Genomic DNA, 42,477 nt, shown 5'->3' with positions numbered 1-42,477 from the left:
CTTTGTCAGACAGGACCTAGAACCCGCGGCGGGGCGGTTTCCACCGCCCCGCCCGGGGCACGCATGCCGTAACCCCCCGAACACTCCGGGCAACCCCCGACCATTTCCGGGGAAAGGACGCAGCCCATGTCGGAAGCCGTCACCCACCCCGTCCGCACGGCCGGCCCCGGCCTCCTCGCGTCACTGGAGCCCCTGCTCAGAGAGTGGCTGCCGCGCCAGCGGTGGTTCGCCGGCAAGGGGCGTCCGGTCACCGGGTTCTCGCTGGTGGCGGCCACCGAACTGATGCCACCCGGCGGCCGGATCGGCCTGTACCACCTGCTGGTCCAGGTCCATCAGCCGCTCACCCCCGCCCAGGGCGCCGCCACGGGCCCCGGCGACTGCTACCAGCTGCTCATAGGCGTGCGCGAGGCGCTGCCGCCCCGGCTGGCGCCCGCGCTGATCGGCCATGTCACCAAGGGCCCGCTCGCCGGACGCACCGTCTACGAGGCCCTGTACGACGCCCGGCCCGCCGGTCTGCTCCTGGAGGCCCTGCGCACCCGGGCCCGCATCGGCGGGCTGTGCTTCGAGCGCGACCCCGGCCAGGAGATCCGGCCCGGCCTCGTCGCCCGCGCGGTGACCGCAGAGCAGTCCAACTCGTCCGTCGTCTATGGCGATACGTTCATCCTGAAGCTGCTGCGCCGGATCGTGCCCGGCGTCAACCCGGACCTGGAGCTGCCCCTCGCGCTGGCCCGCGAGGGCTGCCCCCGGGTGCCCGCGCCGACCGCCTGGCTCCGCGCGGAGCTGGGCGGCGAGCCGTACGTACTGGGCGTGCTCCAGCCGTTCGTGCAGGGCGCCGCCGACGGCTGGGAGCTGGCCCTGCGGGAGCTGGCCAAGGCCGAGGACTTCAGCGCGGAGGCGCGGGCGCTCGGGCGGGCCACCGCCGAGGTGCACACCGCGCTGGCCCGCGCCCTGCCGACCGTCACCCTCGGCCCGGCCCAGCTCCAGCCGCTGGTCGACGCCATGGTCGACCGCCTCGACGCCGCAGCCCAGGCGGTGCCCGCGCTGCGGCCGTACGCGCCGAGCCTGCGCACCGCCTTCGAGGCGGTGGCCCAGCTCGGCGCGGAAGGCCGCACCTGGACCGCCCAGCGCGTCCACGGCGACCTGCACCTCGGCCAGTGCCTGCGTTCACCGGCCGGGCAGTGGACGCTGATCGACTTCGAGGGCGAGCCGGCGAAACCGCTGGCCGAACGGCGGATGCCGCAGCCGGCCCTGCGGGACGTCGCCGGGATGCTGCGCTCCTTCGACTACGCCGCCCACTCCGTACGGCCCGGGGTGCCGGGCTGGGCGGAGAGCTGCCGGGCCGCGTACTGCTCCGGCTACGCGGAGGCCGGCGGGGGCGACCCGCGCCACGACCCGGTGCTGTTACGCGCGTACGAAACGGACAAAGCGGTGTACGAAGTGGTCTACGAGGCCCGGCATCGCCCCGACTGGCTCCCGGTGCCGCTGTCGGCGATACGGCGCCTGGCCTCGAACCCGTCGACCTGACCTTCCCTGACCCCTCCCAGGAGGCTCCGCCCGTGACTCCCCGCACCCCGTCCAGCGGTTCGGACCCGAAGCAGACGGCCGAGGACCGCTCCGCGCAGGATCGCTCCGCGCAGGAGACGGCGGCGAAACAGACGGTCCCGCGCCAGGCGACCGCGAAGAAGGCCGCCGCCAAGAAGACGGCCGCGAAGACGCCGGCACAGAAGGCGGTGGCCAAGAAGGCGGTCGCGAAGAAAGCCGCCGCCGAGACGGCGGTGGCGAAGAAGGCCGCCGCCGAGACGGCGGTGGTGAAGAAGGCCGTGGCGAAGAAAGCCGCCGCCAAGCAGGTCTCCGCGGAGACGGCGATCGTGAAGAAGGCCGTGGCGAAGAAAGCCGCCGCCAAGAAGGCCCCGGCCAAGGCTCCGGCGAAGAGCACGGCCAAGGCGCCCGCCACGACCGTGGCGAAGGCCGCGGTCAAGAAGGCGCCCGCCAGGAAGGCGCCCGCGAAGAAGGCGCCGGCGGGGCAGACCGCGGCCGAGGGGCCCGCCGCCGCGGAGGTCGCCGCGGCGGCGGTCCCCGCACCGTCCGTCGCCCTCGACGCCGCCGACCGCGAGCGGCTGCTGTCCGGCACCCATCACGACCCGCACTCCGTGCTCGGCGCGCACGCGGTGCCCGGCGGGGTCGCCTTCCGGGCGTTCCGGCCGTACGCCCGGTCGGTCACCGTCGTCTGCGGGGAGCTGCGGGCGGAGCTGCGCCACGACGGGCAGGGCTGCTTCTCCGCGCTGCTCCCCCTCCAGGCCGTGCCCGACGGGTACCGGCTGCTGGTGGCGTACGAGGAGACGGTCGTCGAGACCGAGGACGCGTACCGCTTCCTGCCCACCCTCGGCGAGCTGGACCTGCACCTGATCGGCGAAGGCCGGCACGAGGAGCTGTGGCGGGCGCTGGGGGCCGAGCCGATGACCCACCAGGGGGTGACGGGCACCCGCTTCACGGTGTGGGCGCCGAACGCCCGCGGGGTGCGGCTGGCCGGCACCTTCAACTACTGGGACGGCGCCGCGTACCCGATGCGGTCGCTGGGCGGCTGCGGGGTGTGGGAGCTGTTCGTGCCGGGGATCGGCGAGGGCGAGCTGTACAAGTTCGAGATCACCCGGCAGGACGGTTCGCGGACGCTGCGCGCGGACCCGATGGCCCGCCGCACCGAGATCCCGCCGAACACCTCGTCGATCATCCACGCCTCGCACCACGAATGGGGCGACGCACAGTGGCTGGCCCGCCGTGCGGAGCGGCCCGCGCACGAGGCGCCGTTCTCGGTGTACGAGGTGCACCTGCCGTCCTGGCGGCCCGGACTGACCTACCGCGAGCTGGCCGAACAGCTCCCGGCCTACGTCAAGGACCTCGGCTTCACCCATGTGGAGCTGATGCCGGTCGCCGAGCACCCCTTCGGCGGCTCGTGGGGCTACCAGGTCACCGGGTTCTACGCGCCCACCTCCCGGCTCGGCACCCCCGACGACTTCAAGTACCTGGTCGACAAGCTGCACCAGGCCGGCATCGGCGTCCTCATGGACTGGGTGCCGGCGCACTTCCCGCGCGACGACTGGGCGCTGGCCGAGTTCGACGGCAGGCCCCTGTACGAGCCGGCGGACCCGCGGCGGGCCGCCCACCCGGACTGGGGCACCCTGGAGTTCGACTTCGGGCGGCGCGAGGTGCGCAACTTCCTGGTCGCCAACGCCGTCTACTGGTGCGAGGAGTTCCACATCGACGGGCTGCGGGTGGACGCGGTCGCCTCGATGCTCTACCTGGACTACTCGCGCGAGCCGGGCCAGTGGGTGCCGAACGAGCACGGCGGCCGGGAGAACCTGGACGCGGTGGCGTTCCTGCAGGAGATGAACGCGACGGTCTACCGGCGGGTGCCGGGCGTGGTGACCATCGCCGAGGAGTCGACGGCCTGGGACGGCGTCACCCGCGCCACCCACCACAAGGGCCCGAGCGGTTTCGGCGGGCTGGGCTTCGGGCTGAAGTGGAACATGGGCTGGATGCACGACTCGCTCGAGTACATGTCCAAGGAGCCGGTGCACCGCAGGTACCACCACCACGACATGACCTTCTCGATGGTCTACGCCTACAGCGAGAACTACGTCCTCCCCATCTCCCACGACGAGGTGGTGCACGGCAAGCGTTCGCTGGTGTCGAAGATGCCGGGCGACTGGTGGCAGCAGCGCGCCAACCACCGCGCCTACCTGGGCTTCATGTGGGCCCACCCGGGCAAGCAACTGCTCTTCATGGGGCAGGAGTTCGCCCAGGGCGCCGAGTGGTCGGAGGAGCACGGCCCGGACTGGTGGCTCCTCGACCCGGCGTACGGCGCCGCGGCCGACCACCGCGGGGTCCGCGACCTGGTCCGGGACCTCAACGCCGTCTACCGGGCCACCCCGGCCCTGTGGGAGCGGGACGTCCACCCGGACGGCTTCCAGTGGATCGTCGGGGACGCCGCCGACGACAACGTCCTGGCGTTCCTGCGCCTGGACGCGGAGGGCGCCCCGCTCCTGTCGGTCAGCAACTTCTCGCCGGTGGTGCGCCACGACTACCGCCTCGGCGTTCCCGACGACATCCCCGCCTGGCACGAGGTCGTCAACACCGACGCCGCCCGCTACGGCGGCAGCGACGTCACGCGTCCCGACCCCGTCAAGCCGGAGGCCCAGGGGTGGCACGGCCGCCCCGCGAGCATCCGGCTGACGCTCCCGCCGCTGGCTACGGTGTGGCTGCGGCCTGCCTGAGCCCGTCCGGGAGGGCGCCGGTGTGCAGGATCCCGAGTCGCTGGGTGGCCCGGGTGAGGGCGACGTAGAGGTCGCTGGTGCCGTAGCGGGCGGGTTCGACGACCAGGACGGAGTCGAACTCCAGGCCCTTGGCCTGACGCGGGTCGAGCAGGACGACGGTCCGCGTCAGGTCGGGTTCGGCGCCGGCCGTCACCCCGTCCAGGCGTGCGGCGAGACGCCGGTGCAGGTCGCGCGGGGCGATGACGGCGAGCCGGCCTTCCGCCGGGGTGAGTTCGGCGACGGCCTTCCCGACCGCGCCGGGCAGGTCGTCGGTGGCCCGCACCCAGGGCCGTACGCCCGTCGAGCGCACCGAACTCGGCGGTGCGAAGTCCGGGTCCTCGGCCCGGACGACGGCCGCCGCGAGGTCCATGATCTCGGCCGGGGTGCGGTAGTTGACGCCGAGCCGGGTGTGCTCCCAGCGGTCCTCGACATACGGCTGGAGGATCTTCTCCCAGGAGCCGACACCGGCCGCCTCCGCGGTCTGCGCCGGGTCGCCGACCAGCGTCATCGAGCGGGTCGGGCTGCGCCGCATCAGCAGCCGCCACGCCATCGGCGACAGCTCCTGCGCCTCGTCGACGATGATGTGGCCGAACGCCCAGGTCCGGTCGGCCGCCGCGCGCTCGGCGGCGCTGCGGTGGTCGTCCTCCTCGTGCCGCTCGGCGAACCGCTCGGCGTCGATGATGTCGTGTGCCGACAGCACCTCGGAGGCCTCCGGGTCGTCCTCCTCCTTGTCCTCGAACTCGTAGGTCCGCGAGGCGAACGACACGTCGAGGACGCCCTGCGCGTACGCGATCTGCGTCGCCCGCTCCCGCTCGGCACGCGCCCGTGCCGCCCGGTCGTCCTCGCCCAGCAGCTCCGCCGCCTCGTCCAGCAGCGGCACGTCCGCGACCGTCCAGGCCCGGGTGACCGGGCGGCGGATCGCGGCGGCGTCCTCGTCGCAGACGTATCCCTCGGGGTCGGCGAGGAAGTCGGCGACCAGCCGCTGCGGGGTGAGCACCGGCCACAGCCGGTCGATCGCGGACCACACCTCGGGGTTCTCGGCGAGGTCGTCGCGGATCTGGGTGATGTCGGCGGGGTCCAGCAGGCTGGAGCCGTCGTAGGGGTCGGTGCCGATGCGCTCGGCGTACAGCTCGGTGAGGGTGTTGAGGATATGCCCCTCGAAGTGCTCGCGGGCCGCGTTGTGCGGCAGCTTGGCGGCCCGGGTCCGCTCCCGGGCCACGTTGACCAGGCCGTCGTCGAGCATCAGGACCTCCCGGTCGTGCTCGATCGCGATCACCGGGTCGGGCAGCGCCTGCCGGTCGCGTACGACGGCGGCGAGCACGCCCGCCATCTCGGCGCGGCCCTTGACCGCGGCGGCCTCGGGGGTGTCCGTGGCCGTGGCCTTCACGCCCGGGTACAGCTCGCCCACGGTCGCCAGCAGCACCCCGGTCTCGCCGAGGGAGGGCAGCACCTCGCCGATGTAGCCGAGGAAGGCCGGGTTGGGGCCGACGATCAGCACGGCCCGCTTGGCGAGCAGCTCCCGGTGCTCGTAGAGGAGGTAGGCGGCGCGGTGCAGGGCGACGGCCGTCTTGCCGGTGCCCGGGCCGCCCTCCACCACCAGCACCCCGCGGTGCGGGGCCCGGATGATCTCGTCCTGCTCGGCCTGGATGGTCTGCACGATGTCGCTCATCCGGCCGGTGCGCGCGGAGTTCAGCGCGGCGAGCAGCACGGCGTCTCCGCTGGGGTCCTCGTGCCCGGTCCGCTCCCGGTCGCCCAGGTCGAGAATCTCGTCGTGCAGGGCGGTGACCGTCCGGCCCTCGGTGGAGATGTGCCGGCGGCGGCGCAGGCCCATCGGGGTGTGGCCGGTGGCCAGGTAGAAGGGCCGGGCGACGTCCGCGCGCCAGTCGATGAGGATCGGTGTGCGCTCGGCGTCGTCGGCCCGGAGCCCGATCCGGCCGATGTGGTGGCGGACCCCGGAGGCCTGGTCGATCCGGCCGAAGCAGAGCGAGCCATCCACCGCGTTCAGCGCGGCGAGCAGCCCGGACCGCTCGGCGACCAGGATGTCCCGCTCCAGCCGGGCCTGCATCGGCTTGTCGCCCTGGGAGAGAGCGTCCGTCACGGAGGACTCGGCCTCGCCGCGGAGGATGTCGACGCGTGCGTAGAGCTCGTCGATGAATTCCTGCTCCTGACGCATTTCATCGTCTGGAAATTCGGAGTTTGACAATTCCGCTCCCGCCCGGATATACTGTGCTCACTGAACTTCTCCGCGACCTTGTTATTCGAAGTCGCGAACCACTGAATATACGCAACGAAATCCCCCGGGCGCAATTGCCCGGGGGATTTCTCGTTAAGTGGCGCGCCGTGCGCGGGTGCGGCTCGGCGGAGTCAGAGGACTTCGGAGATCTCCTCCAGCAGCCGCCGCTTCGGCCGCGCCCCCACCATCGACTTCACCGGCTCACCGTCCCGGAAGACCATGAACGTCGGCATGGACAGCACCTTGTACGCGTTGGTGGTGTCCGGGTTGGTGTCCACGTCCAGCTGCACCACCTTCAGGCGCTCCCCCTCCTCCGCGGCCACCGCGCTGAGCACCGGCCCCATCTGCCGGCACGGCGGGCACCAGTCGGCGGTGAACTCCACCAGCACCGGCAGCTCCGCCCCGATCACCTCGGTGGCGAAGTCCGCGTCCGTCACCTCGGCCACTCCAGCCGCTCTGATCACAGCCCCTGCCCTCCCAGTTCGCACATCGGATCCTCGGCCAGCGCCAGCCGCACGCCGATCTTCGCCCGCACCGCCTGCAACTCGCCGATCAGCGCGTCCAGCTCGTCCAGCTTGCGCCGGTAGACCGCGAGCGAGGCCGGGCACACATCGCCCTCCGGATGCCCGGCCCGCAGACACTCCACGAACGGCCGCGTCTCCTCCAGGTCGAACCCGAAGTCCTGCAACGTCCTGATCTGCCGGAGCAGCGTCAGATCGGCCTCGTCGTACGTCCGGTGCCCGTTGCCGTCGCGCCGCGCGGGCAGCAGCCCCCGCGTCTCGTAGTACCGCAGCGTCCGCGTCGTGGTCCCGGCCCGTGCGGCCAGCTCGCCGATTCGCATGCGAAGGACGGTAAGCCTTGACGCCCAGGTCAAGGCAAGCACCCGTGAAGGAGGGTGGGGAACCGCTCGGAGCCGCGACGTACCCGCAGCCGTGCGACGACCAGTCCCCCACCCCCACGCAAGCGCCTACACCTTGACCGGCTCCACCCGCTGCTCACGGACGTCGGCCTCGTCGGGCGCGGCGGAACCGTGATCGTCCAGCAGCGTCTTCTCGTCGAACGGCGCCCGTCCGGCCAGGACCTCCGCGACCCGCGCCTTGTCGATCTCCTTGGTCCACGTCCCGATCAGCACGGTGGCGACGGCGTTGCCCGCGAAGTTCGTCAGCGCCCGCGCCTCGCTCATGAAGCGGTCGATGCCGACGATCAGCCCGATGCCGTCGACCAGGGCCGGCTTGTGCGACTGGAGGCCGCCCGCGAGGGTGGCGAGACCCGCACCGGTGACGCCCGCCGCACCCTTCGAGGCGACCAGCAGGAACAGCAGCAGCGGGATCTGCTCGCCGACCGACATCGGCGTGCCCATGGCGTCGGCGATGAACAGCGACGCCATGGTCATGTAGATCATGGTGCCGTCGAGGTTGAAGGAGTAGCCGGTCGGGACGGTGATGCCGACCACCGGCTTGCTGACACCCAGGTGCTCCATCTTCGCGATGAGCCGCGGCAGCGCGGACTCGGAGGACGAGGTGGACAGGATCAGCAGGAACTCGCGGCCCAGGTACTTGAAGAACGTGAGGATGTTCAGACCGGACACGATCCGCAGCAGCGTGCCGAGCACCAGGAAGACGAAGAGGAAGCAGGTCACGTAGAAACCGAGCATCAGCACGGCGAGGCTCTTCAGCGCGTCGAGGCCCGCCGAGCCGGTCACGGCGGCGATGGCACCGAAGGCGCCGATCGGCGCGGCCCACATCACCATGGCGAGGATGCGGAAGACGAGCCGCTGGATGTGCTCGATGCCGCGCAGGATGGGCTGGCCGGCCGAGCCCATGCCCTGGAGCGCGAAGCCCGCGAGCAGGGCGATCAGCAGGGTCTGCAGGACCGACTCGCTGGTGAAGGCGGAGACGATCGTGGTGGGGATGATGCCGAGCAGGAACTCGGTGGTGTCCTTCGCCTCGCCGTCGATCTGGGCGTGTCCGGCGTCCTTCACCGCGTCGGTGACGGCGAGCCCCGTACCGGGCTCCAGGATGTTGCCGACGACCAGGCCGATGGCCAGCGCGACCAGCGACATCAGCAGGAAGTAGACCAGGGCGATACCGCCCACGGCACCGACCTTCGCGGCTTTCCGCACCGACCCGATACCGAGCACGATCGTGCAGAAGATGATCGGCGAGATCATCATCTTGATGAGATTCACGAAGCCGGTGCCGATGGGCTTCAACTCGACCGCGAAGTCCGGGGCGGCCAGGCCCACGGCGATGCCGAGGGCCACCGCGATGATCACCGCGATGTAGAGATAGTGGGTGCGGTCCCGCTTCGCGGCAGGCGCGGGGGCTGCGGCAGGTGCCGTTTCGGGTGTGCTGGTCACGGCTGCCCTCCTTGACGACGTCGTCGGCATCACCGGCGTGCGGCTCACGTCCGGGGGAAACATGCGGAATCTCCGGAACGGATCCGGGGAGTCTCCGGGGAACGCCGTGACTATCTCCCGCCCTGTGAGGGCGGTCACCCTTCCGTTCATTTAGTTCACGCTTCGACGGAGAGGCAGACTGAGCGCATGCGCATCCCGTCCCTGTCCCGCCCCCGCAGCCTGGCCGGCCAGCTCTTCGCCATGCAGGCCGTGCTGATCGCGGTGGTCGTGGCCGGGTACGCGTTCTTCACCTACGTCAGCGACCGCCGGCAGGCCGAGGAGGCGGCTGGCCGCCAGGCCGCGGCGGTGGCCCGCGCGGTCGCCGACTCCCCGTCCGTCCGGGACGCGATCCGCACCCCCGACCCGACGGCCGCGCTCCAGCCGTACGCGCTGCGGGTCATGCGCGACACCGGGGTCGACTTCGTCACGATCATGGACCCGAGGGGCATCCGCTGGACCCACCCCAGCGCGCACGAGATAGGGCAGCGCTTCCTCGGCCACACCGAGCGCGCCCTGCGGGGCGAGACCTTCACCGAGACCTACACCGGCACCCTCGGCCCGTCCGTCCGCGCTGTCACCCCCGTGGGGGACGCGGACGGGCGGATCGTCGGCCTGGTCAGCGCCGGCATCCGCGTGGAGGCGATCAGCGAGCGGGTCCGGGGCCAGCTGACCGCGCTGCTCGGGGTCGCGGCGGGCGCGCTGGCACTGGGCGCGATCGGCACCTACGTCATCAACGCCCGCCTCCGTCGCCACACCCACGGCATGAACGCGGCCGAGCTGAGCCGGATGCACGACTACCACCAGGCCGCGCTGCACGCCGTACGCGAGGGCCTGCTGATGCTCGACGGGCAGTTCAGGGTGGCACTGATCAACGACGGCGGCCGGGGGCTGCTGGGCGCCTCGGGGGAAGTGGTCGGCCGCTCCGTGGCGGACCTGGGACTGCCCGCCCCGCTGACCGGGGCGCTGCTGGCGTCGGAGCCGCGCGTCGACGAGGTGCACCTGACGAACGACCGGGTCCTGGTGGTGAACACCTCCCCCGTCTCCGGCGGCGAGCGCCGCGGCACGGTGGTGACGCTGCGGGACGTCACGGAGCTCCAGTCCCTGATGGGCGAGCTGGACTCCGAGCGCGGCTTCACCCAGGCCCTGCGCTCGCAGGCGCACGAGGCCGCCAACCGGCTGCACACCGTGGTCTCCCTGATCGAGCTGGGGCGCTCGCAGGAGGCGGTGGAGTTCGCGACCGCCGAGCTGGAACTGGCGCAGGCGCTGACCGACCAGGTGGTGGCGGCGGTGAGCGAGCCCGTGCTGGCCGCGCTGCTGCTGGGGAAGACGGCGCAGGCCAACGAGCGGGGCGTGGAGCTGGAGGTCTCGCAGGACAGCCGCCTCGACGACGGCGTCCTGCCGGAGGACCTGCCCTCCCGCGACCTGGTCACCATCCTCGGCAACCTGATCGACAACGCCGTGGACGCGGCCCAGGGCAGCGTGCCGGCGCGGGTCACGGTCGCGGCGTACACGGAGGACGGCGAACTGGTGCTGCGCGTGTCGGACACCGGCTCGGGTGTGGACCCGGCCTGGGCCGACCTGGTGTTCCAGCGCGGCTTCTCGACCAAGCCGGCGGCGTCCGGGCCCGGCGGCAGGGGACTCGGTCTCGCCCTGGTCCGCCAGGCCGCGCACCGGCACGACGGAAGCCTGACGGTGACGGAGGCCGCGGCAGGCGGCGCGGAGTTCGAGGTACGGCTGCCGCTGCGCACGGCGCCGGTGCCCGGAGGTACGTCATGACGCCCGCGGGTCCTGAGCAGCCGATCCGCGTCCTGATCGTGGAGGACGACCCCGTCGCCGCCGACGCCCACGTGATGTACGTCGGCCGGGTCCCCGGCTTCGTCGCCGTCGGCACCGCCCACACCGGCGCGGAGGCACGGCGGGCGCTGGAGCGGACGCCGGTGGACCTGCTGCTGCTGGACCTGCACCTGCCGGACGTGCACGGCCTGCAGCTGGCCCGCTCCCTGCGGGCCGCCGGGTACCACGCGGACGTGATCGCGGTGACGTCGGCACGGGACCTGGCGGTGGTGCGGGAGGGCGTCTCGCTGGGTGTCGTCCAGTACGTGCTGAAACCGTTCACGTTCGCGACCCTGCGGGACCGGCTGGTGCGGTACGCGGAGTTCCGGGGCGCGGCGGGGGAGGCGAGCGGGCAGGACGAGGTCGACCGCGCACTGGCGGCGCTGCGGGCACCGGGCCCCGCAGCGCTGCCGAAGGGTCTGAGCGCACCGACGCTGGAGCGGGTGACGACCGCTCTGCGCGAGGCGGAGGAAGGCCTCACGGCCGCGGGGGTGGCCGAGACCGTGGGGATCTCGCGGATCACGGCCCGGCGGTATCTGGAGCACCTGGTGGGGGCGGGGCGGGCCGGCCGGAGCCCGCTGTACGGGCAGGTGGGGAGACCGGAGCTGGTCTACCGGTGGGTGCGGTCCGCTCGCTGAGCGCAGAGGGATGACGCGAAGCCGTCAAGGAGTGACCGGCCAGTAACAGTCCGGCCAGGGCCAAAACCGTACGTTCCTACGATCTGTGATTGTGTCCGGACGGACCGTAGTCACCGCGGCCGCACACCCGTAGCTTGGTGCACCGTGCGCCGACCCTCAGCTCAACCGAACCAGCCCGCCCCGCCCTTCAACGCCCTCGCCGCCCGCCGGCTGCGGGCCGCCCTCGGGATGGGGCCCGAGCATGTCGCCTACGGCATGCGGGCCTCCTACGGGTTGCCGTACGTGACCCCGGATCTCGTGATCGCCTGGGAGCGTGGGGTGGCCGGCCCCAGCAGCCCGGAGCTGACCGCGCTCGCCGGGGTGCTGTGGTGCTCCCCGGGGGAGCTGATAGGCAGCCCGCGGACGCTGAAGGAGCACCGCATCGCCCGCGGGCTCGCCCCGGAGGACGTGGCCCGGGCGGTCGGCCTGGAGCTGCTCGCGTATCTGCGCATGGAGGAGCACGACGAGTGGCGCGGCACCGACCGGCAGTCCGCCGCCCTCGCCGAGCTGCTGGACCTGGATCTGCCCGCCTTCGTCACGGTGACCGGACGGGAGGCGAAGCTGGCCGACCAGCTGCGCAGTGCGGTGACGACGCGCTGGCAGGCGTACGTGCGTCCGGTGGGCAAGACCGTGCCCCTGGACCGGTCCGTCCTGGAGGCCACGCTCCAGGAACTGCACCAGGACTACCAGGGGCACATGACGGCCACCCTCACGTGGGGCGGCGGCGGCCGGGACTCCGACGCGTCCGGGCAGGACTTCCTGGACCGGATCGTGGAGTACTTCTGGGCGACCGTGCAGCGGCACACGTCGTAGCCGCCGCCATGGACCGGGAAGACCCGGAAGACCTAGAAGACGGACTCCGCCTCGTCCATGCGGTCCTTCGGGACCGTCTTCAGCTCGGTCACCGCCTCCGCCAGCGGCACCATCACGATGTCGGTGCCGCGCAGGGCGGTCATCCTGCCGAAATCGCCGCGGTGGGCGGCCTCGACGGCGTGCCAGCCGAAGCGGGTGGCGAGGACGCGGTCGTACGCGGTGGGGACGCCGCCGCGCTGGACGTGGCCGAGGATGACCGGCTTGGCCTCCTTGCCGAGGCGGCGCTCCAGCTCGTGGGCGAGGGCGGTGCCGATGCCCTGGAAGCGCTCGTGGCCGTACTGGTCGATGGCGCCCTTGCCGTAGTCCATGGTGCCGTCGGCGGGGTGGGCGCCCTCGGCGACGCAGACGACGGCGAACTTCTTGCCCCGGGCGAAGCGCTCCTCGACCATCTTCACGAGAAGCGCCGGGTCGAAGGGGCGCTCCGGCAGGCAGATGCCGTGGGCGCCGGCGGCCATGCCGGACTCCAGGGCGATCCAGCCGGCGTGCCGGCCCATGACCTCGACGACCATCACGCGCTGGTGGGACTCGGCGGTCGTCTTGAGGCGGTCCATGGCCTCCGTGGCGACGCCGACCGCGGTGTCGAAACCGAAGGTGCGGTCGGTGGACGAGATGTCGTTGTCGATGGTCTTGGGCACGCCGACCACCGGCAGGCCCGCGTCGGACAGCATGCGGGCCGCCGTGAGGGTGCCCTCGCCGCCGATCGGGATGAGCGCGTCGATGCCGAAGTCCTCGACCATGTCACCGGCCCGCGAGCAGGCTTCGCGCAGCCGGTCGCGCTCCAGGCGGGAGGAGCCGAGGATGGTGCCGCCGCGGGCGAGGATGCCGCTGACGGCGTTCAGGTCCAGGGCGCGGTAGCGGCGCTCCAGGAGGCCCGCGTATCCGTCCTCGAAGCCGATGACCTCGTCGCCGTAGTTGTCGACCGCTCGGTGCACGACCGACCGGATCACTGCGTTCAGGCCGGGGCAGTCGCCGCCTGCGGTGAGGACTCCGATACGCATCGTGCTGTGTCTCCTGCTCGCTGTGGATACCGGTGAGCCAGTACCGATTCTTTCACGTCCCACACCTCGGTGCGCTCACTGTTCCTGACGGGCGCCTTATCCACCGGGAAGGGTATTGTCAAGAGGGTTCCGCTCACCTCGGTGGGCGATTTTTGCGACCCTGGAGTGGACCGGGGCGTGCGAGGGCACACCGAGGGACCAAAGGCCCCAGGGCTCCAGAGGGACCACCAGAGGGACCGGAAGGACCCGGGGCACGCCCCGACACGGCGCCCCGACGCACCCCGCGCCCCGATACCGGCGCAGCCGCCGAGACCCCCGACCACCCGAGACGAAACGGAGAGCACACGTGACGCGCAGCGTGTACGTGACCGGTATCGACCGCGGCGACGGCCGCCAGGTCGTCGAGCTGGGGGTCATGGAGCTCCTGACCCGGCAGGTCGACCGGGTGGGCGTCTTCCGGCCCCTCGTCCACGACGGGCCCGACCGCCTGTTCGAGCTGCTGCGCGCCCGTTACCGGCTGTCGCAGGACCCGGCGACCGTCTACGGCATGGACTACCAGGAGGCCTCCGCGCTGCAGGCCGAGCGCGGCACGGACGAGCTGGTCGCCGCCCTCGTCGACCGCTTCCACGTGGTGGCCCGGGACTACGACGTCGTCCTCGTCCTCGGCACCGACTACGCCGGCACCCAGCTGCCCGACGAGCTGTCCTTCAACGCCCGGCTCGCCAACGAGTTCGCCGCGTCCGTGATCGCCGTCGTGGGCGGCCGGGGGCAGCCCGCCGAGCCGGTGCTCGCCGAGACCGTCAACGCCTACCGCGCCTACGACACCCTGGGCTGCGACGTGCTCACCATGGTCGCCAACCGGGTGGCCCGCGAGGACCGCGACGAGATCGCCGAGCGGCTCGCCGACCGGCTGCCCGTGCCCTGCTCCGTGCTCCCCGACGAGCCGGCCCTGTCCGCGCCGACCGTCTCCCAGATCGCCCACACCCTGGGCGCCAGGGTGCTGCTCGGCGACGACTCCGGGCTGGCCCGGGACGCGCTGAACTTCGTCTTCGGCGGCGCCATGCTGCCGAACTTCCTGGGCGCCCTGACCCCGGGCTGCCTGGTGGTGACCCCCGGCGACCGGGCCGATCTGGTGGTCGGCTCGCTGGCCGCGCACAGCGCCGGCACCCCGCCGATCGCGGGCGTCCTGCTCACCCTCGACGAGGTGCCGAGCGACGACGTGCTCACCCTCGCCGCCCGCCTCGCGCCCGGCACGCCGGTGCTGTCGGTGTCGGGCAACAGCTTCCCCACCGCCGAACAGCTGTTCTCGCTGGAGGGCAAGCTGAACGCGGCCACCCCGCGCAAGGCGGAGATCGCGCTCGGCCTGTTCGAGCGGTACGTCGACACCGCCGACCTGAGCAAGCGGGTCTCCGCGCCGAGCAGCGACCGCGTCACCCCGATGATGTTCGAGCACAAGCTGCTGGAGCGGGCCCGTTCCGACCGGCGCCGGGTGGTCCTGCCGGAGGGCACCGAGGAGCGGGTGCTGCACGCCGCCGAGGTGCTGCTGCGCCGGGGCGTGTGCGACCTGACGCTGCTCGGCCCGGTCGACGGGATCCGCAAGAAGGCCGCCGACCTCGGCATCGACCTGGGCGACACCCAGCTGATCGACCCGGCGACCTCCGACCTGCGCGACGCGTTCGCGGAGAAGTACGCCGTGCTGCGTGCCCACAAGGGCGTGACGGTGGAGCTGGCGTACGACGTGGTCTCCGACGTGAACTACTTCGGCACCCTGATGGTCCAGGAGGGCCTGGCCGACGGCATGGTCTCGGGGTCCGTGCACTCCACCGCGGCGACCATCCGGCCGGCCTTCGAGATCATCAAGACCAACCCGGAGGCGTCCATCGTCTCCTCGGTCTTCTTCATGTGCCTGGCCGACAAGGTGCTCGTCTACGGCGACTGCGCGGTCAACCCGGACCCGGACGCCGAGCAGCTGGCCGACATCGCCGTCCAGTCGGCGGCCACCGCCGCCCGGTTCGGCGTGGAGCCGCGCATCGCGATGCTGTCCTACTCCACCGGCACGTCCGGCTCGGGCGCCGACGTCGACAAGGTGCGCGAGGCCACCGAACTGGTGCGCTCCCGGCGCCCCGATCTGAAGATCGAGGGACCCATTCAGTACGACGCCGCCGTCGAGCCCACCGTCGCCGCCACCAAGCTGCCCGGATCCGAGGTCGCCGGGCAGGCGACGGTTCTGATCTTCCCGGACCTCAACACGGGCAACAACACCTACAAGGCCGTGCAGCGCTCGGCCGGCGCGATCGCCGTCGGTCCCGTGCTCCAGGGTCTGCGCAAGCCCGTCAACGACCTGTCCCGGGGCGCGCTCGTCCAGGACATCGTCAACACCGTCGCCATCACGGCGATCCAGGCCCAGTCCCCGATCGAGAAGGCTTCCGACCAGTGAGCTCGACCCGTGTCCTCGTCCTCAACTCCGGCTCCTCGTCGGTGAAGTACCAGCTGCTCGACATGCGCGACAGCAGCCGGCTGGCGGCGGGCCTCGTCGAGCGGATCGGCGAGGAGACGTCCCGCCTGGAGCACACCCCGCTGCACACGGGCGGCGAGAGCCGGGAGTGGACGGGCACGATCGCCGACCACGACGCCGCGCTGAAGGCCGTCTCGGCCGAGCTGGCCAAGGACGGCCTCGGCCTGGACTCGCCCGAGCTGGCGGCGATCGGCCACCGGGTGGTGCACGGAGGCCGGCGGTTCACCGAGCCGACCGTCATCGACGACGCCGTGCTCGCCGAGATCGAGCGGCTGATCCCGGTCGCCCCGCTGCACAACCCGGCCAACCTGACCGGCATCCGCACGGCGATGGCGCTGCGCCCGGACCTGCCGCAGGTCGCCGTGTTCGACACCGCGTTCCACACGACGATGCCGGAGTCGGCGGCGCGCTACGCGATCGACGTCGAAACCGCCGACGCCCACCGCATCCGCCGCTACGGCTTCCACGGCACCTCGCACGCCTATGTCTCCCGGGCGACCGCGAAGCTGCTGGGCAAGGCGCCCGAGGAGGTGAACGTGATCGTGCTGCACCTGGGCAACGGGGCGTCCGCCTCGGCCGTGCGGGGCGGACGGTGCGTGGACACCTCCATGGGGCTGACGCCTTTGGAGGGGCTGGTGATGGGTACCCGCTCCGGCGACATGGACCCGGCTGTCATCTTCCATTTGATGCGTGTCGGCGGAATGTCCGCGGACGAGATCGACTCTCTTCTCAACAAGAAGAGCGGGCTGATCGGTCTGTGCGGCGACAACGACATGCGGGAGATCCGCCGCCGGGTGGACGAGGGCGACGAACAGGCGCAACTCGCCTTCGACATCTACATTCACCGCTTGAAGAAGTACATCGGCGCCTATTACGCCGTGCTCGGCAAGGTGGACGCGGTCGCCTTCACCGCCGGGGTCGGCGAGAACGCGGCCCCGGTGCGGGAGGCGGCCGTCGCGGGCCTGGAGGAGCTGGGCCTCGCGGTCGACGCGGAGCTGAACGCCGTACGCGGCAGCGAACCGCGGCTGATCTCCCCGGAGTACGCGCGGGTCGCGGTGGCCGTGGTACCGACCGACGAGGAACTGGAGATCGCTACGCAGACGTATGCGCTGGTAAATGGCTCATCGAATCTCACCTGAGCGGCATCCCGCCCTTTTGTATTTTCCGCCAGCCGGAATATTCCGCAGCGAAACAAACCGATAGGATCGCCCCATGCGCCGTTCGAAAATCGTCTGTACTCTCGGCCCCGCGGTCGACTCCCATGAGCAACTGGTCGCGCTGATCGAAGCCGGCATGAACGTGGCCCGCTTCAACTTCAGCCACGGCACCCACGCCGAGCACCAGGGCCGGTACGACCGCGTCCGGGCCGCGGCCAAGGAGACCGGCCGGGCCATCGGTGTGCTCGCCGACCTCCAGGGCCCGAAGATCCGGCTCGCGACCTTCGCCGAGGGCCCGGTCGAGCTGGTGCGCGGTGACGAGTTCACCATCACCACCGAGGACGTCCCGGGCGACAGGACGATCTGCGGCACGACGTACAAGGGTCTGCCCGGTGACGTGGCCAAGGGCGACCAGATCCTGATCAACGACGGCAACGTCGAGCTGAAGGTCACCGAGGTCGACGGCTCCCGGGTGAAGACGATCGTCATCGAGGGCGGCGTCATCTCCGACCACAAGGGCATCAACCTGCCCGGCGCGGCCGTCAACGTGCCCGCGCTGTCCGAGAAGGACGTCGAGGACCTGCGGTTCGCGCTGCGCATGGGCTGCGACCTGGTCGCCCTGTCCTTCGTCCGGGACGCCAAGGACGTCGCCGACGTCCACCGGGTCATGGACGAGGAGGGCCGCCGCGTCCCCGTCATCGCCAAGGTGGAGAAGCCGCAGGCGGTGGACAACATGGAGGACGTCGTCATGGCGTTCGACGGCGTGATGGTCGCGCGCGGCGACCTGGCCGTCGAGTACCCCCTCGAGAAGGTCCCCATGGTGCAGAAGCGGCTCATCGAGCTGTGCCGCCGCAACGCCAAGCCGGTGATCGTCGCGACCCAGATGATGGAGTCGATGATCACCAACTCCCGCCCGACCCGCGCCGAGGCCTCCGACGTGGCCAACGCGATCCTGGACGGCGCCGACGCGGTCATGCTCTCCGCCGAGTCCAGCGTGGGCGCGTACCCGGTCGAGACCGTCAAGACGATGTCGAAGATCGTCCAGGCGGCCGAGGAGGAACTGCTCTCCAAGGGCCTCCAGCCGCTGGTCCCGGGCAAGAAGCCGCGCACCCAGGGCGGTTCGGTGGCCCGCGCCGCCTGCGAGATCGCCGACTTCCTCGGCGGCAAGGGCCTGGTGGCGTTCACCAAGTCCGGCGACACCGCCCGCCGCCTGTCGCGCTACCGCGCGACCCAGCCGATCCTGGCCTTCACCACCGACGAGTCCACCCGCAACCAGCTGGCGCTCAGCTGGGGCGTGGACTCCTACGTCGTGCCGTTCGTGAACAGCACCGACGAGATGGTGGATCTGGTGGACCAGGAGGTCCTCAAGCTCAACCGCTTCACCCCGGGCGACGTCATGGTCATCACCGCCGGCTCGCCCCCCGGCGTCCCCGGCACCACCAACATGGTCCGGGTGCACCACCTGGGCGAGGGCGGCCGCGGCTGACCCCGCCTGCCGGTACGACACCGAGGGCGCCCCCTGCGACAGGGGGCGCCCTCGGTGCTGTGCGGCTCCCGAACGGGTCTGTGGGGACGCTCAGTCGGTGATGTACTGATGCAGTCCGGGAACGGTCAGGGTGCCGCCGAACTGGCCGGCCTGCACCACCTTCACCTTCGTGAAGTAGATCAGCGGGATGTCCAGCGGCGGCGGGTGCCCCGGGTCGAAGGTGATCGGGAACAGCCCGAGCAGGTTGCCCGAGATGCTCTCCGTGTACATCACCGTGTCACCGTCGCGGATCGTCGACGTCGATCCCTTGGCGGCCTGCACGTGGTACGTCTTGCCCGACTGCTTGTCCTTCACCGTCTGGTGCAGGTCACCGATGTCGGTACCGTCGGATATGACGTACTTCAGCACCTTCTTGACCGTGCCGTTGGCGGTCCGCACCTCGACGATGCCCTTGTAGGAGGCACCCTTCAGCGTCAGCGAGCTGGCGTCCAGGTACCAGGGGTCGTCGGGCAGCGGAACCGGGTTGTCGACCCCGCCCTCCGCGTCCGTGGCCACCGGGCAGTCGTCGAGGTCGGTCGTGGGGCTCGCCGAGGGCGAGGGAGTGGCCGTGGCCCCGTCGGTGCCGGCCGGCTCCGGGGCCGCCCCGGACGTCGCCTCGCCGGCGTCCTCGGCGGTGTCCTGCACCGCGTCGGTGACGTCCTCGGTGGTCTCCTTGACCGGGTCCTCGCCGCCGTTGCCGCCGTCGCCGCTCGCCGGGCCGTCGCCCTGGCCCGTGCCCGGGCTCGGGGCCGCCGAGGCGGACGGGGACGGCGTGGGGCTCGGGCTCTCCTCGGCGCCGCCGCCGGTGATGCCGTCGACGACACCGCCCACGACACCGGTGACGGTGTCGCCGATGGTCTCCAGCACGCCCTTGGACGTCTCGGACGGCGACGGAGTGGGCGCGGTCTGCGGCTCCTTGGGCGCCGGGGCCTCGGCGGACGCGGACGGCGTGGGCTCGGCGTCGTCGGCGGAACCTGAATCCGCCGAAGAACCGTCGCCCGGACCGGCCTCACCCGAACCGGAGTCACCCGGACCCGCCTCGCCGGAGCCGGACGTCGCCGACGGGCTCGGCTCGGCCCCGCCGTCGGACGGGTCCTCGCTCTCGCTCGCCGAGGCGGACGGCGACGGCGTGGCCTCGGGAGTCCCGCCGTTCTCGGCGTCCTCCAGGGCCGCCACGCACTCCTTGTACTCGTCGGCCGTCAGGCTCCGGGACGCCGGCTGGTCCTCGGCGAGGGCGAGCTTCGGCGTGAATCCCATCCCCATCAGCACCGCGGTGGGCATCGCCGCCAGGGCTATCGCCTTGCCGGCCGGCATGTGGAGCCTGGTGAACAGCGGCTTCTTGGGTGCCGCGTGGCGCGGCCCGGTTCTCACACGGGACTCGTCCACATCAGCCCCGTGGGTCACCTCGTCAGCCGGCACTGTGCCTCCCGTTCGCCTCGTTACCGGGGCTCGTTCCTGACAGATCGTCGGTTGCACCCACCGTGCCCGGATTCGCGCCCGGGTCCGTGACCGGCGCCTGCGTGGCCGTGCCCATGGGGGCGATGGCCGCTCCCCCGGCGTCCACCGGTTCCTGCGCGGGCGGCGCGTCCTCGGCCCAGGACACCGCCATCGCGCCGCCCGTCAGGGCGAACAGGAAGCCGATGAGGAAGCCGCCGAGGTTGGACACCGGGATGGACACCAGCGCGAGCAGGATCGCCGCCACGCCCGCGAAGAACCGGACGTGCTTCTGGAACCAGAGACTGACGCCCAGGACGACTAGCAGCACGCCGATGATCAGGGACCCGGCACCGGCGGTGGTGGCCATCGCGAGCGTCAGATGGCCGAGCCGGAGGTTTGCGTACGGGAAGTAGGCGATGGGGAGTCCGCCGAGCATGACGAACAGGCCGGCCCAGAACGGCCGGGTGCCCCGCCAGGCGCGGAAGTTCCGCCGAAAGACCCGGAGGTAGTGCTCGTCGTGGCCGGGCGCGGCAGGAGTCTCGGCGCTCATGGAAAACAGCTCCCTGGAACGGCGTTGCCGTGGTGAGTGGTACTGCGAATGCAGAGTTGGAGAGGTGACGGGCGGGGGTGCCACCGGCGCCCCCGCCCGTCAGCGAGTGCTTAGTAGCACTCCTTGACACCCGTCGACAGCGACATCTTCAGGCCGCTGAGCTTGAAGGTTCCGGCAGTGGTCGCCCACGCCGTCTGCTTCACGTCGGTGAGGGTGACCGAGTCGGCCTGCTGCGAGAAGCCGTACGGGTTCGACTGCTCCCTGCCGCCCTTCATGCCGGGACCCTTGTTGGCGTCCTTGGCGGCCACACCGATGTCGATGCCCCGGAAGACGGCGTCGCCTTCCAGCTCGGCGACGTCGATGTACAGGTTCTCGGCCTTGACCGGGGTGTCACCCTGGCCCGCCCGCAGGATCAGACTGACGTTGCCGAGCACCGGGATGTTCGGCGTGACGACCGACTGACACATGTTCTTGATGGTCGCGGACTTGAACGCCGAGACGGCGACGGGGTGAACCGTCTTCTTGCCGTCGAGCGTGTAGCCCTCGTCGAGAGCGCCGTACTGCACGAAGCCCGTGCCGTCGAGACGCTCGGTCGTGACCTTGAAAGACTGTCCGGAAACGCTGAACGACGCGGCGAGAGCACCCTGAGCGAGGGCGACGCCTATCGCCGCCGTGGCGGCCACGCTGGGCACCATGACCACGGCGAACCGCTTCCATCTGGTCCCACCACGCACCTGGGACTCCATATTTCCTCCTTCTCGGACGTACATCTCCTGGCCCGACTGGCCCCTTGCGGCGGCTCAGCCGGACAGGGATGGGAGAAGTGCTACGTCCTCGGGAAGGAGAGCGCCCGCGCTCGGTGGCGCGTCACCGCGCCCGAATCACCGGCGATCACCCCCGAGCGACAACCACTGGTCGCGCCTGACACGCATCACGCACAACCCTGCCGGACAGGCTTCGCCCGATGGCGAAGACCCCCCTGTCCAAGAGCCGACGACCCGGTCGTCGGCTCTGCTCGGTGGGGACCCAGGAAATCCCGTGACCCGACCGGCTGTCGGGGTGCGGGAACGGACCGAGCGTCGCCGATCGTGGTGCATTCTCGCCGCCCGCACAAGGGGGTTCGTTACTCGCTAGTAACGGCGGGATAACCGAACAACGACCCGCCGGTCTCGCTCGGCGACGCTCGGTGCATCCGAAGGGGAGGACAAAGAAGGAATGTCGGGATGGAACCCGACAGAACAGAGCCCTCGACTTACTGGCAGTAACAGCGGCCGCGTTTGCCAAGATTTGGCAAAGCGCGGCCGCATCGGTGCCATGACGGCAGCCGTGCCCCGTCCGGAACACGGCTGGAAAGGGTCGCAAAAGGGCTAGAACAGAGCCCGTGCCAGCGCCCTGCGGGCCGCGGTCACCCGCGGGTCGTCGGCCCCCACGACCTCGAACAGCTCCAGCAGCCGCAGCCGTACGGCGTCCCGCTCGTCGCCGGCCGTGCGTCCGACGGTGTCGATGAGCCGCCCGAACGCGTCCTCGACATGCCCGCCGACCAGATCCAGATCGGCCGCGGCGATCTGCGCCTGGGCGTCGGCCGGCTTCTCCGCGGCCTCCTTGCGCACCTGCTGCGGGTCGAGATCCTGCACCCGCTGGAGCAACTCGGCCTGCGCCAGGCCCAGCTTGGCCTCCGGGTTGGCCGGGTCGTCGACGAGCACGTTCCGGTACGCCTGGACGGCACCGCCCAGGTCACCCGCGTCGAGCGCCTGCGCGGCGGCGTTCAGCGCCGCCTCGTGCGGACCGGCCGGCCGGGCCGGGGGCTGGACCGCACCCGGATCCGCCTCCGGGTCGACGGTGAGACCGGTCAGGCCGAAGCGCTGCTCGGCGACGGCGACCAGCTGATCGAGGGTCTCGCGGATCTGCGTCTCGCCGGCGGCCCCCTGGAAGAGCGGCAGCGCCTGTCCCGCGACGACCGCGAAGACGGCCGGGATCCCCTGGATCCCGAACTGCTGCATCAGCATCTGGTTGGCGTCGACGTCGATCTTGGCGAGGACGAAGCGGCCGTTGTACTCGACGGCCAGCCGCTCCAGAACGGGGCTCAGCTGCTTGCAGGGCTGGCACCATTCGGCCCAGAAGTCGATGACGACCGGGACTTCGGTGGAGCGCTGGAGGACGTCGCGTTCGAAGGTGGCCTCGTCGGCGTCGATGACGAGATCGGCCGGGGAGACGGCCCCGCCCCCGCCCTGGCGGGCCGCTTGGGCGCGCGCCTGCTCCGCCTTCGCCTTGGCCTCCTGGGCCGCCTTGACCGCGGCGAGGTCGACGACACCGCTCATGGACATGTTCCGTGGCTGCATGCGTCTATCCTCCCCCGTTCCCGCGCGTGTGTGAAAAGCGATGAGAAAAGCGGCGCCGGGTCCCCACCCCACGCCATGTGGTCGTCGCTCGCGCGTACTGCGCACAAGCTTTCGCTACGAGTCGTAGCGTAATACCGGATGGGGGCTTCCCGTCACCCCGCACCGGTGATCTCGCTCACTGCGCGCACGGACCGGCCAGGAACGGCCGGTTATCGTCGACGCCATGCAGAGCCGCACTTCCGCCGGCCGCGCGGGACGCCCGCGCAGCGCCGCCGCCGACGCCGCCATCCTGGCCGCGACCCGGGCGGCCCTGGTCGAGCTCGGCTGGTCCAGACTCACCCTGGGAGACGTCGCGACCCGCGCCGGGGTTGCGAAGACGACGCTCTATCGCCGCTGGGCCGGCAAGAACGAACTGGTCGTCGACGCGGTCGCGGAACTCTTCGACGAACTCCGCCTCCCCGACCGCGGCACCCTCGCCGCCGACATCGAGGGCGTGGTCCTCCAGTTCGCCGCGCTCCTGGCCCGGCCGGAGGCCAAGAGCGGCCTGATGGCGGTCCTGGCCGAGTCCACCCGCGACGACGCCCTGCGCGAACGCATCCGCGCCTCCATCGTCGACCGTCAGAAGCGCCTGGTCCTGGAGGGCCGCGCCCGCGCCCAGCAGCGCGGCGAGCTGCCCCTCGAGACCGACCCCGTGGAGGCGGCCCGCACCGCCGACCTCATCTTCGACGTGGTGGCGGGCGCGGTCGTGCACCGCGAACTGATCAGCGCGGAACCGGTGGACGAGGAGTGGGTCCACAGCTTCACCCGTCTGCTGCTCCTCGGCCTGTCGGGCTGACCCGGCAGCGGGCCGCCGGGACGACGGGGCAGCGAGCCTCGTGCCGCCGGGGCGACGGGGTCCACCGTGCTCCGGCGGAACCCCTCGCCCGGCACCGGCACCGGCCGGCTCAGAAACCGGCCGGCTCCGTGTACACCCCCCACTCGTCCCGCAGCACGCCGCAGATCTCACCGAGGGTGGCCTCCGCCCGCACGGCCCGGAGCATCGGCTCGATCATGTTGGAGCCGTCCCGCGCGGCGGCCAGCATCCCGTCCAGCGCGGCCCGTACGGCCGCCTCGTCGCGCGCACCCTTCCGCGCGCCCAGCGCCCGCACCTGCTCCCGCTCGACCTCGTGGCTGACCCGCAGGATCTCCAGGTCCCCGGTGACCGACCCGGTGTGGGCGTTGACGCCCACGACCCTCTTGTCGCCCTTCTCCAGGGCCTGCTGGTAGCGGAACGCCGACTCGGCGATCTCCCCGGTGAACCAGCCGTCCTCGATGCCGCGCAGGATCCCGGACGTCATCGGCCCGATCGGGTGCTGCCCGTCGGGGTGCGCCCGCAGCCCGCGCTCCTTGATCTGCTCGAAGATCTTCTCCGCGTCGGCCTCGATCCGGTCGGTGAGCTGCTCGACGTACCACGAACCGCCCAGCGGGTCGGCGACGTTGGCGACGCCGGTCTCCTCCATCAGCACCTGCTGGGTGCGCAGCGCGATCTCCGCGGCCTGCTCGCTCGGCAGCGCCAGCGTCTCGTCGAGGGCGTTGGTGTGCAGGGAGTTGGTTCCGCCGAGCACCGCCGCCAGCGCCTCCACGGCCGTACGCACCACGTTGTTGTACGGCTGCTGCGCGGTCAGCGAGACTCCGGCGGTCTGGGTGTGGAACCGCAGCCACTGCGCCTTCTCGCTCTTCGCCCCGTACACGTCCCGCATCCAGCGCGCCCAGATCCGGCGCGCCGCCCGGAACTTGGCGATCTCCTCGAAGAAGTCGACGTGCGCGTCGAAGAAGAAGGACAGGCCGGGCGCGAAGACGTCGACGTCCAGCCCGCGGCTGAGCCCGAGTTCGACGTACCCGAAGCCGTCGGCCAGCGTGTACGCCAGCTCCTGCGCGGCCGTCGCGCCGGCCTCGCGGATGTGGTAGCCGGAGACGGACAGCGGCTTGTAGGCGGGGATGCGCTCGGCGCAGTACTCCATCAGGTCGCCGATGAGCCGCAGATGGGGTTCCGGCTGGAACAGCCACTCCTTCTGCGCGATGTACTCCTTGAAGATGTCCGTCTGGAGCGTGCCGTTGAGCACGCCCGGGTCGACGCCCTGGCGTTCCGCGGCGACCAGGTACATGCAGAAGACGGGCACGGCCGGCCCGCTGATGGTCATCGAGGTGGTGACGTCGCCGAGCGGGATGTCCTTGAACAGGACGTCCATGTCGGCGGCCGAGTCGATCGCCACCCCGCAGTGCCCGACCTCGCCCAGCGAGCGGGGGTCGTCGGAGTCGCGGCCCATCAGCGTCGGCATGTCGAAGGCGACGGAGAGGCCGCCGCCACCGGCGGCGAGGATCATCTTGTACCGCTCGTTGGTCTGCTCGGCGTTGCCGAACCCGGCGAACTGCCGGATGGTCCACGTGCGCCCTCGGTAGCCGGTCGGGTACAGGCCGCGGGTGAAGGGGTACTCCCCCGGCCAGCCGATCCGCTCGAAGCCCTCATAGGTGTCCCCCGGCCGGGGACCGTACACCGGCTCCACGGGGTCGCCGGAGAGCGTGGTGAAATCCGCGTCGCGCTTGCGCGCTGCGTCGTACCGGGCCTGCCAGCGTCGGCGGCCCTCCTCGATGGCGTCAGCGTCCATACCCTCGAATTTACTAGGACGTCCTAGTAAATGTCGATGGCTGACAGCCGTACGTTAGACCGTACGGCTGCCGGATCAGGCCTTGGCGACCGCCGGCTCGCCGTTCGCCACCTCGGCCTCCAGCTCGCGGCTGATCCTCCGCTCGACGAAGAACGCGGCGGTCGGAATGGTCCCGGCGAGCAGCACCCACGCCTGCTTGGCGATCGGCCACCTGGCCTTGGAGCCCAGGTCGAAGGCGAAGATCAGGTAGACCACGTACAGCCAGCCGTGGGCGATGCTGACGACCTTGGTGAAGTCCGCCGCGCCGTCGCTGTCGAGCGCGTACTTGCCGATCATGCCGAAGGTCAGCAGGACGAGCAGCACACCGGTGACGTAGGCCATGACGCGGTAGCGCGTCAGCACGCTCTTTTTCATGCGTACGAGCGTAACCACCCGTTCCGGGAGATCTTGCCCGGGGTCCCGGGCGCCGTCACTCCTCGTCGAAGTCGTGCGCCGCCACCCGCAGGGGCCGCAGCATCGCGAAGATCTCCGCGCACTCCTCGGCGTCGTACACCCCGAGGCCGAAGTCCATGGCCATCAGGTCGCGGGTGGCGGCGTCGACCACCTCGCGACCCTTGTCGGTGATGGAGGCGAGGGTGCCGCGGCCGTCATTGGGGTTGGGGCGCTTGGCGACCAGTCCGGACCTGACCAGGCGGTCCACGGTGTTGGTGACGGACGTCGGGTGGACCATCAGCCGCTCGCCGATCTTGGACATGGGCAGCTCGCCGGCCTTGGAGAAGGTGAGCAGCACCAGCGCCTCGTACCGCGCGAAGGTCAGCCCGTAGGGCTTGACGACCGCGTCCACCTCGGCGAGCAGGATCTGGTGGGCGCGCATGATCGAGGTGATCGCGGCCATGGACGGCACGTTCCCCCAGCGCTGCTTCCAGAGTTCGTCGGCGCGGGCGATGGGGTCGAAAGGAAGGCTGAGCGGCTTCGGCACGTCATCAGACCTTACCGGCCGGTCATATGCCGGTCAGCCCTGTCTCGCCTTTCGGTCCGTGACGCCTTCCGCCCCACCCTTTGAGCGGTCGCTCAAATCAGTGCTACCGTCCTGTCCGAGAAATTGAGCAACCGCTCAAAGCAACCGCTCGGCGTAGCTCGGAGCAGCTCGGAGCAACCGCCCGGGCAGCGGCTCAGCGCCCGCGCGGGCATCGACGAACCGGGGGATTCGCCATGGGGCTCTACATAGAGACACGGATCAGAGCCGGCCTCGACGACCTGTGGTCCCGCACCCAGGAGCCCTCCCGGCACCAGCGCTGGGACCTGCGCTTCACCGAGATCACCCACCTCCCGCGCGCGGAGGGCGAACCGCAGCACTTCCGGTACGCCACCCGGGTGCTGCCCTTCCTCACCCTCGCGGGCACCGGCGTCTGCGCCGGTGAGAAGGAGCGCCCCGACGGCACCCGCACCTCCGCCCTGCGCTTCTCCTCGCCGCACCCGCTCTCCCTGCTCGCGGAGGGCAGCGGCTACTGGCGCTACGTACCCGACGGCGACGGCGTCCGCTTCCTCACCGGCTACGACTACCGCCCCCGCTGGGGCGCCTTCGGCGCGCTGGCCGACCGTCTCGTCCTCCGCCCGCTCATGGGCTGGGCGACGGCCTGGTCCTTCGACCGGCTCCGCCTGTGGCTGGAACACGGCATCACCCCGGAACGCGCGCGGGCGAACTGGCTCGCCGAACTGGCCGTCCGGGGCCTGGTGATCGCGACGGCCACCACGGGGCTGGCCCAGGGCTCCGCACTGCGTCTGCTGGGCCCGTTCGCCGCCTCGACGGCGTTCCTCTGCCCCCTGCTCCTCGCGGTCGCCATCTGCCTGGCCCTCTTCAAGGCGCCCCTGGCCCGCACCCCGGCGGCCCGCCGCTGCCTGCGCACCCCGCCCACGCGCGCGTGTGCCCCCCGACTGCTGCGCGCCCTGGAGAACCCGCGATGACCTCGATCTTCCGTACGGCGATGGGCCCGGACTTCGACCGTCTCCACCCGGAGCTGCGGCGCCGCTTCTCCGTCGGCCTGGCCGGCGGCGAGGCGTGCACGGGCCGGGGCGTGATGAGCCGGATCTGGCACGGCGGGGCCCTCGTCAAGCCGTTCCTCGCCCTGGGCGCCACCCGCAACATCCTCGTGCCGCGCGCCGGCCGGAACGTGCCCTTCACCATCGAGAACGTGCCGTACACCGACACCTTCGGCCGGGAGACGGTGAGCTTCGTGCGCACCTTCCGGCTGCCCGGCCGCCCCCGCCGCTTCGACGCCCAGATGGTGCTGAGCCCCAAGGGCGACCGCGTCCTCGACTACCTCGGCACCCACCAGCACCTGGCCAGCGAGCTGCACCTGAGCGCCGAGCCCGACGGCTCCCTGCTCGTCCGCTCCGGCGAGCACCGCTTCCGGGAGGGCCCGGTGGACGTCCGGGTGCCCCGGCTGATCGGGGCGACGGCAAAGGTGCGCGAGTCCTTCGACGACACCACGGGCCGGTTCCGCATCCGGGTCCGCGTCGTCAACGACCGCTTCGGCCCGCTCTTCGGCTACGAGGGCAGCTTCACGGCGACGTACACCGACATCCGGGCCTGCGGCGTACGGCCCGGGCTGCGCCCCGTCCGCGAGGAGTCCCGCGCATGAGCCCCGAGACCGCCAAGTCCCAGGAGACCAAGACCAAGCTGCTGAAGGGCGCGCTGCGCACCCTCACCGAACATGGCATCGCGAAGACCTCGGCGCGCACGGTCGCCGCGGCGGCCGGCGTCAACCAGGCGCTCGTCTTCTACCACTTCGGTTCCGTCGACGAGTTGCTGGCGGCGGCCTGCCGGTACGGCGCGGAACAGGCGGTGTCCCGCTACCGAGCCCGGCTCGCCGCGGTCACGTCCCTCTCCGAGCTGCTGGCGCTGGGCCGCGCCATCCACGAGGAGGAGCGGGCCGGCGGTCATGTCGCCCTGCTCGGCCAGCTCCTCGCCGGCGCCCAGACGCACCCCGCGCTCGGCCCCGCCACGGCGGGCGGCCTCCAGCTGTGGATCGACGAGATCGAGCGGGTCCTCGTCCGGGTCCTGGCGGGCACGCCGTTCGGCGAGTTCACCGATCCGGCGGGACTGGCCCGGGCGGTGGCGGCGTCCTTCGTGGGCGTCGAGCTGTACGAAGGGGTGGACGCGGCCGGTGCGGCGTCGGCACTGGACGCGCTGGAGCAGCTCGGCGTGCTGGTGAGCGCCCTGGAGGAACTGGGGCCCGTGGCCCAGCGGGCCGTACGGCACCATCTGCGCCGTACGGCCCGTCGCTGAGGCGGCCTACCCGTCGGCCAGGTGCCGTTCCACGGTCTCCACCTTGGAGGTGAGGCCGTCGGTGACGCCGGGCCGGATGTCCGCCTTGAGCACAAGGGACACCCGGGGCGCCCGTGCCTCCACAGCGGCCACGGCCCGCCTGACGACGTCCATGACCTCGTCCCACTCGCCCTCGACCGAGGTGAACATCGCGTCGGTGCGGTTCGGCAGGCCGGACTCGCGGACCACCCGCACGGCGTCGGCGACGTACTCCCCCACGTCCTCGCCGACGCCCAGCGGTGTCACGGAGAAGGCGACGATCATGCGTTGACGATCCCCTCGTTGCGGGCGCGCGACGCGATCACCGCGTCCTCGGCCTCCCGCTTCAGCATGCGCTCGGCGAAGAAGCCGCCGGTGGGCAGGACCGAGAGGACGAAGTAGAGGGCGGCGGTCCTGAACGACCACTTGGCGCGGTTCCAGGCGTCCGCCCAGAAGATGACGTACAGGACGAACAGCACGCCGTGCACCGCGCCCATCACGGGCACCGCGTTGAAGTCCGTGGTCCGCTTCAGCACGGAGCAGACGAGCAGGATCAGGAACGAGATGGCCTCGGGAGCCGAGACCAGGCGGAGGCGGCGCAGGGCACTGGCGGTCTTGATGTCCACGGGTCACCTTCGGTGGGAGATTCACTGGCGGCGGATGCGCCACGGGCGGGTCGCTTTGTGAACGGATGCACAAACGTCGCTCCATTGTGGCAAACGGCCGCCCCCGGGATGCGCTCAGGGTCCGCTCCGGGTCCGTTCAGGGGCGCGGGCCCTGTCGGCGGGCCCCCTCCGGCGGCTACCGTCACGAACGTGGCGATGTTCCGACTTCAGGGCGGCAGAGTGCTCGCCGTCGACATGACCGGGGATGCCGTGCGCGCCAAGAACGGGGCGATGGTCGCGTACGACGGGCAGATGGCCTTCAGGAAGCTGAGCGGCGGCGGCGAGGGGATCCGCGGGATGGTGACCCGGCGGATCACCGGCGAGCAGATGACCGTGATGGAGGTGAAGGGGCACGGGACCTGCTGGTTCGCCGACCGGGCGGCCGAGATCACCCTGGTGGGCCTCCAGGGCGACAAGCTCTACGTGGAGTCGAGCAATCTGCTCGCCACCGACGGCGGGCTGCGCACCGGCACGAGCTTCACGGGGCTGCGCGGCGCCTCGCAGGGCAACGGCCTGTTCACCACCACCGTCGAGGGGCACGGGCAGGCGGCGATCACCTCGGACGGGCCCGCGGTGGTGCTGCGGGTCAGCCCGCAGTATCCGCTGAGCGTGGACCCGGGGGCGTATGTGGCGCACCAGGGGAACCTGCGGCAGTCCTTCCAGTCCGGTGTGACCTTCCGCACCTTCACGGGCGAGGGCGGTGGCGAGGCCTTCCAGATCCGGTTCGAGGGGGACGGCCTGGTCTACGTCCAGCCCAGCGAGCGGAACACGATCGCGGGGGACGTGTGAGATGACCTTCCGGGAGATCAACGCGAAGATGGTCGAGGCGACCGTCGTGCCCGGTCGGCGGCTGTTCAGCCAGCGCGGCGCGATGCTCGCCTACCGGGGCGAGGTGTCCTTCACCCCGAACCTCGCCGGGGGCCGGGGCGGTGTCATGTCGATGATCGGCCGCCGACTGGCCGACGAGGACACCCCGCTGATGACCGTCGAGGGCAGCGGAACGGTCCTCTTCGGGCACGGCGGCCACCACGTCCAGGTGATCCACCTCGCCGGTGACACGCTCTTCGTCGAGGCGGACCGGCTGCTGGCCTTCGAGGGCACCCTCCAGCAGGGCACGATGTTCCTGGGCTCCCAGGGCGGGGTGATGGGCATGGTGCGCGGGCAGGTCAGCGGGCAGGGGCTGTTCACCACCACCCTCGAGGGGCACGGCGCCGTCGCGGTGATGGCGCACGGCGGCGTCCTGGAGATCCCGATCACGCCCCAGCGTCCGGTGCATGTCGACCCGCAGGCCTACGTGGCCCACCACGGCGACGTCCGCAACAGGCTGTCGACGGCCCTGGGCTGGCGGGACATGGTGGGCCGGGGGTCCGGTGAGGCGTTCCAGCTGGAGCTGAGCGGGAACGGCGTGGTGTACGTCCAGGCCTCGGAGGAGAAGCTGTGAGCACCCATGCGACGCCCGGCGGCCCGGCGGTGTTCGACCCCGCCACCCTCCCGGCCGACGACAACGTGAACCCGTACACCTTCTGTGTGGAGCTGAAGGGAACCCAGTGGTTCCTGCAGAAGGGGAAGATGATCGCCTACTACGGCTCGATCGACTTCAACGGCGTGGGACACGGCCGGCTGGAGCGGCTGGTCCGCACGTCGTTCCATTCGCCGCTGCACGCCTCGGACTGGGTGGTGGCCGACGGCTCGGGGAAGATGCTGCTCGCCGACCGGGCCTTCGATGTGAATTCGTTCGACCTCGAGGACGGCAATCTGACCGTTCGGGCAGGCAATCTGCTCGCTTTTCAGCCAAGTCTGTCCCTCAAGCAGTCGATCGTGCCGGGCTTTCTGACGCTCCTCGGAACCGGAAGGTTCGTGGCCGCATCTAACGGCCCGGTGGTGTTCATGGAACCCCCGATCCGGGTGGACCCGCAGGCGCTCGTCGGCTGGGCCGACTGCCCGTCACCGTGCCATCACTACGACCACGGGTATCTGACGGGTGTCCTGGGCGGTCTACGTGCGATGACGGGCCTCGGCGGGGCCTCCGGAGAGGAGCACCAGTTCGAGTTCGTGGGGGCGGGAACCGTCCTGCTCCAGTCGACCGAGACCCTGATGTCCGAGCAGAACACGGGGGCCGTTCCGCACGAACCGGGAGTGCCCGGCGGCGGGATGTCCGGCGGGCACGGGGCGCAGGCCGCGGCACCGCGCCTTCCCGGACAGCTGGGAGACCTCCAGCGTCGCTTCGGGCTGTGAGCGGTAGTCTGCGGAGTGTGACATCGAACGCGTGCGCACTGTCACACCACCAAGACTAGTTCACAATTCAACTTCTTAGGTAGACTTCATTCATGGAGACCGAGACGGCCACGCGCTGGCTGACCGATACGGAGCAGTGTGCCTGGCGCACCCACCTGGAGGTCAACAGGCTGTTGACGTACCAGCTCGAAAAGGATCTGCAGCCGTTCGGCCTGACGATGAACGACTACGAGATCCTGGTGAATCTCTCCGAGTCGGAGGATCTGCGGATGCGGATGAGCGACCTCGCCTCCGCCACCCTGCAGTCCAAGAGCCGCCTCTCGCACCAGATCACCCGCATGGAGAACGCCGGCCTGGTGCGCCGGGAGAACTGCGAGTCCGACCGCCGGGGACTGTTCGCCGTCCTCACCGACCACGGCATGGAGACCATGCGGAAGGTCGCCCCGCACCACGTGGCGTCCGTGCGCAGGCACTTCATCGACCTCCTCTCCCCCGAGGCCCTCACCGAGCTGGACAAGGCCCTCAAGCCCATCGCCGAGCACCTGCGGGGGCACCGGGGCCGTCCCTGACCACGTAGTGCCAAAGGACTAGGCCAGTGGCAGGCGGAGTTCGAACAGGGCTCCGCCGGCCGGCGCCGCACCGGCCGTGAGCGTGCCGCCGTGGCGGACCGCGACATCGCGGGCGATGGCCAGGCCCAGCCCGGCGCCGCCCTCGTCGCGGCTGCGGGCGTCGTCCAGCCGGACGAACCGCTCGAAGATCCGCTCCCGCTCGCCCTCCGGGACCCCGTTCCCGTCGTCGGCGACCCGCACCACGGCCGCCCGGTCCCCTTCCCGGCACACGGTCACGGTGACCGCCGAGCGCGCGTGCCGCTCGGCGTTGTCCAGCAGATTGGCGAGCACCCGCCCCAGCTGACCGCGCGATCCGGCCACTTCCACACCGGTCGCCCGGGCATCCACCGCCACCAGGGCCCGCCCCGCCGCCTCCTCCCGCGCCAGCGCCACCAGATCGACCCGGGTGCCGGCGGGCCGCTCCCCCGCGTCCAGCCGGGCGAGCAGCAGCAGATCGGCGGCGAGCCGCTGGAGGCGTACGGTGTCCTCGACCGCACCGTCCAGGTCCAGCAGCTCGGGGTGGGCCGCGGCCACCTCCAGCTGGGTGCGCAGCGACGCGATCGGGCTGCGCAGCTCGTGGGAGGCGTCGGCGACGAACCGGCGCTGGCGTTCCACGGAGGCCTCCAGCGCGGCCAGCGTCTCGTTGGTGGTGCGCGCCAGCCGGGCGACCTCATCGTGGGTGCCGGGCTCCGGCACCCGCCGGGACAGGTCCTCGGAGGCGGTGATCTCGGCCATCTCCCGGCGGATCCCCTCCACCGGGCGCAGCGCGCGCCGGGTGACCAGCCAGGTCACCGAGCCGACCACGGCGAGCAGCAGCGGGAACCCGATCAGCATCGCGCCGGCCGCCGTGCGCACCGCGTCCTGCTGGGCCGCGAGCGACGCCCCGGCGTAGACCCGGACCGTCTCGTCGCGGCCGTCGGTGGCCTGCGCCGCGGCGAACCGGTACGTGCCGCCCTCGCCCTCCACGGTGACGGTGCCCTGCCCGTGCCAGACGATGTCGCCGAGTTCGCCCGGTTCGGGGCTCTCCTCCTCGTCGTCGTCCGGCTCGGCCCCGGCGCCGCGGACCGGGGTGACACCGGGCGCGCCGGTGCCGCTGATCGCCTCCAGGCCCTCGCTGACCGCGAGCACCCGGCCCTCCTCGTCGACCACCTGGACCGGGTTGTCGTCGGCGTCGGGCAGATCCAGACCGGCGTACGGGGTGCCCGCCGCGATCCGGGAGGCGACCTGACGGGCGACACCGTCCGCCTCCGAGTCCGCCCTGCCCTCCAGGTTGCCCCGCAGTGACAGCAGGACGGCCGCTCCCGCCGCGACCAGGGCCACCGCGACCACGAGTGTCGCGCCCAGCGTGGCGCGCGCCCGTACGGAACCGAACAGACGCCTCATCGCGGGGCCTCCAGCCGGTATCCGGCGCCGCGCACCGTACGGATCAGCCCGGTGCCCAGCTTGCGGCGCAGGGCGCTGACGTACACCTCGACGATGTTCGGGTCGCCCTCGTAGGCGAAGTCCCACACGTGCTCCAGGATCTCCGCCTTGGAGACCACCTCGCCCGCCCGCAGCGCCAGCTGCTCCAGCACCGCGAACTCCTTCGCCGTCAGCGGCACCTCCGCGTCCTGCCGCAGCACCCGCCGGGCTCCGGTGTCCAGCCGCAGCTCACCCACCTCGATCACCGGCGTCCCGCCGCCCGTGGTCCGGCGGCGCAGCAGCGCCCTGATCCGGGCCACCAGGACGACGTACGAGAACGGCTTCGTCAGATAGTCGTCCGCGCCCGTGTCCAGTCCCTCCGCCTCGTCGTACTCGCCGTCCTTCGCGGTGAGCATCAGGATCGGCACGTCGTTGCCGGCGGCGCGCAGGGCCGAGCAGACCCGGTAGCCGTTCATGCCGGGCAGCATGATGTCGAGCACGACCAGGTCGTACGGCCACTCGCTCGCCCGGTGCAGCCCCTCCAGGCCGTCGTGGACGACGTCCACGGCGTAGCCCTCGGCGGTGAGGCCCTTGGCCAGGGACAGGGCGAGGCGTTTCTCGTCCTCGACGATCAGCAGACGCATGCCCCCCAGGGTGGCAAACCGAAGCTGAAGCGCTCTTCAGGTCGCTTCAGCGTGGCTTCAGGTTCGGCTCGGCAGGGTGGATCCCGTCGAACCGAGCGAGCCGACTCCTGGAGGGTCCCCATGAAGCGCAACATCGTCATCGCCGCCGTCACCGCCACCGCCCTGATCGGCGGCGGAGCCGCGGTGGCCTTCGCGGACGGCGACGACGGCGAGGCGAGGACGGCGGCGCGGGGCGCGGGCGTCGCCGCCGCCGACGCCGCCGCCGACCGGTCGCCCGTGAGCGGGCTGACCGCCGTCCAGGCCATCGACGCGGCACTGAAGGCGCAGCCGGGCACGGTCGTCTCCGCCGACCTCGACGACGAGCGGGACGACGACGGCGACGGCGACCGCGGCTGGGAGGTCGACATCCTCGGCTCCGGCCGCACCGTGTACACCGTCCACGTGGACCCGGCGACCGGCAGGATCCTCACCACCGACACCGACCGGGACGAGGACGACGCCGCCGAGGCGCGCGGCCTGCTGAAGGGCGCGGACGTGGACGCCCGCGAGGCCGCCCGGGCCGGCGCCGCCAAGGGGGTCGTGACCTCCGTCGACCTGGACGACGACGACCGCGCGGCGGGCTGGAGCGTGGAGACCGCCGGGCCCGGCGAGGACTGGCGCGTCGACCTGAAGACCGGCCAGGTCACCGCCGACCGCGACGACGACTCCGACGGCTCCGGCACCGACCGGGCCGACGACAGCGACCAGGACGGTCAGGACGACAAGGCCGGCCAGGCCGACGACAACGGCAAGGACGACAACGACGACGACGGCCAGGACGACTGATCCCGGTACGCCGTCCCGCCGGACGGCCCGGTGGCCCGGAGACCCGCGTGCTGTCATCGCCGGTGCCGGGCCACGGGTGTCGTCGGCCAGGCCGCACCGTCACCGCCGCGGTGAGCGGCGCCACCGCGCCCACCCGCGGCGAAGCACACCCCGAGCGGCGGCCGCTCGGACAGCAGCAGGCCCGCCGCCATGGCACCCCCGCCCTGCCCGCGTTCAGCGCGGTGCCGGCCCACGAAGGGGACGCGGCCATGCGGAGGTTCCTCGACCGAGGCGGAATGAGGGCACCCGGGGGCCACGGCGGACCGTCGGCCCGGTGTCCGGGCCGATCGCCGTGCGCGGCGGAGGGGCGCTCACGCCAGGGGGAGGAACATGGGCGTCGAACTGGCAGCCGCCGGCGATGGTGACCACGCGCCGGTTCGGCGTCAGCCCTGCGTCAGTCCCGCCACCAGCTCGTCGGCGGCGCGGTACGGGTCCAGTTCGCCCGAGACGATCCGCTCGGCGAGAGCGGACAGCCGGCGGTCGCCGTGGAGGTCGCCGATGCGTTCGCGGAGGGCGGTGACCGCGATGGTCTCCACCTCGCGGGCGGCGCGGGCGCGGCGGCGCTCGGCGAGGACGCCGCGCTCCTCCATCCACGCCCGGTGCTTCTCCAGGGCCTCGACGACCTCGTCGACGCCCTCGGCGCGCGCGGCGACCGTTTTGACGATCGGGGGCCGCCAGTCGCCGGGGCCGCGGGACTCGCCGAGGCCGAGCATGTGGTTCAGCTCGCGGGCGGTGGCGTCGGCGCCGTCCCGGTCGGCCTTGTTGACGACGTAGACGTCGCCGATCTCCAGGATTCCGGCCTTGGCCGCCTGGATGCCGTCGCCCATGCCGGGAGCCAGGAGGACGACGGAGGTGTCGGCCTGGGAGGCGATCTCGACCTCCGACTGACCCACGCCGACGGTCTCGACGAGGATCACGTCGCAGCCCGCGGCGTCCAGGACGCGGATCGCCTGCGGCGCCGCCCAGGCCAGGCCGCCGAGATGGCCGCGGGTGGCCATGGAGCGGATGTAGACGCCGGGGTCGGAGGCGTGCTCCGACATGCGGACCCGGTCACCGAGGAGGGCGCCGCCGGAGAAGGGCGACGACGGGTCGACGGCGAGCACGCCGACCCGCCTGCCCTGCTTGCGGTACGCCGTGACCAGCGCGGACGTGGACGTGGACTTGCCGACGCCGGGCGAGCCGGTCAGGCCGACGACATACGCGTTGCCGGTCAGCGGGGCGAGCGCGGCCATGACCTCCCTGAGCTGCGGGGACGCCCCCTCCACCAGGGAGATCAGCCGGGCCACGGCCCGCGGCCGGCCTTCCCTGGCCTGGGCGACCAGCGAGGAGACGTCCTGCATCACAGCTCCGTTCACTAGAGATCCGCTCGTCCGCTGTCGGGAACTCAGGCCTTGGGCACCCGGACGATCAGGGCGTCGCCCTGGCCGCCGCCACCGCACAGGGCGGCCGCGCCGACCCCGCCGCCGCGCCGCTTCAGTTCCAGGGCGAGGTGCAGCACGAGACGGGCACCGGACATGCCGATCGGGTGCCCCAGGGCGATGGCACCACCATTGACGTTCACCTTTTCGGTGGACACCCCGAGGTCCTTCATTGACTGCACGGCGACCGCGGCGAAGGCCTCGTTGATCTCGATCAGGTCGAGGTCGGAGACCTCCAGCCCCTCCTTCTTCAGGGCGTGCGCGATCGCGTTCGACGGCTGCGACTGCAAAGAGTTGTCCGGCCCCGCGACGTTGCCGTGGGCGCCGATCTCGGCGATCCAGTCCAGGCCCAGCTCCTGCGCCTTGGCCTTGCTCATGACCACGACCGCGGCGGCGCCGTCGGAGATCTGCGAGGAGGAGCCGGCGGTGATCGTGCCGTCCTTGGAGAACGCCGGGCGCAGCTTGCCCAGGGATTCCGCGGTGGTGTCGCCGCGGATGCCCTCGTCCTTGCTGAACAGGACCGGGTCGCCCTTGCGCTGCGGGATCTCGACCGGGGTGATCTCGGCCTCGAAGATGCCGTTCTTCTGCGCGGCGGCGGCCCGCTGGTGGGACAGGGCGGCGATCTCGTCCTGCGCCTCGCGGCTGATGCCGAGGCGGGTGTTGTGCTTCTCCGTGGACTCGCCCATGGCGATGTTCTCGAAGGCGTCGGTCAGACCGTCGTACGCCATGGCGTCGAGCATCTGGACCGCGCCGTACTTGAAGCCCTCGCGGGACTTCGGCAGCAGGTGCGGCGCGTTGGTCATGGACTCCTGGCCGCCCGCGACGACGATGTCGAACTCGCCGGCGCGGATCAGCTGGTCGGCCAGCGCGATCGCGTCGAGGCCGGAGAGGCACACCTTGTTGATCGTGAGCGCCGGGACGTTCATGGGGATGCCGGCCTTGACGGCCGCCTGGCGGGCCGGGATCTGGCCCGCGCCGGCCTGGAGCACCTGGCCCATGATCACGTACTGCACCTGGTCGCCGCCGATCCCCGCACGGTCGAGGGCGGCCTTGATCGCGAAGCCGCCGAGGTCGGCTCCGGAGAAGGACTTCAGCGAGCCGAGCAGCCGCCCCATCGGGGTGCGGGCGCCCGCGACGATGACGGACGTCGTGCCGTTCGTTGCAGAAGACATGAGCTGCGATCCCCTTACCGGCTGCACAGCCGAGGAGTGAACGAGGGTTTACTCGAATGTACTGAGCGGTATCCCGCCCGTCATCGGGCTGTCGGTGTGATCGCGCGCACGTTGCGTAACCACCTCCGGAGCGCTGCACTGAATCCATGCTGACGCGAATCGACCACATCGGGATCGCCTGTTTCGACCTCGACAAGACCGTCGAGTTCTACCGTGCCACCTACGGCTTCGAGGTGTTCCACTCCGAGGTCAACGAAGAGCAGGGCGTGCGCGAGGCCATGCTCAAGATCAACGATACGTCCGACGGCGGCGCTTCGTACCTCCAGCTCCTGGAGCCGACCCGCGAGGACTCCACCGTCGCCAAGTGGCTCGCCAAGAACGGCGAGGGCGTCCACCACATCGCCTTCGGCACCGCGGACGTCGACGGCGACGCCGCCGCCATCAAGGACAAGGGCGTCCGGGTGCTCTACGAAGAGCCCCGGCGCGGCTCCATGGGGTCCCGGATCACCTTCCTGCACCCCAAGGATTGCCATGGAGTTCTGACAGAACTGGTCACTTCGGCGCCTGTTGAGTCACCTGAGCACTGACCCTCGTACATAGGGGCCGGTAGGGTTGGGGGCGGTCGCCCCGCTTGCAACGGGGCGATCCGTGCCGGGGTCCGGGTTTCGGGGGACGAGCGTCGGGGCAGCAGCCCATGCTCCGTCGTTGATCTGACACCATTCCCCGGGGGCCCCGTTCGGCGGATGGACGGAGCTCGTTTGGAGAGACTTGCGACCAGGGGACGGATGGGACCGCGCAGTGCGGGGCTACGAGAGCCAGGAGCGAGAGCCGGCGGCTGACGTCGACCACCTCTCTCGGTTCGAGGCCGAGATGAAGCGGCTGAGGACCGAGCGGGAAAAGGCGATCCAGCACGCCGAGGACCTCGGCTACCAGGTCGAGGTGCTGCGGGCCAAGCTGCACGAGGCGCGCCGTACCCTCATGACCCGGCCCGCCTACGACAGTGCCGACATCGGCTACCAGGCCGAACAGTTGCTGCGCAACGCGCAGATGCAGGCCGACCAGATCCGCGCTGACGCCGAGCGCGAACTGAGCCAGGCCCGGGCGCAGACCCAGCGCATCCTCCAGGAGCACGCCGAGCAGGCCGCCCGGCTCCAGGCCGAGCTGCACCAGGAGGCGGTGACCCGGCGCCAGCAGCTCGACCAGGAGCTGGCCGAGCGCCGGCAGACCGTCGAGTCGCACGTCAACGAGAACGTGGCGTGGGCCGAGCAGCTGCGCGCCCGCACCGAGCAGCAGGCCCGCCGGCTCCTGGAGGAGTCCCGCGCGGAGGCCGAGCAGGCGATGGCCGCCGCCCGCGCGGAGGCCGAACGGCTCACCGCCGAGGCCCGCCAGCGGCTGCGGAGCGAGGCCGAGGCGGCCCGCGCGGAGGCCGAGCAGCTGCTGCGCCGCGCCCGCGCGGACGCCGAAAGGCTGCTCAACGCCGCCTCCACGCAGGCCCAGGAGGCCACCGACCACGCCGAGCAGCTGCGCACCAGCACCGCCACCGAGTCCGAGGCGGCCCGCCGTCAGGCGACCGAGCTGAGCCGGGCCGCCGAGCAGCGGATGGCGGAGGCCGAGGAGGCGCTGCGCAAGGCGCAGTCCGAGGCGGAGAAGCTGGTCACCGAGGCCAAGGAGGCCGCGGCCAAGACCCTCTCCAGCGCCGAGGCCGCCAACGAGACCCGCACGCGCACGGCGAAGGAGCAGGTCGCCCGGCTGGTCAGCGAGGCCACCAAGGAGGCCGAGACCACCAAGGCCGAGGCCGAGCAGCTGGTCGCGGACGCCCGCGCGGAAGCCGAGAAGATCGTCGCGGAGGCCGTCGAGAAGGCCCGCACGGTCACCGCCGAGGAGACCGCCACCCAGCTGTCGAAGGCGGCCAAGACCGCCGAGGACGTGCTCACCAAGGCCTCCGAGGACGCCAAGCAGACCACCAGGGCCGCCGCCGAGGAGGCCGAGCGGATCCGCAAGGAGGCCGAGGCCGAGGCGGACCGGCTGCGCGCCGAGGCGCACGACATCGCCGAGCAGCTCAAGGGCGCGGCGAAGGACGACACCAAGGAGTACCGCGCCAAGACGGTCGAGCTGCAGGAGGAGGCCCGCCGGCTGCGCGGCGAGGCCGAGCAGCTGCGCGCCGACGCGGTCGAAGAGGGCGAGAAGATCCGCGCCGAGGCCCGCAAGGAGGCCGTGGCGAAGATCGAGGAGGCGGCCGGCTCCGCCGAGGAGCTGCTGGCCAAGGCGAAGGCGGACGCGGACGAGCTGCGCCGCACCGCCACGGCGGACAGCGAGAAGGTCCGCACCGAGGCCATCGAGCGGGCCACGACGCTGCGCCGGCAGGCCGAGGAGACCCTGGAGCGCACCCGCGCGGAGGCCGCGCGCCACCGCGAGGAGGCCGTCGAGCAGGCCGAGGGCATCAGGGCGGAGGCCGAGCGCGCGGCGCGCGAGCTGCGCGAGGAGACCGAGCGCGCGGTCGCGGCCCGGCAGACGGAGGCCGCCGAGGAGCTGGCCCGTCTGCACGCCGAGGCGGAAGCGCGGCTGGCCGCCGCCGAGCAGGCGCTGACGGAGGCCCGCGAGGAGGCCGCCCGGATGCGCCGGGAGGCGACCGAGGAGACCGACCGGCTGCGCGCCGAGTCTGCCGAGCGGATCCGTACGCTCCAGCAGCAGGCCGAGACGGAGGCCGAGCGGCTGCGCGACGAGGCCGCCGCCGACGCGTCCGCGTCCCGCGCGGAGGGCGAGGCCGTCGCCGTGCGGCTGCGGTCGGAGGCCGCCGCCGAGGCGGAGCGGCTGAAGACGGAGGCGCAGGAGAGCGCCGACCGGATGCGGGCCGAGGCGCAGGCCGCGGCCGAGCGGCTGGCCGCGGAGGCGTCGGAGACGCTGGCCGCCGCGCAGGAGGAGGCCGCCCGGCGTCGCCGCGAGGCGGAGGAGACCCTGGGCACGGCCCGGCAGGAGGCCGACCAGGAGCGCGAGCGGGCCCGGGAGCAGAGCGAGGAGCTGCTGGCCTCGGCGCGCAAGCGCGTGGAGGAGGCGCAGGCCGAGGCCGTGCGTCTGGTCGAGGAGGCCGACCGGCGCGCCACCGAGATGGTGTCGGCCGCCGAGCAGCGCGCCCAGCAGGTGCGGGACTCTGTCGCGGGACTGCAGGAGCAGGCGCAGGAGGAGATCGCCGGGCTGCGGTCGGCCGCCGAGCACGCGGCGGACCGTACCCGCCGGGAGGCCCAGGAAGAGGCGGACCGGGTCCGCTCCGACGCCTACGCGGAGCGGGAGCGCGCCGGTGAGGACGCCGCGCGGATGCGGCACGAGGCCACCGAGGAGGTCGAGGCCGCCAAGTCGCTCGCGGAGCGCACCATGGCGGAGGCGATGGCCGAGTCGGAGCGGCTGCGCTCGGACGCGTCCGAGTACGCGCAGCGGCTGCGCACGGAGGCGTCGGACAACCTCGCCGAGGCCGACCAGGCCGCGGCGCGCACCCGCGCGGACGCCCGGGAGGACGCCAACCGGATCCGTTCGGACGCGGCGACGCAGGCCGACACCCTCATCACCGAGGCGCGTTCCGAGGCGGAGCGGCTCACCACGGAGACGGTCGCGGAGGCCGAACGGGTCCGCACCGAGGCGCTGGCCGAGGCCGAGCGGCTCACCACGGAGACCGCGGCGGAGGCCGAGCGGGTCCGAACCGAGGCGCTGGCCGAGGCCGAACGGGTCACCGCCGAGGCGCGGACCGAGGCGGAGCGGGTCACCACCGACGCGGCCGCCCACGCGGAGCAGCTGGTCGCGGACGCCACCGGCGAGGCGGAGCGGCTGCGGGCCGAGGCCGCGGAGACGGTCGGGTCGGCGCAGGCGCACGCGGAGCGCGTCCGGACGGAGTCGGAGCGGGTCAAGTCGGAGGCGGCCGAGGAGGCCGAGCGGCTGACCACGGCGGCGCGCGAGGAGGCCGAGCGGACCCTCGACGAGGCCCGCAAGGAGGCCAACAAGCGGCGTTCGGAGGCGGCCGAGCAGGTCGACAAGCTCATCTCGGAGACCGCGGCGGAGGCCGACAAGCTGCTCGCCGAGGCGCAGGCGCAGGCCCTGAAGACCACCGCGGACGCCGAGTCGCAGGCCGACACCATGGTGGGCGCGGCCCGCAAGGAGGCCGAGCGGATCGTCTCCGAGGCGACGATCGAGGGCAACTCGCGGGTGGAGAAGGCCCGCACGGACGCGGACGAGCTGCTGGTCGGCGCGCGCCGGGACGCCACGGCCATAAGGCAGCGGGCGGAGGAGCTGCGCGACCGCATCACCACCGAGATCGAGGAGCTGCACGAGCGGGCCCGCCGCGAGGCCGCCGAGACGATGAAGTCGACCGGCGACCGCTGCGACGCGCTGATCAAGGCCGCCGAGGAGCAGCTGGCCAAGGCCGAGGCGAAGGCGAAGGAGCTGGTGTCGGAGGCGAACTCCGAGGCCGGCAAGGTGCGCATCGCCGCGGTGAAGAAGGCCGAGGGGCTGCTGAAGGAGGCCGAGCAGAAGAAGGCCAAGCTGGTCAAGGAGGCCGAGGAGCTGAAGGCCGAGGCGGTCCGCGAGGCCGAGCGCACGGTCGCGGAGGGCCAGCGCGAGCTGGAGATCCTGATGCGCCGCCGCGAGGACATCAACACGGAGATCTCCCGGGTCCAGGACGTCCTGGA

General features: G+C 71.9%; 37 protein-coding genes. 19 read left to right on the top strand and 18 right to left on the bottom strand.

The window, feature by feature from the left end; translation table 11 throughout:
• The first annotated feature begins 126 nt into the window (after nt 1-126).
• Together CCN42_RS08400 and glgB are read left to right on the top strand one after the other, a co-directional pair.
• On the top strand, nt 127-1,524 hold the full coding sequence (locus CCN42_RS08400) for a maltokinase N-terminal cap-like domain-containing protein (protein ID WP_086734214.1): 1,398 nt from the start codon (nt 127-129) through the stop codon (nt 1,522-1,524).
• A gap of 32 nt (nt 1,525-1,556) precedes the next feature.
• The gene (glgB, locus tag CCN42_RS08395; protein WP_086734212.1) at nt 1,557-4,271 is read left to right on the top strand and encodes a 1,4-alpha-glucan branching enzyme; all 2,715 of its coding nucleotides are present in this window, start codon (nt 1,557-1,559) and stop codon (nt 4,269-4,271) included.
• Here glgB and CCN42_RS08390 read toward each other — a convergent pair.
• From CCN42_RS08390 to CCN42_RS08375, 4 genes are all read right to left on the bottom strand, one after another.
• Nucleotides 4,246-6,483: a HelD family protein gene (locus tag CCN42_RS08390; RefSeq protein WP_211294655.1), complete on the bottom strand. Its 2,238-nt coding sequence runs from the start codon at nt 6,481-6,483 to the stop codon at nt 4,246-4,248. The genes glgB and CCN42_RS08390 overlap by 26 nt on opposite strands.
• A gap of 191 nt (nt 6,484-6,674) precedes the next feature.
• A complete protein-coding gene (gene trxA / locus CCN42_RS08385) occupies nt 6,675-7,007 on the bottom strand; it encodes a thioredoxin (RefSeq protein ID WP_281259479.1) in 333 nt (110 codons plus the stop codon).
• Nucleotides 7,004-7,384 (bottom strand): MerR family transcriptional regulator, encoded by a 381-nt coding sequence (locus CCN42_RS08380; RefSeq protein ID WP_086734208.1) that lies wholly within the window; start codon nt 7,382-7,384, stop codon nt 7,004-7,006. The genes trxA and CCN42_RS08380 overlap by 4 nt, the downstream gene beginning before the upstream one ends.
• 126 nt (nt 7,385-7,510) lie before the next feature.
• On the bottom strand, nt 7,511-8,902 hold the full coding sequence (locus tag CCN42_RS08375; RefSeq protein WP_086734206.1) for a cation:dicarboxylate symporter family transporter: 1,392 nt from the start codon (nt 8,900-8,902) through the stop codon (nt 7,511-7,513).
• A gap of 186 nt (nt 8,903-9,088) precedes the next feature.
• Between CCN42_RS08375 and CCN42_RS08370 the strand changes: the two genes are divergently transcribed.
• The 3 genes from CCN42_RS08370 (at nt 9,089) to CCN42_RS08360 (ending at nt 12,264) form a co-directional block, all read left to right on the top strand.
• Nucleotides 9,089-10,717 carry a sensor histidine kinase gene (locus CCN42_RS08370; RefSeq protein ID WP_086734204.1) on the top strand — a complete coding sequence of 543 codons (1,629 nt, stop codon included), beginning with the start codon at nt 9,089-9,091 and terminating at the stop codon, nt 10,715-10,717.
• Nucleotides 10,714-11,412 carry a response regulator gene (locus CCN42_RS08365; protein ID WP_086734202.1) on the top strand — a complete coding sequence of 233 codons (699 nt, stop codon included), beginning with the start codon at nt 10,714-10,716 and terminating at the stop codon, nt 11,410-11,412. Before CCN42_RS08370 ends, CCN42_RS08365 begins: the two co-directional genes overlap by 4 nt.
• A 144-nt stretch (nt 11,413-11,556) precedes the next feature.
• Complete coding sequence (locus tag CCN42_RS08360) at nt 11,557-12,264, top strand: helix-turn-helix transcriptional regulator (protein ID WP_086734200.1); 708 nt, start codon at nt 11,557-11,559, stop codon at nt 12,262-12,264.
• 32 nt (nt 12,265-12,296) lie between these two features.
• Here CCN42_RS08360 and CCN42_RS08355 read toward each other — a convergent pair whose 3' ends face one another.
• Nucleotides 12,297-13,322 carry an ATP-dependent 6-phosphofructokinase gene (locus tag CCN42_RS08355; RefSeq protein WP_086169076.1) on the bottom strand — a complete coding sequence of 342 codons (1,026 nt, stop codon included), beginning with the start codon at nt 13,320-13,322 and terminating at the stop codon, nt 12,297-12,299.
• Between the two features lie 346 nt (nt 13,323-13,668).
• On the opposite strand from CCN42_RS08355, the gene pta reads away from it, so the two are divergent.
• From pta to pyk, 3 genes are all read left to right on the top strand, one after another.
• Nucleotides 13,669-15,759 carry a phosphate acetyltransferase gene (gene pta / locus CCN42_RS08350; RefSeq protein WP_086734198.1) on the top strand — a complete coding sequence of 697 codons (2,091 nt, stop codon included), beginning with the start codon at nt 13,669-13,671 and terminating at the stop codon, nt 15,757-15,759.
• The gene (locus CCN42_RS08345) at nt 15,756-16,976 is read left to right on the top strand and encodes an acetate kinase (RefSeq protein WP_086734196.1); all 1,221 of its coding nucleotides are present in this window, start codon (nt 15,756-15,758) and stop codon (nt 16,974-16,976) included. Before pta ends, CCN42_RS08345 begins: the two co-directional genes overlap by 4 nt.
• Before the next feature lie 73 nt (nt 16,977-17,049).
• Nucleotides 17,050-18,480, top strand: coding sequence for a pyruvate kinase (gene pyk, locus CCN42_RS08340; RefSeq protein ID WP_086734194.1), 1,431 nt, complete (start codon nt 17,050-17,052; stop codon nt 18,478-18,480).
• Nucleotides 18,481-18,570: 90 nt separating this feature from the next.
• Here the strand turns inward: pyk and CCN42_RS08335 are convergent, their stop codons facing one another.
• From CCN42_RS08335 to CCN42_RS08315, 4 genes are all read right to left on the bottom strand, one after another.
• Nucleotides 18,571-19,938 (bottom strand): hypothetical protein, encoded by a 1,368-nt coding sequence (locus CCN42_RS08335; RefSeq protein WP_086734192.1) that lies wholly within the window; start codon nt 19,936-19,938, stop codon nt 18,571-18,573.
• Nucleotides 19,928-20,506, bottom strand: a complete 579-nt coding sequence (locus CCN42_RS08330) for a DUF6114 domain-containing protein (RefSeq protein WP_086734190.1) — start codon at nt 20,504-20,506, stop codon at nt 19,928-19,930. Before CCN42_RS08330 ends, CCN42_RS08335 begins: the two co-directional genes overlap by 11 nt.
• 110 nt (nt 20,507-20,616) lie before the next feature.
• Nucleotides 20,617-21,252, bottom strand: a complete 636-nt coding sequence (locus CCN42_RS08325; RefSeq protein WP_086169070.1) for a DUF6230 family protein — start codon at nt 21,250-21,252, stop codon at nt 20,617-20,619.
• Nucleotides 21,253-21,873: 621 nt separating this feature from the next.
• Complete coding sequence (locus tag CCN42_RS08315; RefSeq protein WP_169731422.1) at nt 21,874-22,845, bottom strand: tetratricopeptide repeat protein; 972 nt, start codon at nt 22,843-22,845, stop codon at nt 21,874-21,876.
• Nucleotides 22,846-23,068: 223 nt separating this feature from the next.
• Here CCN42_RS08315 and CCN42_RS08310 point away from each other — a divergent pair, with 223 nt between their 5' ends.
• On the top strand, nt 23,069-23,680 hold the full coding sequence (locus tag CCN42_RS08310) for a TetR/AcrR family transcriptional regulator (RefSeq protein WP_086734189.1): 612 nt from the start codon (nt 23,069-23,071) through the stop codon (nt 23,678-23,680).
• Between the two features lie 109 nt (nt 23,681-23,789).
• On the opposite strand, the gene icmA is transcribed toward CCN42_RS08310, so the two are convergent.
• From icmA to CCN42_RS08295, 3 genes are all read right to left on the bottom strand, one after another.
• On the bottom strand, nt 23,790-25,490 hold the full coding sequence (gene icmA, locus CCN42_RS08305) for a coenzyme B12-dependent isobutyryl-CoA mutase large subunit (RefSeq protein ID WP_086734187.1): 1,701 nt from the start codon (nt 25,488-25,490) through the stop codon (nt 23,790-23,792).
• A 75-nt stretch (nt 25,491-25,565) separates the two neighbouring features.
• Complete coding sequence (locus CCN42_RS08300; protein WP_086734185.1) at nt 25,566-25,904, bottom strand: DUF3817 domain-containing protein; 339 nt, start codon at nt 25,902-25,904, stop codon at nt 25,566-25,568.
• Nucleotides 25,905-25,959: 55 nt separating this feature from the next.
• Nucleotides 25,960-26,469 carry a MarR family winged helix-turn-helix transcriptional regulator gene (locus CCN42_RS08295; RefSeq protein WP_086169067.1) on the bottom strand — a complete coding sequence of 170 codons (510 nt, stop codon included), beginning with the start codon at nt 26,467-26,469 and terminating at the stop codon, nt 25,960-25,962.
• Nucleotides 26,470-26,702: 233 nt separating this feature from the next.
• Here CCN42_RS08295 and CCN42_RS08290 point away from each other — a divergent pair, with 233 nt between their 5' ends.
• Genes CCN42_RS08290 through CCN42_RS08280 form a run of 3 tightly spaced genes read left to right on the top strand, consistent with a single transcriptional unit; the run spans nt 26,703 to nt 28,779 of the window.
• Nucleotides 26,703-27,455, top strand: a complete 753-nt coding sequence (locus tag CCN42_RS08290; protein WP_086734183.1) for a hypothetical protein — start codon at nt 26,703-26,705, stop codon at nt 27,453-27,455.
• Nucleotides 27,452-28,132, top strand: a complete 681-nt coding sequence (locus CCN42_RS08285; protein ID WP_086734182.1) for a DUF4166 domain-containing protein — start codon at nt 27,452-27,454, stop codon at nt 28,130-28,132. Before CCN42_RS08290 ends, CCN42_RS08285 begins: the two co-directional genes overlap by 4 nt.
• Nucleotides 28,129-28,779: a TetR/AcrR family transcriptional regulator gene (locus CCN42_RS08280; RefSeq protein WP_086734180.1), complete on the top strand. Its 651-nt coding sequence runs from the start codon at nt 28,129-28,131 to the stop codon at nt 28,777-28,779. The genes CCN42_RS08285 and CCN42_RS08280 overlap by 4 nt, the downstream gene beginning before the upstream one ends.
• A gap of 6 nt (nt 28,780-28,785) precedes the next feature.
• Here the strand turns inward: CCN42_RS08280 and CCN42_RS08275 are convergent, their stop codons facing one another.
• Both CCN42_RS08275 and CCN42_RS08270 read right to left on the bottom strand, forming a co-directional pair.
• On the bottom strand, nt 28,786-29,082 hold the full coding sequence (locus CCN42_RS08275; protein WP_086169063.1) for an MTH1187 family thiamine-binding protein: 297 nt from the start codon (nt 29,080-29,082) through the stop codon (nt 28,786-28,788).
• Nucleotides 29,079-29,423 carry a DUF3817 domain-containing protein gene (locus tag CCN42_RS08270; RefSeq protein WP_086734178.1) on the bottom strand — a complete coding sequence of 115 codons (345 nt, stop codon included), beginning with the start codon at nt 29,421-29,423 and terminating at the stop codon, nt 29,079-29,081. The genes CCN42_RS08275 and CCN42_RS08270 overlap by 4 nt, the downstream gene beginning before the upstream one ends.
• A gap of 195 nt (nt 29,424-29,618) precedes the next feature.
• Here CCN42_RS08270 and CCN42_RS08265 point away from each other — a divergent pair, with 195 nt between their 5' ends.
• The 4 genes from CCN42_RS08265 to CCN42_RS08250 all read left to right on the top strand — a co-directional run bounded on the left by CCN42_RS08265 (nt 29,619) and on the right by CCN42_RS08250 (nt 32,266).
• Nucleotides 29,619-30,251 (top strand): AIM24 family protein, encoded by a 633-nt coding sequence (locus tag CCN42_RS08265; RefSeq protein ID WP_086734177.1) that lies wholly within the window; start codon nt 29,619-29,621, stop codon nt 30,249-30,251.
• Nucleotide 30,252: 1 nt separating this feature from the next.
• Complete coding sequence (locus CCN42_RS08260) at nt 30,253-30,903, top strand: AIM24 family protein (RefSeq protein WP_086734175.1); 651 nt, start codon at nt 30,253-30,255, stop codon at nt 30,901-30,903.
• Entirely contained in the window at nt 30,900-31,697 is a 798-nt protein-coding gene (locus CCN42_RS08255) for an AIM24 family protein (protein WP_086734173.1), read from the top strand. Before CCN42_RS08260 ends, CCN42_RS08255 begins: the two co-directional genes overlap by 4 nt.
• Before the next feature lie 92 nt (nt 31,698-31,789).
• Nucleotides 31,790-32,266 (top strand): MarR family winged helix-turn-helix transcriptional regulator, encoded by a 477-nt coding sequence (locus tag CCN42_RS08250; RefSeq protein ID WP_043504193.1) that lies wholly within the window; start codon nt 31,790-31,792, stop codon nt 32,264-32,266.
• A gap of 18 nt (nt 32,267-32,284) precedes the next feature.
• Here CCN42_RS08250 and CCN42_RS08245 read toward each other — a convergent pair whose 3' ends face one another.
• Together CCN42_RS08245 and CCN42_RS08240 are read right to left on the bottom strand one after the other, a co-directional pair.
• On the bottom strand, nt 32,285-33,688 hold the full coding sequence (locus CCN42_RS08245) for a sensor histidine kinase (protein WP_086734171.1): 1,404 nt from the start codon (nt 33,686-33,688) through the stop codon (nt 32,285-32,287).
• The gene (locus CCN42_RS08240; protein ID WP_086734169.1) at nt 33,685-34,350 is read right to left on the bottom strand and encodes a response regulator transcription factor; all 666 of its coding nucleotides are present in this window, start codon (nt 34,348-34,350) and stop codon (nt 33,685-33,687) included. Before CCN42_RS08240 ends, CCN42_RS08245 begins: the two co-directional genes overlap by 4 nt.
• Before the next feature lie 120 nt (nt 34,351-34,470).
• On the opposite strand from CCN42_RS08240, the gene CCN42_RS08235 reads away from it, so the two are divergent.
• Nucleotides 34,471-35,175 (top strand): PepSY domain-containing protein, encoded by a 705-nt coding sequence (locus CCN42_RS08235; protein WP_086734167.1) that lies wholly within the window; start codon nt 34,471-34,473, stop codon nt 35,173-35,175.
• 422 nt (nt 35,176-35,597) lie between these two features.
• On the opposite strand, the gene meaB is transcribed toward CCN42_RS08235, so the two are convergent.
• Nucleotides 35,598-36,554 carry a methylmalonyl Co-A mutase-associated GTPase MeaB gene (meaB, locus tag CCN42_RS08230; protein ID WP_086734165.1) on the bottom strand — a complete coding sequence of 319 codons (957 nt, stop codon included), beginning with the start codon at nt 36,552-36,554 and terminating at the stop codon, nt 35,598-35,600.
• 44 nt (nt 36,555-36,598) lie between these two features.
• A complete protein-coding gene (locus CCN42_RS08225) occupies nt 36,599-37,804 on the bottom strand; it encodes an acetyl-CoA C-acetyltransferase (protein ID WP_086169054.1) in 1,206 nt (401 codons plus the stop codon).
• Nucleotides 37,805-37,950: 146 nt separating this feature from the next.
• On the opposite strand from CCN42_RS08225, the gene mce reads away from it, so the two are divergent.
• Nucleotides 37,951-38,391 (top strand): methylmalonyl-CoA epimerase, encoded by a 441-nt coding sequence (mce, locus tag CCN42_RS08220; protein WP_073940977.1) that lies wholly within the window; start codon nt 37,951-37,953, stop codon nt 38,389-38,391.
• Nucleotides 38,392-38,602: 211 nt separating this feature from the next.
• On the top strand, nt 38,603-42,477 hold a 3,875-nt coding region (scy, locus tag CCN42_RS08215), incomplete at its 3' end, for a polarized growth protein Scy (protein WP_086734163.1).

This window comes from Streptomyces glaucescens, from assembly GCF_002154375.1.
Classification (GTDB): Bacteria; Actinomycetota; Actinomycetes; order Streptomycetales; family Streptomycetaceae; genus Streptomyces; species Streptomyces glaucescens.
Note: the sequence above shows the minus strand (reverse complement) of the source record. Positions and strands in the feature narration are given on the sequence as shown.

Excerpts from the sequence above, each read along its gene's own strand:
- CCN42_RS08365 (WP_086734202.1), top strand. The coding sequence starts at position 10,714 with ATGACGCCCGCGGGTCCTGAGCAGCCGATCCGCGTCCTGATCGTGGAG.
- meaB (WP_086734165.1), bottom strand. The coding sequence starts at position 36,554 with ATGCAGGACGTCTCCTCGCTGGTCGCCCAGGCCAGGGAAGGCCGGCCG.
- CCN42_RS08400 (WP_086734214.1), top strand. The coding sequence starts at position 127 with ATGTCGGAAGCCGTCACCCACCCCGTCCGCACGGCCGGCCCCGGCCTC.
- icmA (WP_086734187.1), bottom strand. The coding sequence starts at position 25,490 with ATGGACGCTGACGCCATCGAGGAGGGCCGCCGACGCTGGCAGGCCCGG.
- CCN42_RS08380 (WP_086734208.1), bottom strand. The coding sequence starts at position 7,384 with ATGCGAATCGGCGAGCTGGCCGCACGGGCCGGGACCACGACGCGGACG.
- CCN42_RS08235 (WP_086734167.1), top strand. The coding sequence starts at position 34,471 with ATGAAGCGCAACATCGTCATCGCCGCCGTCACCGCCACCGCCCTGATC.
- CCN42_RS08325 (WP_086169070.1), bottom strand. The coding sequence starts at position 21,252 with ATGGAGTCCCAGGTGCGTGGTGGGACCAGATGGAAGCGGTTCGCCGTG.
- CCN42_RS08275 (WP_086169063.1), bottom strand. The coding sequence starts at position 29,082 with ATGATCGTCGCCTTCTCCGTGACACCGCTGGGCGTCGGCGAGGACGTG.
- CCN42_RS08315 (WP_169731422.1), bottom strand. The coding sequence starts at position 22,845 with ATGCAGCCACGGAACATGTCCATGAGCGGTGTCGTCGACCTCGCCGCG.
- CCN42_RS08300 (WP_086734185.1), bottom strand. The coding sequence starts at position 25,904 with ATGAAAAAGAGCGTGCTGACGCGCTACCGCGTCATGGCCTACGTCACC.
- pyk (WP_086734194.1), top strand. The coding sequence starts at position 17,050 with ATGCGCCGTTCGAAAATCGTCTGTACTCTCGGCCCCGCGGTCGACTCC.
- CCN42_RS08280 (WP_086734180.1), top strand. The coding sequence starts at position 28,129 with ATGAGCCCCGAGACCGCCAAGTCCCAGGAGACCAAGACCAAGCTGCTG.
- CCN42_RS08370 (WP_086734204.1), top strand. The coding sequence starts at position 9,089 with ATGCGCATCCCGTCCCTGTCCCGCCCCCGCAGCCTGGCCGGCCAGCTC.
- CCN42_RS08310 (WP_086734189.1), top strand. The coding sequence starts at position 23,069 with ATGCAGAGCCGCACTTCCGCCGGCCGCGCGGGACGCCCGCGCAGCGCC.
- CCN42_RS08330 (WP_086734190.1), bottom strand. The coding sequence starts at position 20,506 with ATGAGCGCCGAGACTCCTGCCGCGCCCGGCCACGACGAGCACTACCTC.
- mce (WP_073940977.1), top strand. The coding sequence starts at position 37,951 with ATGCTGACGCGAATCGACCACATCGGGATCGCCTGTTTCGACCTCGAC.
- CCN42_RS08240 (WP_086734169.1), bottom strand. The coding sequence starts at position 34,350 with ATGCGTCTGCTGATCGTCGAGGACGAGAAACGCCTCGCCCTGTCCCTG.
- CCN42_RS08225 (WP_086169054.1), bottom strand. The coding sequence starts at position 37,804 with ATGTCTTCTGCAACGAACGGCACGACGTCCGTCATCGTCGCGGGCGCC.
- CCN42_RS08250 (WP_043504193.1), top strand. The coding sequence starts at position 31,790 with ATGGAGACCGAGACGGCCACGCGCTGGCTGACCGATACGGAGCAGTGT.
- CCN42_RS08285 (WP_086734182.1), top strand. The coding sequence starts at position 27,452 with ATGACCTCGATCTTCCGTACGGCGATGGGCCCGGACTTCGACCGTCTC.
- CCN42_RS08245 (WP_086734171.1), bottom strand. The coding sequence starts at position 33,688 with ATGAGGCGTCTGTTCGGTTCCGTACGGGCGCGCGCCACGCTGGGCGCG.
- CCN42_RS08355 (WP_086169076.1), bottom strand. The coding sequence starts at position 13,322 with ATGCGTATCGGAGTCCTCACCGCAGGCGGCGACTGCCCCGGCCTGAAC.
- CCN42_RS08290 (WP_086734183.1), top strand. The coding sequence starts at position 26,703 with ATGGGGCTCTACATAGAGACACGGATCAGAGCCGGCCTCGACGACCTG.
- CCN42_RS08390 (WP_211294655.1), bottom strand. The coding sequence starts at position 6,483 with ATGCGTCAGGAGCAGGAATTCATCGACGAGCTCTACGCACGCGTCGAC.
- CCN42_RS08265 (WP_086734177.1), top strand. The coding sequence starts at position 29,619 with ATGTTCCGACTTCAGGGCGGCAGAGTGCTCGCCGTCGACATGACCGGG.
- CCN42_RS08260 (WP_086734175.1), top strand. The coding sequence starts at position 30,253 with ATGACCTTCCGGGAGATCAACGCGAAGATGGTCGAGGCGACCGTCGTG.